Source organism: Ruegeria sp. BG10 (genome assembly GCF_056538575.1).
In genome coordinates this window covers 276,961-332,263 of sequence record NZ_JBQFTI010000004.1, presented here as the reverse complement: position 1 = coordinate 332,263, position 55,303 = coordinate 276,961, and the positions used below count along the sequence as shown (strand labels likewise).

The 55,303-nt window shown below is 61.7% G+C and carries 59 protein-coding genes (2 of these 59 running past the window's edge); 37 read left to right on the top strand and 22 right to left on the bottom strand.

Going from position 1 to position 55,303, the window contains the following annotated elements:
* The 7 genes in view from ACR0D8_RS16905 to ACR0D8_RS16875 are tightly spaced (at most 1 nt apart) and all read left to right on the top strand, a layout consistent with a single transcriptional unit that may run on beyond the window.
* Positions 1-2,375: the 3' portion of an FAD-dependent oxidoreductase gene (locus ACR0D8_RS16905; protein WP_480648237.1), read on the top strand. Its footprint begins 79 nt before the window's first position; only the last 2,375 of its 2,454 coding nucleotides appear in the window; the start codon falls outside the window, past its left edge; its stop codon occupies positions 2,373-2,375.
* A complete protein-coding gene (locus tag ACR0D8_RS16900; protein WP_480648235.1) occupies positions 2,375-3,457 on the top strand; it encodes an alcohol dehydrogenase family protein in 1,083 nt (360 codons plus the stop codon). The genes ACR0D8_RS16905 and ACR0D8_RS16900 overlap by 1 nt, the downstream gene beginning before the upstream one ends.
* On the top strand, positions 3,454-4,032 hold the full coding sequence (locus tag ACR0D8_RS16895; RefSeq protein WP_480648233.1) for a dimethylsulfonioproprionate lyase family protein: 579 nt from the start codon (positions 3,454-3,456) through the stop codon (positions 4,030-4,032). Before ACR0D8_RS16900 ends, ACR0D8_RS16895 begins: the two co-directional genes overlap by 4 nt.
* On the top strand, positions 4,029-5,135 hold the full coding sequence (locus ACR0D8_RS16890; protein ID WP_480648231.1) for a mandelate racemase/muconate lactonizing enzyme family protein: 1,107 nt from the start codon (positions 4,029-4,031) through the stop codon (positions 5,133-5,135). The genes ACR0D8_RS16895 and ACR0D8_RS16890 overlap by 4 nt, the downstream gene beginning before the upstream one ends.
* Positions 5,132-6,238, top strand: coding sequence for a mandelate racemase/muconate lactonizing enzyme family protein (locus ACR0D8_RS16885; protein WP_480648229.1), 1,107 nt, complete (start codon positions 5,132-5,134; stop codon positions 6,236-6,238). Before ACR0D8_RS16890 ends, ACR0D8_RS16885 begins: the two co-directional genes overlap by 4 nt.
* Positions 6,235-7,338 (top strand): mandelate racemase/muconate lactonizing enzyme family protein, encoded by a 1,104-nt coding sequence (locus ACR0D8_RS16880; RefSeq protein ID WP_480648227.1) that lies wholly within the window; start codon positions 6,235-6,237, stop codon positions 7,336-7,338. Before ACR0D8_RS16885 ends, ACR0D8_RS16880 begins: the two co-directional genes overlap by 4 nt.
* A gap of 1 nt (position 7,339) precedes the next feature.
* Entirely contained in the window at positions 7,340-8,617 is a 1,278-nt protein-coding gene (locus tag ACR0D8_RS16875) for an aspartate aminotransferase family protein (protein ID WP_480648225.1), read from the top strand.
* A 228-nt stretch (positions 8,618-8,845) separates the two neighbouring features.
* Here ACR0D8_RS16875 and hemC read toward each other — a convergent pair whose 3' ends face one another.
* Positions 8,846-9,805, bottom strand: coding sequence for a hydroxymethylbilane synthase (gene hemC / locus ACR0D8_RS16870; RefSeq protein ID WP_480648223.1), 960 nt, complete (start codon positions 9,803-9,805; stop codon positions 8,846-8,848).
* A gap of 107 nt (positions 9,806-9,912) precedes the next feature.
* Between hemC and hemE the strand changes: the two genes are divergently transcribed.
* Entirely contained in the window at positions 9,913-10,947 is a 1,035-nt protein-coding gene (gene hemE / locus ACR0D8_RS16865) for a uroporphyrinogen decarboxylase (RefSeq protein ID WP_480648221.1), read from the top strand.
* Positions 10,948-11,025: 78 nt separating this feature from the next.
* Here hemE and ACR0D8_RS16860 read toward each other — a convergent pair whose 3' ends face one another.
* Complete coding sequence (locus tag ACR0D8_RS16860; protein WP_480648220.1) at positions 11,026-12,114, bottom strand: CaiB/BaiF CoA transferase family protein; 1,089 nt, start codon at positions 12,112-12,114, stop codon at positions 11,026-11,028.
* 88 nt (positions 12,115-12,202) lie between these two features.
* Between ACR0D8_RS16860 and ACR0D8_RS16855 the strand changes: the two genes are divergently transcribed.
* From ACR0D8_RS16855 to uvrC, 7 genes are all read left to right on the top strand, one after another.
* On the top strand, positions 12,203-12,364 hold the full coding sequence (locus ACR0D8_RS16855; protein ID WP_480648218.1) for a hypothetical protein: 162 nt from the start codon (positions 12,203-12,205) through the stop codon (positions 12,362-12,364).
* 54 nt (positions 12,365-12,418) lie between these two features.
* On the top strand, positions 12,419-13,348 hold the full coding sequence (locus tag ACR0D8_RS16850; RefSeq protein ID WP_480648216.1) for an ABC transporter ATP-binding protein: 930 nt from the start codon (positions 12,419-12,421) through the stop codon (positions 13,346-13,348).
* Positions 13,345-14,106 carry an ABC transporter permease gene (locus tag ACR0D8_RS16845; protein WP_475154976.1) on the top strand — a complete coding sequence of 254 codons (762 nt, stop codon included), beginning with the start codon at positions 13,345-13,347 and terminating at the stop codon, positions 14,104-14,106. Before ACR0D8_RS16850 ends, ACR0D8_RS16845 begins: the two co-directional genes overlap by 4 nt.
* A 113-nt stretch (positions 14,107-14,219) precedes the next feature.
* Complete coding sequence (locus ACR0D8_RS16840) at positions 14,220-15,017, top strand: S49 family peptidase (protein WP_475154972.1); 798 nt, start codon at positions 14,220-14,222, stop codon at positions 15,015-15,017.
* Positions 15,018-15,185: 168 nt separating this feature from the next.
* On the top strand, positions 15,186-16,148 hold the full coding sequence (locus ACR0D8_RS16835; protein ID WP_475154968.1) for a calcium/sodium antiporter: 963 nt from the start codon (positions 15,186-15,188) through the stop codon (positions 16,146-16,148).
* Between the two features lie 21 nt (positions 16,149-16,169).
* The gene (locus ACR0D8_RS16830; protein WP_480648213.1) at positions 16,170-16,949 is read left to right on the top strand and encodes an SDR family oxidoreductase; all 780 of its coding nucleotides are present in this window, start codon (positions 16,170-16,172) and stop codon (positions 16,947-16,949) included.
* A gap of 290 nt (positions 16,950-17,239) precedes the next feature.
* Positions 17,240-19,114 (top strand): excinuclease ABC subunit UvrC, encoded by a 1,875-nt coding sequence (gene uvrC, locus ACR0D8_RS16825; RefSeq protein WP_480648274.1) that lies wholly within the window; start codon positions 17,240-17,242, stop codon positions 19,112-19,114.
* On the opposite strand, the gene ACR0D8_RS16820 is transcribed toward uvrC, so the two are convergent.
* Complete coding sequence (locus ACR0D8_RS16820; RefSeq protein WP_480648212.1) at positions 19,020-19,994, bottom strand: DMT family transporter; 975 nt, start codon at positions 19,992-19,994, stop codon at positions 19,020-19,022. The two genes, uvrC and ACR0D8_RS16820, sit on opposite strands and share 95 nt — an antisense overlap.
* A gap of 188 nt (positions 19,995-20,182) precedes the next feature.
* On the opposite strand from ACR0D8_RS16820, the gene pgsA reads away from it, so the two are divergent.
* From pgsA to ACR0D8_RS16805, 3 genes are read left to right on the top strand one after another with little or no spacing between them, the layout of a single operon-like run.
* On the top strand, positions 20,183-20,851 hold the full coding sequence (pgsA, locus tag ACR0D8_RS16815) for a CDP-diacylglycerol--glycerol-3-phosphate 3-phosphatidyltransferase (RefSeq protein ID WP_480648210.1): 669 nt from the start codon (positions 20,183-20,185) through the stop codon (positions 20,849-20,851).
* 3 nt (positions 20,852-20,854) lie between these two features.
* On the top strand, positions 20,855-21,100 hold the full coding sequence (gene moaD / locus ACR0D8_RS16810) for a molybdopterin converting factor subunit 1 (RefSeq protein ID WP_475154954.1): 246 nt from the start codon (positions 20,855-20,857) through the stop codon (positions 21,098-21,100).
* 4 nt (positions 21,101-21,104) lie between these two features.
* Positions 21,105-21,548: a molybdenum cofactor biosynthesis protein MoaE gene (locus ACR0D8_RS16805; RefSeq protein ID WP_475154949.1), complete on the top strand. Its 444-nt coding sequence runs from the start codon at positions 21,105-21,107 to the stop codon at positions 21,546-21,548.
* 2 nt (positions 21,549-21,550) lie between these two features.
* On the opposite strand, the gene ACR0D8_RS16800 is transcribed toward ACR0D8_RS16805, so the two are convergent.
* The 3 genes from ACR0D8_RS16800 to ubiA all read right to left on the bottom strand — a co-directional run bounded on the left by ACR0D8_RS16800 (position 21,551) and on the right by ubiA (position 24,820).
* Positions 21,551-21,871, bottom strand: coding sequence for a hypothetical protein (locus ACR0D8_RS16800; RefSeq protein ID WP_170327275.1), 321 nt, complete (start codon positions 21,869-21,871; stop codon positions 21,551-21,553).
* Between the two features lies 1 nt (position 21,872).
* A complete protein-coding gene (locus ACR0D8_RS16795; RefSeq protein WP_480648208.1) occupies positions 21,873-23,792 on the bottom strand; it encodes an OmpA family protein in 1,920 nt (639 codons plus the stop codon).
* 65 nt (positions 23,793-23,857) lie between these two features.
* Complete coding sequence (gene ubiA / locus ACR0D8_RS16790) at positions 23,858-24,820, bottom strand: 4-hydroxybenzoate octaprenyltransferase (RefSeq protein ID WP_480648206.1); 963 nt, start codon at positions 24,818-24,820, stop codon at positions 23,858-23,860.
* Between the two features lie 12 nt (positions 24,821-24,832).
* On the opposite strand from ubiA, the gene ACR0D8_RS16785 reads away from it, so the two are divergent.
* The 8 genes from ACR0D8_RS16785 (at position 24,833) to pheT (ending at position 33,373) form a co-directional block, all read left to right on the top strand.
* Positions 24,833-25,558 (top strand): 16S rRNA (uracil(1498)-N(3))-methyltransferase, encoded by a 726-nt coding sequence (locus tag ACR0D8_RS16785; RefSeq protein WP_480648204.1) that lies wholly within the window; start codon positions 24,833-24,835, stop codon positions 25,556-25,558.
* The gene (locus ACR0D8_RS16780) at positions 25,528-26,403 is read left to right on the top strand and encodes a GNAT family N-acetyltransferase (RefSeq protein ID WP_480648202.1); all 876 of its coding nucleotides are present in this window, start codon (positions 25,528-25,530) and stop codon (positions 26,401-26,403) included. Before ACR0D8_RS16785 ends, ACR0D8_RS16780 begins: the two co-directional genes overlap by 31 nt.
* Positions 26,400-26,927: a hypothetical protein gene (locus ACR0D8_RS16775; RefSeq protein ID WP_480648200.1), complete on the top strand. Its 528-nt coding sequence runs from the start codon at positions 26,400-26,402 to the stop codon at positions 26,925-26,927. Before ACR0D8_RS16780 ends, ACR0D8_RS16775 begins: the two co-directional genes overlap by 4 nt.
* Before the next feature lie 65 nt (positions 26,928-26,992).
* Positions 26,993-28,363 (top strand): glutamate--cysteine ligase, encoded by a 1,371-nt coding sequence (locus ACR0D8_RS16770; protein WP_480648199.1) that lies wholly within the window; start codon positions 26,993-26,995, stop codon positions 28,361-28,363.
* A gap of 82 nt (positions 28,364-28,445) precedes the next feature.
* A complete protein-coding gene (pheS, locus tag ACR0D8_RS16765) occupies positions 28,446-29,519 on the top strand; it encodes a phenylalanine--tRNA ligase subunit alpha (RefSeq protein WP_480648197.1) in 1,074 nt (357 codons plus the stop codon).
* Positions 29,516-29,854 carry a hypothetical protein gene (locus ACR0D8_RS16760; protein ID WP_480648195.1) on the top strand — a complete coding sequence of 113 codons (339 nt, stop codon included), beginning with the start codon at positions 29,516-29,518 and terminating at the stop codon, positions 29,852-29,854. The genes pheS and ACR0D8_RS16760 overlap by 4 nt, the downstream gene beginning before the upstream one ends.
* Before the next feature lie 252 nt (positions 29,855-30,106).
* Positions 30,107-30,898 (top strand): CE1 family esterase, encoded by a 792-nt coding sequence (locus ACR0D8_RS16755; protein ID WP_480648193.1) that lies wholly within the window; start codon positions 30,107-30,109, stop codon positions 30,896-30,898.
* Positions 30,899-30,976: 78 nt separating this feature from the next.
* Positions 30,977-33,373 carry a phenylalanine--tRNA ligase subunit beta gene (gene pheT, locus ACR0D8_RS16750; protein ID WP_480648191.1) on the top strand — a complete coding sequence of 799 codons (2,397 nt, stop codon included), beginning with the start codon at positions 30,977-30,979 and terminating at the stop codon, positions 33,371-33,373.
* 45 nt (positions 33,374-33,418) lie between these two features.
* On the opposite strand, the gene ACR0D8_RS16745 is transcribed toward pheT, so the two are convergent.
* Positions 33,419-34,303, bottom strand: coding sequence for a LysR family transcriptional regulator (locus tag ACR0D8_RS16745; RefSeq protein ID WP_480648189.1), 885 nt, complete (start codon positions 34,301-34,303; stop codon positions 33,419-33,421).
* An 84-nt stretch (positions 34,304-34,387) separates the two neighbouring features.
* Between ACR0D8_RS16745 and ACR0D8_RS16740 the strand changes: the two genes are divergently transcribed.
* Together ACR0D8_RS16740 and ACR0D8_RS16735 are read left to right on the top strand one after the other, a co-directional pair.
* A complete protein-coding gene (locus tag ACR0D8_RS16740; RefSeq protein ID WP_480648187.1) occupies positions 34,388-35,023 on the top strand; it encodes a class I SAM-dependent methyltransferase in 636 nt (211 codons plus the stop codon).
* An 88-nt stretch (positions 35,024-35,111) separates the two neighbouring features.
* Positions 35,112-35,561, top strand: coding sequence for a YtoQ family protein (locus ACR0D8_RS16735; protein ID WP_480648185.1), 450 nt, complete (start codon positions 35,112-35,114; stop codon positions 35,559-35,561).
* A gap of 67 nt (positions 35,562-35,628) precedes the next feature.
* Here the strand turns inward: ACR0D8_RS16735 and ACR0D8_RS16730 are convergent, their stop codons facing one another.
* Positions 35,629-36,327: a glutathione S-transferase family protein gene (locus ACR0D8_RS16730; protein WP_475154887.1), complete on the bottom strand. Its 699-nt coding sequence runs from the start codon at positions 36,325-36,327 to the stop codon at positions 35,629-35,631.
* A 216-nt stretch (positions 36,328-36,543) separates the two neighbouring features.
* Here ACR0D8_RS16730 and ACR0D8_RS16725 point away from each other — a divergent pair, with 216 nt between their 5' ends.
* Positions 36,544-37,350, top strand: coding sequence for a mechanosensitive ion channel family protein (locus ACR0D8_RS16725; RefSeq protein ID WP_480648183.1), 807 nt, complete (start codon positions 36,544-36,546; stop codon positions 37,348-37,350).
* 190 nt (positions 37,351-37,540) lie between these two features.
* Here ACR0D8_RS16725 and ald read toward each other — a convergent pair whose 3' ends face one another.
* Entirely contained in the window at positions 37,541-38,659 is a 1,119-nt protein-coding gene (gene ald / locus ACR0D8_RS16720; RefSeq protein ID WP_475154879.1) for an alanine dehydrogenase, read from the bottom strand.
* A 136-nt stretch (positions 38,660-38,795) separates the two neighbouring features.
* Here ald and ACR0D8_RS16715 point away from each other — a divergent pair, with 136 nt between their 5' ends.
* Positions 38,796-39,254: an Lrp/AsnC family transcriptional regulator gene (locus tag ACR0D8_RS16715; protein ID WP_480648181.1), complete on the top strand. Its 459-nt coding sequence runs from the start codon at positions 38,796-38,798 to the stop codon at positions 39,252-39,254.
* A gap of 306 nt (positions 39,255-39,560) precedes the next feature.
* Entirely contained in the window at positions 39,561-40,478 is a 918-nt protein-coding gene (ppk2, locus tag ACR0D8_RS16710; protein WP_475154871.1) for a polyphosphate kinase 2, read from the top strand.
* Between the two features lie 57 nt (positions 40,479-40,535).
* Here the strand turns inward: ppk2 and ACR0D8_RS16705 are convergent, their stop codons facing one another.
* The 3 genes from ACR0D8_RS16705 to rpsU all read right to left on the bottom strand — a co-directional run bounded on the left by ACR0D8_RS16705 (position 40,536) and on the right by rpsU (position 43,535).
* On the bottom strand, positions 40,536-41,699 hold the full coding sequence (locus tag ACR0D8_RS16705; protein WP_480648179.1) for a CAP domain-containing protein: 1,164 nt from the start codon (positions 41,697-41,699) through the stop codon (positions 40,536-40,538).
* Positions 41,700-41,900: 201 nt separating this feature from the next.
* Positions 41,901-43,028 carry a CAP domain-containing protein gene (locus ACR0D8_RS16700; protein WP_480648177.1) on the bottom strand — a complete coding sequence of 376 codons (1,128 nt, stop codon included), beginning with the start codon at positions 43,026-43,028 and terminating at the stop codon, positions 41,901-41,903.
* A gap of 300 nt (positions 43,029-43,328) precedes the next feature.
* Complete coding sequence (gene rpsU, locus ACR0D8_RS16695) at positions 43,329-43,535, bottom strand: 30S ribosomal protein S21 (protein ID WP_005614280.1); 207 nt, start codon at positions 43,533-43,535, stop codon at positions 43,329-43,331.
* A 111-nt stretch (positions 43,536-43,646) separates the two neighbouring features.
* Here rpsU and ACR0D8_RS16690 point away from each other — a divergent pair, with 111 nt between their 5' ends.
* Both ACR0D8_RS16690 and ACR0D8_RS16685 read left to right on the top strand, forming a co-directional pair.
* On the top strand, positions 43,647-44,339 hold the full coding sequence (locus ACR0D8_RS16690; protein ID WP_480648175.1) for a COQ9 family protein: 693 nt from the start codon (positions 43,647-43,649) through the stop codon (positions 44,337-44,339).
* Positions 44,340-44,403: 64 nt separating this feature from the next.
* Positions 44,404-45,390 (top strand): NAD(P)H-quinone oxidoreductase, encoded by a 987-nt coding sequence (locus ACR0D8_RS16685; protein ID WP_480648173.1) that lies wholly within the window; start codon positions 44,404-44,406, stop codon positions 45,388-45,390.
* A 34-nt stretch (positions 45,391-45,424) separates the two neighbouring features.
* Here the strand turns inward: ACR0D8_RS16685 and ACR0D8_RS16680 are convergent, their stop codons facing one another.
* The gene (locus tag ACR0D8_RS16680) at positions 45,425-46,282 is read right to left on the bottom strand and encodes a DUF2189 domain-containing protein (protein ID WP_475154848.1); all 858 of its coding nucleotides are present in this window, start codon (positions 46,280-46,282) and stop codon (positions 45,425-45,427) included.
* Between the two features lie 192 nt (positions 46,283-46,474).
* On the opposite strand from ACR0D8_RS16680, the gene ACR0D8_RS16675 reads away from it, so the two are divergent.
* Positions 46,475-47,461: a quinone oxidoreductase family protein gene (locus ACR0D8_RS16675; protein WP_480648171.1), complete on the top strand. Its 987-nt coding sequence runs from the start codon at positions 46,475-46,477 to the stop codon at positions 47,459-47,461.
* 50 nt (positions 47,462-47,511) lie between these two features.
* Here ACR0D8_RS16675 and ACR0D8_RS16670 read toward each other — a convergent pair whose 3' ends face one another.
* From ACR0D8_RS16670 to ACR0D8_RS16630, 9 genes are all read right to left on the bottom strand, one after another.
* On the bottom strand, positions 47,512-48,045 hold the full coding sequence (locus tag ACR0D8_RS16670) for an outer membrane protein (protein WP_475154840.1): 534 nt from the start codon (positions 48,043-48,045) through the stop codon (positions 47,512-47,514).
* A gap of 271 nt (positions 48,046-48,316) precedes the next feature.
* On the bottom strand, positions 48,317-48,793 hold the full coding sequence (locus tag ACR0D8_RS16665) for a YHS domain-containing (seleno)protein (protein ID WP_475154838.1): 477 nt from the start codon (positions 48,791-48,793) through the stop codon (positions 48,317-48,319).
* Between the two features lie 174 nt (positions 48,794-48,967).
* Positions 48,968-49,258, bottom strand: a complete 291-nt coding sequence (locus ACR0D8_RS16660) for a hypothetical protein (RefSeq protein ID WP_480648169.1) — start codon at positions 49,256-49,258, stop codon at positions 48,968-48,970.
* Complete coding sequence (gene plsY, locus ACR0D8_RS16655) at positions 49,255-49,860, bottom strand: glycerol-3-phosphate 1-O-acyltransferase PlsY (RefSeq protein WP_480648167.1); 606 nt, start codon at positions 49,858-49,860, stop codon at positions 49,255-49,257. The genes ACR0D8_RS16660 and plsY overlap by 4 nt, the downstream gene beginning before the upstream one ends.
* Entirely contained in the window at positions 49,860-51,140 is a 1,281-nt protein-coding gene (gene pyrC, locus ACR0D8_RS16650; protein WP_480648165.1) for a dihydroorotase, read from the bottom strand. Before pyrC ends, plsY begins: the two co-directional genes overlap by 1 nt.
* Positions 51,128-51,523, bottom strand: a complete 396-nt coding sequence (locus tag ACR0D8_RS16645; protein ID WP_480648163.1) for a hypothetical protein — start codon at positions 51,521-51,523, stop codon at positions 51,128-51,130. Before ACR0D8_RS16645 ends, pyrC begins: the two co-directional genes overlap by 13 nt.
* Positions 51,508-52,026 carry a hypothetical protein gene (locus ACR0D8_RS16640; RefSeq protein WP_480648162.1) on the bottom strand — a complete coding sequence of 173 codons (519 nt, stop codon included), beginning with the start codon at positions 52,024-52,026 and terminating at the stop codon, positions 51,508-51,510. Before ACR0D8_RS16640 ends, ACR0D8_RS16645 begins: the two co-directional genes overlap by 16 nt.
* On the bottom strand, positions 52,023-52,958 hold the full coding sequence (locus ACR0D8_RS16635; RefSeq protein ID WP_480648160.1) for an aspartate carbamoyltransferase catalytic subunit: 936 nt from the start codon (positions 52,956-52,958) through the stop codon (positions 52,023-52,025). The genes ACR0D8_RS16640 and ACR0D8_RS16635 overlap by 4 nt, the downstream gene beginning before the upstream one ends.
* 59 nt (positions 52,959-53,017) lie before the next feature.
* Positions 53,018-53,647, bottom strand: coding sequence for a scavenger receptor class F, member 2 (locus tag ACR0D8_RS16630; RefSeq protein ID WP_480648158.1), 630 nt, complete (start codon positions 53,645-53,647; stop codon positions 53,018-53,020).
* A gap of 85 nt (positions 53,648-53,732) precedes the next feature.
* Between ACR0D8_RS16630 and ACR0D8_RS16625 the strand changes: the two genes are divergently transcribed.
* The 3 genes in view from ACR0D8_RS16625 to ACR0D8_RS16615 are tightly spaced (each overlapping or abutting the next) and all read left to right on the top strand, a layout consistent with a single transcriptional unit that may run on beyond the window.
* Positions 53,733-54,500: a uracil-DNA glycosylase gene (locus ACR0D8_RS16625; RefSeq protein ID WP_480648272.1), complete on the top strand. Its 768-nt coding sequence runs from the start codon at positions 53,733-53,735 to the stop codon at positions 54,498-54,500.
* Complete coding sequence (locus ACR0D8_RS16620; protein WP_475154803.1) at positions 54,497-55,096, top strand: metallophosphoesterase family protein; 600 nt, start codon at positions 54,497-54,499, stop codon at positions 55,094-55,096. The genes ACR0D8_RS16625 and ACR0D8_RS16620 overlap by 4 nt, the downstream gene beginning before the upstream one ends.
* Positions 55,093-55,303: the start of a LysE family translocator gene (locus ACR0D8_RS16615; RefSeq protein ID WP_480648156.1), read on the top strand. It continues 410 nt past the right edge of the window; only the first 211 of its 621 coding nucleotides appear in the window; the start codon lies at positions 55,093-55,095; its stop codon lies off the right edge, out of view. Before ACR0D8_RS16620 ends, ACR0D8_RS16615 begins: the two co-directional genes overlap by 4 nt.

The window sequence follows — 55,303 nt, the reverse complement described above, 5'->3', positions numbered from 1 at the left end:
ATCTGGCGCATGAAGGCTGGGGCGATGACACTGTCCTGCTGGAAAAAGCCGAACTGACCAGCGGCAGCACCTGGCACGCGGCGGGCCAGATCACGCATTCGACGTCCAGCTTCGGGCTGGGGAAATGCGTCGATTACAATATCGGCCTGTATTCCGGTGCGTTGGAGGCCGAAACCGGTCAACCGGTGACATGGCATGGCTGCGGTTCGTTTCGCCTAGCCTATACCGAGGATGAGATGGACTGGCTGCGCCACACGTTGTCGGTGGGCCGGTCGCTGGGGTTCAACATCGAACTGGTGGGTCCCGGGAAGGTCGCCGAGCTGCACCCGTTCTACAATCTCGAAGGCGTGCTGGGCGCGCTGCACACACCTGATGACGGGCATGTCGACCCGACCAATGTGACAATGGCCATGGCGGCCGGCGCGCGTCAGAAGGGCGTGCGCATCTTCCGCAATTGCCGCGCGACCAACATCACGCAGGCCGAAAATGGCGAGTGGGTGGTGGAGACCGAGATGGGCACGATCACTTGTGAGCATGTGGTGAACGCAGGCGGCACCTATGCCCGCCAGATAGGCGAATGGTCAGGGCTGCAACTGCCGATGACCTCGATGACCCACCACTACTTCGTGACCGAGCCGGTGCCCGAGTTCCAGAACCTGGACAAGGAGCTGCCGGTGATCCGCGACGACCGCAAGGTTTCGGGCTATATCCGGATGGAGCAGCAGCGCGGGCTGATCGGGATCTACGAAAAAGAGAACCCGAACTCGGTCTGGCATGATTATTGCCCCTGGGAATACGAGAACTGGCTGTTCGATGCGGATTACGACCGGGTGATGCCATGGCTTGAGGAAAGCCTGAACCGGATGCCGATCTTTGCCGAACTGGGCATTCAGCGCGATGTACACGGGGCGATTTCGCATCCGCCGGACGGGAACCCGCTGATCGGGCCAGCGCCCGGCGTGCGGAACTACTGGTGCTGTTGCGGGACGCAGATCGGGATCGGCTGGGGCCCGGGTCTGACGCGTGAACTGGCGCGCTGGATGGTACATGGGGCCGCCGATATCTCGATGCGCGAGTTCGATCCGCGCCGCTTCGGCAGCTATGCCACCAAGGACTGGCAGGTGATCAAGGCCGAGGAAGATTACTGCCTGCGCCACGAAATCCCCTTTCCGCATTTTAATCGGCTGGCGGGGCGGCCCATCAAGCCCTCGCCTCTGTATGAGTTGTTGAAATCCAAGGGCGCGGTGCACGAAGAGGTCTACGGCTTCGAACGCCCCCGCTGGTTCGCGCGGGATGGGGTCGAGCAGCGGGACCACTATTCCTTCCGCCGGACCCCTGCCGACGACATGGTCGCAGCCGAGGTCAAAGCCGTGCGCGAGCGCGTCGGCATCATGGATGTCACCGCCTTCACCAAGATCGAGGTCTCGGGGCCGGACGCTTATGCCCTGCTGGACCGGTTGACCGCCAACCGAATGCCGCAGAAAGTTGGCTCGATCACCCTGACCCATATGCTGAACCGTCGTGGCCGGATCGAGCTGGAGACCACGATCGTTCGTTTGGCCCAAGATCGCTTCTATCTGGTCTGCGCCGCCTTCTTCGAACAACGCCTGCTGGATCATCTGGCGCAACAGCGCGCGGATGAGGATGTGCAGATCACCGCTCTGTCCGCCGACTGGTCGGCCCTGTCGCTGAACGGCCCCAGCTCGCATGACGTGCTGGGACAATGCACCGATGCCGATCTGACCAATGCAGGATTCCGCTGGCTCTCGGCGCAGGAGATCACCATCGCCGGTCACAAAGTCTGGGCCTTCCGCATGTCTTATGCCGGCGAGCTGGGTTGGGAGCTGCACATGCCCAACGCCGCGTGCCTCGACGTCTACAATGCGCTTTGGGCTGCGGGTGAGCCGCACGGCATCACCGACTATGGCAGCTTTGCGATGAACGTGATGCGGATGGAGAAGGGTTTCAAAGGCGCGGGCGAGCTGACCAACGAAGTCACTCTGGTCGAGGCTGACGTTCTGCGCTTTGCCCGCACTGACAAAGAGTATCTGGGTAAGGACAAGACTCTGAATGCAGACCTGCCTTGGATCTGTGCCTATCTGGAAATCGAGCCGGATGGCGAGATTGACGGCCATGGCGGCGAAGCTGTGATGCTGGGCGAACGTGTCGTGGGCTCTACCGCCTCGGTCGCCTACGGACACACGGTCGGTAAAGTTCTCGCCTTCGCCTATATCAAGCCCGAGGCCGCTGTCCCGGGCACAGAATTGCAGGTGGTGATCCACGGCAATCCCCGCGCGGCCAGCGTACTGGGCCAGCCGGCTTATGATCCCGACAGCTTGCTGCCGCGAACCGACGTCGCATTGGAGACCGTGTGATGAGCCTGCCCGACACGATGAAAGCCATGGTCACCATGGGCCATGGCGGTTTGGAGCAGATGGTGCTGCACTCGGACTGGCCGCGCCCTGATCCGGCGGCGGGGGAGGTACTGATCAAGGTCGCTGCCTGCGGTCTGAACAACACCGACGTGAACACGCGGTCCGGCTGGTATTCCAAGACCGTGACCGACGCGACCACCGGCGGTGCCTTTGATGAGGTCGGTGAGGACGATCCCACATGGGGCGGCGCGCCGATCACCTTTCCGCGCATTCAGGGCGCGGATGTCTGTGGGCATGTCGTGGCCGTCGGCGAGGGCGTGGACAGCGCCCGCATTGGCGAGCGGGTGATCACAGACGGCTGGCTACGCGATCCGGCCGACCCCGACAACAAAGACAAGACTGGCTATTACGGTTCGGAACGGGATGGCGGCTTTGCGGAATATGCGACGACGCTGGCGGTGAACGCGATGCCGATCAATTCGGACCTGTCGGACGCAGAACTTGCGACCTTTTCCTGCTCCTACTCCACCGCCGAAGGGATGTTGACCCGTGCCAACGTGACCAACAGCGACACGGTTCTGGTTCCTGGCGCGTCCGGCGGGGTCGGCGGCGCGCTTGTCCAACTGGCGAAACGACGCGGCGCGCGGGTGATCGCGCTGGCGTCCGAGGCCAAGCATGCCGACGTGGCGACGCTTGGCCCCGACGTGATCCTGCCCCGCGCGCCCGAAAACCTGCGCGCGGCGCTGGGCGGTGAAAAGATCACAGTGGTGGCGGATGTGGTGGGCGGCCCGCACTGGCCGCAGTTGGTCGACATCCTGGAACGCGGCGGGCGCTATACCTGCTCGGGTGCCATCGCGGGTCCGATGGTCGAGTTCGACCTGCGGACATTCTATCTGCGGGATCTGACCTTCACCGGCTCGACAGTGATCGATCCGCAGGTGATGCGGAACCTGGTGAAATACATCGAGGCCGGAGAGATCAAGCCTGCCCTTGCCGCAACCTATCCGCTGGAGGAGCTGCGCGAGGCACAGGCCGCCTTTATCGCAAAACAGCACACCGGCAATATCGTGGTGGTCCCATGACTTTGGATGATGTTTTGGAAGCCGCGCGGCATCTGCATCGGACACATCCCGATCTGTCGGCCTTTGCGCCATGGCCCGATGATCTGACACCGACTGACCTGAACCCTGCGCCCGTTCCCGCCCTGAGTCTGGTGCGTGACCTTGATCCCGATGGTGGCGCGCCAACATGTAACATGATTGTGGCAATCCGGGATACGGCGCATCTGGCTCATTGGAAGCACACCTATACCGAAGAGGAGGTCGGCGCGGATTTCCTGAACCGCTACGGCTATTACGAGCTGTTCGGCCCGACCGGACATTTCCATTCGACCCAACTGCGCGGCTATGTGGCCTATTGGGGGGCCGGGCTGAATTATGGCTGGCACAGCCATCAGGCCGAGGAACTGTATCTGACATTGGCCGGAGGGGCGGTGTTCCGCGTCCCCGGAGAGGAGACCCATGTCGGCCCCAATCAGACGCGCCGGCATCGCAGCTGGCAGAGCCATGCGATGACCACGACGGATCAGCCGATCCTGACCTTCGTCCTCTGGCGTGGTGAAGGCATGGGCGATGTACCCCGGATGGATGCCGCATGAAGATCACCCGCGTCCGCATCTACCAGACCGGGCTGCCCTATATTGACGGGACCTATGTCTGGGGCGCGGGCAACGCGATTGAGACGGCGACAGCCTCGGTTGTCGTGATTGATACCGACGCGGGATTGCAAGGCTGTGGGGAATTCACGCCCTGCGGTGAGAATTACATGGTCGCCCATTCCCAAGGCGTTGTGGCGCTGGCGCGTCTGGTCGCGCCTGCATTGTTGGGTGAAGACCCGCGGCAGGTCGGGCGCATCGAACAGGCGCTGGACCATATGGTGCAAGGGCATGGTTATGCCAAGGCGCCCTTCGATGCGGCGTGCTGGGACATTCTGGGGCAGGCCTGCGATCAGCCCGTCTGGATGCTGCTGGGCGGCAAGCTGACCGATGGCGCGCCGATGTACCGGGTTGCGCCGCAGAAATCGGTCGATGAAACCGTGGCTGAACTGAACCACTATCGCGATCAGGGTTACCGACAGTTTCAGATCAAGGTCGGCGGCGACTGGGCCCGCGATATCGAGCGTATCCGCACAACGGTGCCTTTGATGCAGTCGGGTGAAACGGCGATGGCCGATGCCAATCAAGGCTGGCGCGTGGACGACGCGATCCGGGTGGCCCGCGCCACGCGCGATCTGGATTTCATTTTGGAACAGCCCTGCCGCACTTACGAGGAATGCCAGCAGGTGCGCCGTGTCGCCGAGCAACCGATGAAGCTGGATGAATGTCTGACCGGCATGCATGTGGCGCAGCGGATCGTCGCGGATCGGGGGGCTGAGGTCTGCTGCCTGAAAATCTCGAATCTCGGCGGGCTCAGCAAGGCGCGGCGGGTGCGGGATTTTCTGATCGAAAATCGCATTCCGGTGGTCAGCGAGGACACATGGGGCGGAGAGATCGCAACCGCGGCGGTTGCCCATTTCGCGGCTTCGACCCCTGCGGCGTTTTTGCAGAACACCACCGATCTGATGAATTACAACACCCGGTCCACCGGAATCGGCGGGCCGGTGTCGCGGGATGGCAAGCTTTATGCCTCTGACACGTCTGGACTGGGCGTAAGCCCTGATTTCGAAAGCCTCGGCGCGCCGGTGGCGGAGTACACTATATGAAGATCACGACCATCACGGTTTACCATGTCGACCTGCCGCTGGAGCATCCCTATTGGCTGTCCGGCGGGCGGCTGAAGTTTGAAACGCTCGACGCAACGCTGGTGAAGATCGAAACCGATGCGGGGTTGACCGGCTGGGGCGAAGGCACCCCTTGGGGGCACACCTATGTTCCGGCACACGGGCCCGGCATCCGTGCCGGGATCGAAACGATGGCCCCCTTTGTTCTGGGCCTTGACCCACGCCGGGTTCTGGATGTGGAACGCGCGATGGATATCGCGCTGCCGGGCCATCTTTACGCCAAGGCCCCGGTCGATATGGCCTGCTGGGATATCGCCGGACAGGCGGCAGGGGTGCCGATTGCCGATCTGATGGGCGGTGGATCCAGGACGCCGCGTCCGATCGCCTCTTCGGTCGGTGCCAAAACCGTGGAAGAAACCCGCACGGTGATGGAAAGGTATCGCAGCCGCGGCTACGTTGCCCATTCGGTCAAGATCGGCGGCGATGTCGAACGTGACATCGCCCGTGTGCGGGATGTCGACAGCATTCGGCGACCGGGTGAGATTGTTCTTTACGACGTCAATCGCGGCTGGACCCGGCAACAGGCCCTGCGGGTGATGACCGCATGCGAGGACCTGAACGTGATCTTCGAACAGCCCTGCGAGTCGCTGGACGACATCGCGGCAATCTCGGGCCGCCATGCCTCACCCGTATCCGTGGATGAAAGCCTGGTGACCTTGCAGGACGCCGCCCGGATCGCCCGGGACGGGCTTGCTGAGGTGTTCGGGATCAAGCTGAACCGCGTCGGCGGGCTGACCAAGGCGGCGCGAATGCGGGATATCGCGCTGGCGCATGGGATCGACATGTTTGTCATGGCCACGGGCGGTTCGGTTCTGGCCGATGCCGAGGCGTTGCATCTGGCCGCCACGATACCGGATGACAACTGCCATGCCGTCTGGGCCTGTCAGGACATGATCACCGTCGATATCGCCGGCGGGCGCGGACCGCGCAACATCGACGGCCATCTGCATCTGCCGGAAACACCGGGGCTTGGCGTGCACCCGGATGAGGACGCACTGGGCGATCCGGTTGGAGTATACCGATGAGGATCAACAGGATAACGCTCTGGGCTGTCGATCTGACCAGTCATGAGACCTATCACATGGCCGAGGGCAAGACCTGCGCGACCGTGACCTCTCATGTGCTGTGCCTCGAAACGGATACCGGTTTGAAGGGCTGGGGTGAGGTCTGCCCGATCCCGCATTACCTGCCCGCCTATGCAGGCGGTGTCCCAAGCGCGGTGGCGGAAATGGGGCCGCAGATTCTGGGCATGTCCCCGTTTGGCGTCGACGCGCCGATGTGCAAGCTGGAGGGTTTTCTGCAAGGTCATCCCTATGCCAAATCCATCGTCGATATCGCGTTGTGGGACCTGTTCGGGCAGGCAACAGATCAGCCTGTCTATGCGCTTCTGGGCGGGCGAACACGAAAGGACATGCCGCTTTATCACTCGATCACCTGCGTCGCACCGGATGAGATGGCGCGGATCGCCAAGGCCGCTTATCAGACCGGCATTCGCCAGTTTCAGGTCAAACTGGGGGTCGAAGGCGACTGGCAGGCCGATGCCGAACGCCTGATCAAAGTGCGCGAGGCCGTGGGGCCGGGGCCTGTGGTTTATGGCGACTGGAACTGCGGCGCGTCCCGTTTGCAGGCCACCCGCACGGGGCGGGCGGTTGCGCATCTGGACGTGATGCTGGAACAGCCGTGCAAAACGCTGGAAGACTGCGCCGCTGTCCGGCAGGCAACCGGGCTGCCGATGAAGCTGGACGAAAGCGCGCATGATCCGGCCTCGCTGCTGCAGGCGCACGCGCTGGGCTGCATGGATGCGGTGGCGCTGAAACTGTCGAAATTCGGCGGGTTGTCCGCGATGCGCCGGGCGCGGGATCTGACGGTGCATCTGGGGGCCGAGATTTGTGCCGAATGCACCTGGGGGTCGGATATCGTGACCGCCGCGTCGCTGCATTTTGCGGCCTCGACCCCGCACGGGTCGTTGCTGAACACCTGCGACCTGTCCTCTTACGTGTCGCCGCGCCTCTGCCCGGACGCACCAAACCGTGAAAACGGTCGGATTGCCCCGCCGGAAGGTCCGGGGTTAGGTGTGGTGCCCGACCCACAGATACTTGGCACCCCGATATTGGAGATCGTTTGAGATGCTGAAAATCAAGACACAATCCGAATGGATCGTCCGCGCGAACGAGGTTCTGCCCGCCGGGGGTTTCGGCAATTTCGATCCCGGTATCATCATCGCCCGCGGCGAAGGCAGCCGTGTCTGGGATGAGGACGGCAACGAATATATCGACTACCTGATCGGCTCTGGCCCGATGCTGCTGGGCCATGGCCACCCAGAGGTGATGGAGGCGGTGCTGGAACAATTGCCCAGAGGCATGACCTTTTTTGCCAATAACGCCAGGGGCATCGAACTGGCCGAGGCCATTGTCGACGCGGTGCCCTGTTGCGAACAGGTGCGCTTTGTCGCCTCGGGCGGCGAGGCGGATATGTATGCGATCCGTCTGGCCCGCGCCTATACCGGCCGCAACAAGATCCTGAAATTCGAAGGTGGCTATCACGGCATGAGCGCCGAGGCGCAGATGAGCCTGGCCCCCAGTCGGCAGGTCAATTTCCCGCAAGCGGTGCCTGACAGCGCCGGCATCCCGGCCGGCGTGGCCGAACAAATGCTGATCGCACCTTTTAACGACCTTGAGGCCGTGGCGGCCCTGTTGGACGAACACAAAGACATCGCCGCGATCATGGTCGAGCCGTTGCAGCGGATCATCCCGCCCCTGCCCGGATACCTGCAAGGGCTGCGCGATCTGTGCGACAAGCATAACGTCCTTCTGATCTTCGATGAGATCGTCACCGGGTTCCGTCTGGCCTATGGCGGCGCGCAGGAGAAATACGGCGTCACGCCCGACATCTGCACGCTGGGCAAGGTCATCGGCGGCGGCTTCCCCCTGGCCGCTACGGGGGCCAGCGCCGAGATCATGAAGCATTTCGACAAGGCCAAGGTCGGTGCGGAAGGCTGGCTGATGCAACTGGGGACGTTGTCCGGCAATCCGGTGGCCTCGGTCGCCGGGCTGAAAACCATGGAGGTACTGCGGCGCGACGGCGTTTACGACCGGCTTCGCGCAATCGGTTCGGATTTGCAGCGGATGCAGGCGGACGCCCTGACCGGCGCCGGCATACCGCACAGGATTTGCGGTGACGAAACCTTGTTCGACATCTATTTCACCGATGCTGCCTGTCGCGATTACCGTAGTGCCAAACATGATGATCCACAGCGCAACGCCATCTACAACGACAACCTGCGCGCGAACGGGATTTTCAAATCCCCGGGCAAGCTCTACCCGTCCTTGGCGGTGACCGATGCCGATCTCGAACAGACAAGACATGCGGTCGAACAGGCGGTGCAGGCGATCAGCAACAGCTGAATTTCTGTGGCGCGGAAAACATGCGGGCCGCTGTCAACCGATGACAGCGGCCCTAACTGATCAGAGATCGGGAATTGGTCTCGCCCCCTCGAATACCACTTAAACGAACAAACAGACCTAATCTTTCGACTTATTCGAGACCAACCCGACTTTTTGATCGGTATGACACCTTAATGCCCGATCGGTGCGCGCGCGACAGTGAAGTAATTCACATTACGCAATCTTTTTTCATTTTTTCCAGTCGAAGAAGCCCGGCCCGGCCTGTTTCAGCAGCGTGTCCGCCATGGCGCGTCCCATTTCGGGACCGTCCTCGACCGGGGCCACCTGATTTTCGGTGATTGCCTCGGAACCGTCAGGGCGCAGCACCTCACCGCGCAGGCGCAACTGCCCGTTCTGTAGTTCGGCCAGCCCGGCAATGGGTGTTTCGCAGGACCCGTCCAAGGCAGCAAGCAGCGCCCGTTCCGCCGCCAGCCGCTGCCCGGTTTCGACGTGATGAATGGCTTCGAGCATACCAGCAGCGCGGGAATCGTCGCTGCGACGTTCGATGCCGATGGTGCCCTGTGCGATGGCCGGCAGCATGTCTTCGGGTGCAATGGCGGTGGCAGGAACCTCGTTCATGTTCAAGCGGCGGATGCCGGCCATGGCCAGAAAGGTGCAGTCGGCGACGCCGTCGGCCAGCTTTTTGAGTCGGGTCTGAACATTGCCTCTGAACTCGACTACGCTCAGGTCCGGTCTGCGGTTCAGCAGTTGCGCCCGGCGCCGCAGCGACGAGGTGCCGACCACGGCACCCTGGGCAAGATCGCTGATCGCGCTGAGCCCGGGCGAGATGAAGGCGTCGCGCACATCCTCACGCGGCAGGAACGTGTCCAGAACCAGCCCCGCGGGCTGTTCGACCGGCATGTCCTTGGTGGAATGCACCGCGATGTCGATATCGCCGCGCAGCATCGCCTCTTCGATTTCCTTGGTGAACAGGCCCTTGTTGCCGATTTCCTTCAGCGGGCGGTCGGCGTCGATCATGGCCCGGTTGTCGCCGGTGGTCTTGATCACCACGATCTCGAACGCATCCTCGGGCAGGTTGAAGGCCGCACCCAGCCGTTGGCGGGTTTCATGGGCCTGCGCCAGTGCCAGAGGCGAACCACGGGTGCCGATCTTCAGCGGTGAGGCGGGTGTGGGCAGGGTCAGTGTCATGCGCACAGCTTTAGTCGCGTCACATTGCCCTGACAATGGGGGCACGGCTTGACAAATTGACGCCGAAGGCAGACCCGTTGCGGCAAACCTGACGATTGGGGGCAAAGATGGCCGAGACGAAGAAACTGCTGCGGGCGCTGGCGGGCGAGGTGCAGGATGTGCCGCCGATCTGGATGATGCGTCAGGCCGGGCGGTATCTGCCGGAATACCGGGCGACGCGGGCGCAGGCCGGGGATTTCCTGTCGCTCTGCTATAACCCCGAACTCGCCGCCGAGGTCACCTTGCAGCCGATCCGCCGCTATGGGTTCGATGCCGCGATTCTGTTTGCCGATATTCTGTTGGTGCCGCAGGCGCTGGGTGCGGATCTGTGGTTTGTCACCGGCGAGGGCCCGCGACTGTCGACCATCACGCAGCAATCCGAGTTTGATGCGCTCGAACCGGTCGAAGCCATCCACGAGACCCTGTCGCCGGTCTATGAAACGGTGCGCATCCTGTCGCGGGAATTGCCGTCCGAGACCACGCTGATCGGATTTGCAGGTGCGCCCTGGACCGTGGCCACCTACATGATCGCCGGGCAGGGCACGCCGGACCAGGGCCCGGCCCATGCGCTGCGCGAGGGAAACCCGGCGCTGTTCGAGGCGCTGCTGGACCGGATCACGCTGGCGACCATCGAGTACCTCTCGGCCCAGATCGAGGCCGGGGCTGAAGTGGTCAAAATCTTCGACAGCTGGGCCGGCTCGCTGAAAGGCGAGGCATTCCGGAAATACGCGGTCGAGCCGTGCCGGGTGATTACGCAGGCCGTCAAAGAGCGCCACCCGGGTATACCCGTAATCGGTTTCCCTCGTGAGGCGGGTGATGGCTATGTCGGTTTTGCTGATGCCACCGGAGTGGACTGTGTTGCGCTGGACAACTCGGTGTCGCCGGATTGGGCAGCGGAGCATGTGCAGATCGACGTTTGCGTGCAGGGCAATCTGGCGTCGTCTCATATGGTCACCGGCGGGCAGGCATTGGTCGATGAGACGCGGCGCATCGTGGACGCGTTTTCCAAGGGGCCGCATATTTTCAACCTCGGCCACGGGATCACGCCGGATGCGGACCCGGAGAACGTGCAACTGATGATCGACACTGTGCGCGGGCGGTAGAGGGGAAGGGGGCCAGCCCCCTTCTTGGCCTTCGGCCAATTCATCCCCCGAGGTATTTTTGGCCAGATGAAGCGCGGATCAGCTTTGATTGTTAAGTGCCGACAGAATTTCGTTGGTGTGTTCACCGCGTTTGGGGCTGGGTTTGGGATGCCATTGGGTGTCAGCAAACCGTGGTGCCGCAGCGGCCTGTAGGGTTCCGCCGGGTTCCAGCCACGTCTGTCGCGCCGCGTTCATCGGGTGCGTGCACGCCTGTTCCGGGCTGAGCACGGGCGCAACGCAGGCATCCGTGCCTTCGAACAGAGCCGCCCAGTGATCGCGGGATTTGCCTGCAAAGATCCGGGTCAGGCGCCGGGTGAGTTCCGGCCAGGCCGACCGGTCATGTTGCTTTTGGAAACCGGGATCATCCGACAGCCCCAGGATGTTCAGGAACTGCGCATAGAATTTCGCTTCGAGGCATTGCACCGTCACAAAGCCGCCGTCGGCGCAGGTGTAGGTGCGGCTCCAATGCGGGCCGTCCAGCAGGCTTTGGCCGCGCCTGTCCGAAAGGTTGCCGGTCTGCCGCATGCTCATGAGAAGGTTCATCATATGGGCCGAGCCGTCATAGATGGCGGCGTCGACCACTGTACCTTTGCCGGTTCTCTGTGCCCTTATCAGTGCGGCCAGAATGCCGGCGACCAGATACATGGCCCCGCCGCCGATATCACCGACAAGCGTCGCCGGGGTTTGCGGCGCCTGATCCGGGGCGGAGGCGTACCAGAGCGCACCGGACAGGGCGATGTAGTTCAGGTCATGTCCCGCTGTGTCCGATAGCGGACTGTCCTGCCCCCAACCCGTCATGCGGCCATAGACGAGTTTCGGGTTCAGGCTGTGGCAGAGTTCCGGGCCCAGGCCCAGCTTCTCCATCACCCCCGGCCGGAACCCTTCGATCAGCGCGTCGGCCGTCGCGATCAGACGTTTGGCGACGTCCAGATCGGCGGGGTCCTTCAGGTTCAGATCAATCGACCGTTTGCCACGGTCCAGAACGGATTGTTCCGGCATGCCCGGTACGGCGGCCTGGCCCTTGCGATGGATGGTGATGACATCCGCCCCCAGATCCGCCAACAGCATGGCCGCAAAAGGGCCGGGGCCCAGCCCCTCGATCTCGATGATCCGAATTCCTTTGAGCATCATGCGCCTCCCTGCCGCGCAGGTTTTCGGGGTCGCGTGTGAATTGCAAGCCCGGATTCGGGTGGCATGCCAGCCCCGGAGCTGGCCCTTGGCGATTGAAGGAGAGGGGAACGCGGCAGCAGTGCGGGCCTTCTTCGCAAATCCCGGTGTGTTTGCTGGCCTCATGCGTATCGCTGAGATTCAGCAACCGTGGTCGGAGCCGGGGTTGATTCCCCTCTACAAAAAAGCGCAGGGCTTTGTGCGAAATTGACCTGTTCTGTGCCCGTCGGGCGGGGTAGTGTCCCGGTCACAACGGGGAAATTGCATGACCACCATTCTTTCCATCAAGGATCTGCGCAAGTCCTATGCCGACGGATTCGAGGCGCTGAAGGGTGTGTCTCTGGACATCCGGCAAGGCGAAATTCTGGCGCTGCTGGGCCCGAACGGGGCGGGGAAGACGACCTTGATCTCAACCGTTTGTGGCATCACGACCCCGACATCGGGCACCGTTACCGTTGGTGGTCACGACACTCAGACCGATTTCCGCGCCGCGCGCCGGATGATCGGGCTGGTGCCGCAGGAGATCGCACTGGAGCCGTTTGAAAAGGTGTGGAACACGGTTCGCCTGTCGCGCGGGCTGTTCGGACTGGGCCGCGATAATGCCCGGATCGAGGAGATTCTGCGCAAGCTGTCCCTGTGGGACAAGCGCAAGAACGCGATCAAGGAATTGTCCGGCGGCATGAAGCGTCGGGTTCTGATCGCCAAGGCGCTGGCGCATGAGCCGCGCGTTCTGTTTCTGGACGAGCCCACCGCCGGGGTCGATGTCGAGCTGCGCAAGGATATGTGGGAGATCGTGGCCGAGCTGAAGCAGGCCGGTGTCACCATCATCCTGACCACCCATTACATCGAAGAGGCCGAGGCTATCGCCGACCGTATCGGCGTCATCGACAAAGGCGAATTGCTGCTGGTTCAGGACAAGGACATGCTGATGGCCCAGATGGGCAAAAAGCAGATCGAGGTGATGCTGACCGAACCCATCGCACAGATCCCCGCAAGCCTGTCGGGGCACAACCTGGCACTGAACGGAAACGGCGATGCGCTGGTTTACACCTATGACACCCATGCCGACCGCACCGGCATCACCACATTGCTGAACGATGTGGCGCAGGCGGGGCTGGTGCTGCGCGATGTGCAGACCCGGCAATCGAGCCTTGAAGAGATTTTCGTGAACCTCGTGTCCGGAGAGCCCGCATGAACTGGTCCGCCATTGCCGCCATCTACCGGTTCGAAATGGCCCGGTTCTTTCGTACCCTGGCGCAGAGTTTCCTGTCACCTGTCCTGTCTACCTCGTTGTATTTCGTCGTCTTCGGAACCGCCATCGGCAGCCGCATACAGGAGGTCGAGGGCGTGTCCTATGGCGCGTTCATCGTGCCGGGTCTGATCATGTTGTCGGTGGTGATGCTGGCGATTTCCAACGCATCATTCGGCATCTATTTCCCCAAATTTCTGGGCACGATTTACGAGCTTCTCTCGGCCCCGGTGAACTTTATCGAGATCGTGATCGGCTATGTCGGGGCAGCGGCGACCAAGGCGCTGTTCGTGGGGGTGGTCATCCTGATCACCGCCACGTTCTTTGTGGACTTACGGATTGAACATCCGCTGGCGATGGTGACCTTTCTGGTGCTGACTTGCCTCAGCTTTTCGTTGCTGGGGTTCATTATCGGAATCTGGGCCAGCAATTTCGAACAGATGTCGCTGGTGCCGCAACTGGTGGTCACGCCGCTGATCTTTCTGGGCGGCACGTTCTATTCGATTTCGATGCTGCCGCCGGTCTGGCAGACCATCACCCTGTTCAACCCGGTGGTCTATCTGATCTCGGGCTTCCGGTGGTCGTTCTACGGGCTGGCAGACGTTCCGATCGTGTTCAGCCTGCTGGCCATTCTGGCCTTTACCGGCCTGTGCCTGGGCATCATCGGATGGATTTTCAAAACCGGCTGGCGCATCCGCAGCTAGGGGGTACCGGGCGTTGCATTTTTGCCCACCGGCCTCAGGAAATGTGTTCACGTCACGTCTAAGGTCCAAGCGGTCCCTTGTTTACGGCTTGGGCGCACTCTACATCGGCACCCATGAAACTCAGCCTGCCGTTTCTTAACAAGCAACCCTGCGTGGCCGTCGTGCGCCTGTCCGGCGCCATCGGAATGGCCGGGCGTGCTTCGATGTCCGACACCGCGCTGGCTCCGGTGCTGGAGAAAGCCTTTCGCAAGGGCAAACCCGCCGCCGTCGCGCTTGAGATCAACTCGCCCGGCGGATCGCCTGTGCAAAGTTCCCTGATCGGAGCCCGTATTCGGCGGCTGTCCGGGGAACTGAATGTGCCGGTCATCGCGTTTGTTGAGGATGTGGCGGCTTCGGGCGGGTACTGGCTGGCTGCATCGGCAGACGAGATTTACGCCGATGACAGTTCGGTTCTGGGCTCGATCGGCGTGATTTCGTCGGGATTCGGTGCGCATGTCCTGCTGAAACGGCAGGGGATCGAACGGCGAGTGCATACGGCGGGTCAGTCGAAATCCATGCTGGATCCGTTTGCGCCGGAAAAGAAGGAAGATGTCGAACGGCTGGAACGCCTGCTGGCCGACATCCACGAAAACTTCATCACCCATGTCAAGACCCGGCGTGGACCAAAGCTGGACGACAGCCAGGACCTGTTCACCGGTGAGATCTGGCTGGCCCGGCGGGCGCAGGAACTGGGTCTGATCGACGGCATTGCACATCTGAAACCGAAAATGCAGGAGCGGTTTGGCGAAAAGGTCAAATTCCGCCGCTATGGGCTGCGCAAACCGATCTGGTCCCGGTTCGGGGCCGCGCTGGCGCAGGACGCCATCGCCGGGCTCGAGGAGCGGGCGGCCTACGCGCGTTTCGGTTTGTGACGTGATTATCAAGGTTGTCACTCTGTTTCTGATCGCCATGGGAGTCCTGGCGATGTTCGGCAAGCTGCGGTTTCCGGGGCAGAAACGGTTGCAATCGACCCGATGTCCGCGCTGCGGGCGGTTCCGGATCGGCAAAGGTCCCTGCGCCTGCGAAAAAGGAGGCCGCACATGACGGCATGGCTGTTATCCGGCCTCGGATTGCTGATCCTGCTGCTGGCGGGGGATGCGCTGGTGCGCGGCGCGGTAAACCTCAGCCTGCGTCTGGGCGTGCCGGCCCTGATCGTCAGCCTGACCATTGTGGCCTTTGGCACCTCGGCACCCGAGCTTCTGATCGCGATCAGCGCGATCAAAGAAAACGCGCCAGGCATCGCGCTGGGCAATGTGGTGGGGTCGAACACGGCGAATATCCTGCTGGTTTTGGGCATTCCGGCATTGTTGGCGACCCTGCACACCAGCGAGTGCGACAGCCGCAAAAACTATGTCTTCATGCTGTTGGCCTCGGTTCTGTTCATCGGGCTGGCCTTTTGCGGTGTGTTCAACCTGTTCAGCGGCGCGATCCTGTTGACCGCGCTGGGCCTTATGCTTTGGAACGCCTTTCGCGAAGCACATGCGCATCGCAAGGCCTGTGGTCAGGCCTGCGCCGAAGATGAGGAACTGGAAGGCCTGGAAGAGGCCGATCCGAACATGCCCTACTGGAAGGTCTCGATCTATCTGGTGTTGGGTCTGATCGGCCTGCCCATGGGGGCGCATCTGCTGGTCGACAACGCCACCGTCATCGCGCGCACCTATGGCGTCAGCGAAACGGTAATCGGGTTGACCCTTGTGGCAGTCGGGACGTCTCTGCCCGAACTGGCGACGACCGTGATGGCAGCGCTGCGCCGTCAGGCCGATGTGGCGCTGGGCAATGTGATCGGGTCGAACATGTTCAACCTGCTGGCCATTGTCGGCATCGCCACACTGTTCGGCCGAATCCCGGTAGATCCGGAATTCCTGCGGTTTGATCTGTGGGTCATGCTGGGCGCCTCGCTGTTGCTGATCCCGTTTGTATTTTTCAAACGGGACATCACCCGTGGCTGGGGAATGCTGTTGACACTTCTGTATGCAATCTACGTCATCTCATTGCTGGCGTGATCTGACAAAGAAGGAGCCGTCATGACCCGAGCATTGGTGACCGGAGCCGGAATTCGCCTTGGCCGCGCCATGGCGCTTTACCTGGCACAGCGGGGCTATGATGTGGCGGTCCACTACGCAACGTCCCGCGAACCCGCACAGGAAACCGTGGCCGAGGTTCAGGCCATGGGGCGCAAGGCGGTTGCGTTGCAGGCCGATCTGCTGGACGAAGCGCAGGTTGAATCCCTGCTGCCCCGCGCGGCAGAGGCTCTGGGCGGTCCGATCACCTGCCTGGTCAACAACGCCTCAATCTTCGAATATGACAACATCCGCACGGCGACCCGCCAAAGCTGGGATCGTCACCTCGACAGCAACCTGCGCGCACCTTTCGTGCTGACGCAGGCCATGGCCGGGCAGGGGCTGGAACCGGCTGTTGACCCGGAAGGCGAACCGGTCTCCACCGGTCTGATCGTCAACATGGTGGACATGCGGGTGCGCAAGCTGACGCCCGAATTCATGTCCTACACCATTGCCAAAATGGGTCTGTGGGCGCTGACGCGCACTGCGGCGCAAGCGCTGACACCGGCGATCCGCGTCAACGCCATCGGACCGGGTCCCACCATGCAGGGCCACCGGCAGAGCGCGGCGCATTTCAGGGCACAGCGCGCGAACACGGTGCTGGAGCGTGGTGCCAACCCGTCGGATATCACCGCCGCGCTGGGCTATTTTCTGGATGCCCATGCCGTCACCGGGCAGCTTTTATGCGTGGATGGCGGGCAACATCTGGGCTGGCAGACGCCGGACGTTCTGGGCGTTGAATAGGTGAATCCGGTGCAAGTTTTGCACCGCTCTCGACGCCGTTACCTGCCCGTTACAAAATTGTCTTTTTTTTCATACACTTGTCTTGTGTAGGAAAAAATATCATTTAAAAACAATGCATTGCAGTAGTGCCTAATTTTTGTGCAAATCAAGGAATCCTTAATGAATTAAGGGAAAATCGCGATGCCCCAAAACTTATCTGCACAGTTATCCACAGAAACGGTGGATTTGTTTTCTCTTGAACTGAGGCGCTCAAGATTGCAGCCATGGTCAGAGAATCATATCTCAGGCCCATGACCACCCGCGACGAATCAACTTCCGACACTCAGCCCACCGGCTATGGCTGCATTCAGCGCTATGTGAAGACGCTGGACAGCTCGCCCGGTGTGTACCGGATGCTGGATGGCGACAGTCGGGTTCTGTATGTCGGCAAGGCGCGAAACCTGAAGGCGCGGGTGTCGAACTATGCGCGCCCCGGCCATTCCGGGCGGATCGAGAAGATGATCGCCGCGACCGCCTCGATGATGTTCCTGACCACACGCACCGAGACCGAGGCGCTGCTGCTGGAACAGAACCTGATCAAGCAGCTCAAGCCGAAATACAACGTGCTGCTGCGGGATGATAAGAGCTTTCCGAATATCCTGGTCGCCAAGGATCACGCTTTTCCGCAGATCAAGAAACATCGCGGGGCCAAAAAGGAAAAAGGGGCCTATTTCGGTCCCTTCGCCAGTGCGGGTGCGGTGAACCGGACGCTGAACCAGTTGCAGAAGGCGTTCCTGTTGCGAAATTGCTCGGATTCCATGTTTGACAGCCGCACACGGCCCTGCCTGCTCTATCAGATCAAGCGGTGTTCCGGGCCCTGTGTCGGGCTGATCTCGGAAGGCGATTACCGCGACAGCGTCAAGGATGCAGAGCGGTTCCTGTCGGGCCGCTCGACCAAGGTGCAGGAGGATTTGGCCGAACAGATGATGGCCGCGTCTGAGGCGATGGAGTTCGAACGCGCCGCCGGTCTGCGCGACCGTATCCGGGCGCTGACGCAGGTGCAGACCTCTCAGGGCATCAATCCGCGCGGCGTGGCCGAGGCGGATGTGATCGGCCTTTATATGGATGGCGGGCAGGCCTGTGTTCAGGTGTTCTTCATCCGGGCCAACCAGAACTGGGGGAACAAGGACTTTTATCCGCGCGTAGGGCCGGATGTCGCTGCGGCCGAGGTGATGGAGGCTTTCCTTGGTCAGTTCTACGACAACAAGGAACCGCCCCGGCAGTTGATCCTGTCAGACGCCATCGAAAACGCCGATCTGATGCAGGAGGCGCTGACCGAAAAAGCCGGGCGCAAGGTTGAAATCCTGGTGCCTCAGCGAGGCGAGAAGCAGGAACTGGTGGCGGGCGCGTTGCGCAATGCGCGTGAGTCTCTGGCCCGGCGCATGTCGGAAAGCGCCACGCAGGCGAAGCTGTTGCGGGGTGTGGCCGAAGCGTTTGATCTGGACAGCCCGCCGGGCCGGATCGAGGTTTACGACAACAGCCATATTCAGGGCACCAACGCCGTCGGCGGCATGGTCGTCGCCGGCCCCGAAGGGTTCATGAAAAACGCCTATCGCAAATTCAATATCCGTGGCGACGACCTGACCCCCGGCGACGATTTCGGCATGATGAAAGAGGTCCTGACCCGCCGCTTCACCCGTCTGCAAAAGGAAGACCCGGACCGCGACAAAGGCATGTGGCCCGATCTGCTGCTGATTGACGGAGGAGCCGGACAGGTGAGCGCGGTGCATGAGATCATGCAGGCGCATGGGGTCGAGGACATTCCGATGATCGGCGTTGCCAAGGGTATCGACCGGGATCACGGCAAGGAAGAGTTTCACCGCATCGGCCAGCGCCCCTTTGCGCTGAAACGCAACGATCCGGTGCTGTATTTCATTCAGCGGCTACGGGACGAGGCGCACCGCTTTGCGATCGGCACCCATCGCGCCAAACGGGCCAAGGCGGTTGGCGCGACGCCCCTGGACGAAATTCCGGGCGTGGGCGCGGCGCGAAAGAGGGCGCTTCTGGCCCATTTCGGCAGTGCCAAGGCTGTCAGCCGGGCCAATCTGGCCGATCTGAAAGCGGTCGAGGGGATTTCCGCCGGGTTGGCGCAGAAGGTTTACGATTTCTTCCACGACAAGGGCTAAACCCGCCGTCCGCGCCACAGATGTAGAGCCCCGAGGTCACGATCAGCGCGCTGCCGATCCACATGGTCTGGTCCAGCCGCTCGTCAAACAGAAAAACCCCCAGCCCGATGCCGAACAGCAGGCGGGAATACCGGAACGGTGTGACGGCCGAGACCTCACCGGTGCGCATGGCTTTCATCAGCGACGCATAGGCAACAGTACCCATGAGGATGGCCCCGGCCATGTGAAGGCTGACCTGAGGCGTCAACGGCGCAAGCGGCGCGCCTTCCCAAAAGCGATAGGCGATGCCCGCGACGACGATGCAGAGAAAGCCGTAGAACCCTAGCACCTCGGTCCCCAGCGAGGCCGGGGCCGCGCGGCTGGCCAGATCGCGCCCGGCGAATCCCAACATGCCCAGAACGGCCAGGATGGACAGGGTGGAAAAACTGTCCCCTGTCGGTTGGATGATGACGACAACGCCGATCATACCGATCAGAATCGCGCTCCACCGGCGCCACCCGACGGTTTCGCCAAAGAACAGCGCTGCACCTGCGACCACGACCAGAGGGGTCGCCTGCAGGATGACGGTTGCAGCCGACAGCGGTGTCAGCGCGATGGCCAGCACGTAGAACAGCCGCCCCAGGATTTCGAACAGCACCCGCACTTTCATCGGGCGCGACAGCACGTCCGGCTGAAACAGCCGGGTGCCCCTTACCAATGCCGCAGCGGCAAATATCGCCGCGCCGCCCGCACCGAACAGGACCAGAACCTGCCAGATCGGCAAGGTGGCCGAGGCGCTTTTCAAAAACGCGTCTTCCAGCGCGAACAGCGCCATTGCGGCGATCATCCATCCGCTGCCGATCAGGTTTGACCGGGGGTCTGTCTGAATATGGGCTGTCATTCGTTGCAATCGCTTTTGGGCCGGGCCGTGCGCCAATCTGACGCCAAAGCGACCTTGCGCCAAGCTGTATCTGGCGGCAATCGACGCGCTGCGACCCTTTGACCGCCGGTGCTGCAACTGCCTGTGATCGGGTCAGTTTTTTGACTGGCCGTCTTTTCTGTCCCGAACCGGCGATGTAGTGTCAAACCATGAAATGGAACCTGCCCAATATTCTGACCGTTCTGCGCCTGCTGGCGGCACCCGGTCTGGCCGTTATGTTTCTGTATTTTACCCGCCCCTATGCGGATTGGTTTGCCCTGATCCTGTTTCTGTCCGCTGCGATCACCGACTGGTTCGACGGCTATCTGGCGCGCGCCTGGAAGCAGGAAACGAAGATCGGGGCGATGCTGGACCCTATTGCGGACAAGGCGATGGTGGTGATCGCGCTGATGATCCTTGTGGGCTATTCCGCCGAACACTGGACACCCTGGCTGGTGTTGCCGGCCACCGTGATCCTGTTCCGCGAGGTGTTTGTGTCGGGCCTGCGCGAATATCTGGGCGATGTGGCCGGGACGCTGAAGGTGACCAAGCTGGCCAAGTGGAAGACCACCGCGCAGATGGTGGCGATTGCCGTTCTCTTCTCGCAGGGGATATTCGAACATTATTTCGTGATGGCCACATTCGGCATGGACGCTACGATCATTGATCAGGTTCTAACTGGCGAAGTCGAGGACCTGACCGGCGTGCGCTGGCATCTGGAAGGGATGTTCTGGTCGGGTCGGATCGGTCTGTGGCTGCTGTGGATTGCCGCGACGCTGACATTGATCACCGGCTATGACTACCTACGTAAAGCCATGCCCCATCTGAAGGAGAGCTAAGGGATGGACGTTCTGTATTTTGCCTGGGTGCGTGAACGGATCGGCTTGCCGAAAGAGCGGGTCGAAACCGGGGCCGCCACGGTGTCAGATCTGGTGGCCGAACTCAGCGCACGCGAAGACCGCTATGCCGCGGCCTTTGCCGATCTTTCGGCGCTGCGCGTCGCGCTGGATCAGGAATTGTCGGATTTTGATGCCCCTCTGGCCGGGGTGCGCGAGGTTGCGTTTTTCCCGCCCATGACCGGCGGCTGAGGCCATGCGCATCGCGGTTCAGGAAGAAGAGTTCGATCTGGGCGCGGAAGCCAATGCATTTGCCTTGGGTGACGCGGCCAACGGCGCGATTGTGACCTTCACCGGCATTGTGCGCGATCTGGCCTCGGGCGATCTGGACGTGATGGAGATCGAACATTACCCGGGCATGACCGAACAAGCGCTGACGAGGATTGCCGAAGAGGCGCAACAGCGCTGGTCGCTGGGGGATGTGCTGGTGATCCACCGGCACGGGCGTCTGGCGCCCGGGGATCGGATCATGATGGTTGCCACCGCCGCGCGGCATCGCAAGGATGCGTTCGAGGCGGCGGAATTCCTGATGGATTACCTGAAATCCCGCGCGCCATTCTGGAAAAAGGAAATCACCTCATCCGGTGCCGAATGGGTGGCTGCCAAGGACGAAGACGAAGACGCGCTGACCCGCTGGTAGCGTCAGTCGGCGTTGTTGATGCGCCCGCGCAGTTCCTCGGCCTCTTGCCGGGCGGCACGCAGACCGTCCATTGCCGCCGCCAGTTCGGCCTCGGCCTGGGTCAGCTGGTTGGTCAGTTCCGCCTCGCGCTGTTGCAGATAGGTGATCGCCTGATCGCGGGTTTCTTCGGCCTCGTGCAGTTCCTGGCTCATGCGGTCCAGATCGGCCACGTCGCTTTGACGGACGCGCGACAGACGATGCGCCAGCCAGTTGGCGAACCAACCCATGCAGAAGGCCGCGAACAGGATGATGGCGGTGGCGATGATGAATTCGATTCTGTTCAACTTACTGGTCCCCTGCTTCCGCGTCCGGCGCGGTCGCGTCCGGTTGTTCGGCTTCTGTCGGTTCTGACTGGGCTTCCATTGCCTCCAGTCCGGTTTCCGTATTGGTGAGCGGTTCCGGCCGGATCAGGTGGAACTCGATGCGCCGGTTCTCTTCCCGGCCTTCTTCGGTGCCGTTATCGGCAATGGGCTGCGTTTCGCCATAGCCCACGGCCGAGTAGCTGGCGGTCGGCACGCGACGGCCGCGCAGTTCGTTCAGAATGGACTGCGCCCGCGACTGGCTGAGCTGTTGGTTCATCTCTTCCCGGCCCTGGCTGTCGGTATGACCCTGAATTTCCATCCGGATCGGTCCGCATTCGCGCAGAATGTCGGCGATCCGGTTAACCGTATCCCGCGACTCCGCGGCAACAGTGGCCGAGCCGGGCTCGAACGCGATCTTGCCGCCGGCCTGAACGTCGGCAATGCGTTCCTCGCAGATCTCGGGGTCGGGCAGTTTGTCGGCGGGTTCGGGCGGTTCCTGGTAGGTGATCGACAGGGTGAATTCCTGCGCGTCGCCCAGCTTGTCCGACAGCAGCCCCGCGATATGCGCCCGCGTTTTGGGATCGTGGCTGACACCGCTCAGCATCACATCGTCGGGCGTGACCGTCAGAGCACCGTTATGCAATTGCGACAGCGCTTCGAGCCCGGCCAGAACCCGCACCGGCCAGTTGGCAGGCAGATCGGGGGTGCTTCGGGTTGCGGTGTGGACCTGCTCGGACCCAAAGGCCGCGCGGGCATAGCTGTCGATCATGTCGCGCTGGGTTTCGCCGCCCACACGTCCACGCATCTGTACCAGCCCTTCGGGGCTGCGCGTGGCCGAAAACTCGGGCGGGCCGGTTTGCGTTTCGGTTTCCGGCTCGGGCAGGATCGCGTGCAGGGCAAAGACATCGGGCAGCGCATTTTCAAGCTCGCCAATCACGCGGTCAAAGGTCCCGGCATCGGTTCCCTGCGCCGCCGCCAGTGTGATATCCGCATCCGAGATCGTAACCGATCCCTGACCGATTTCCGACAAGGCACCGATGCTCAGCGTGGCGGCCTCGGACCAGCGGGGCGATGGTACGCCAAGACCGATGGTGCAGGAGTAGGGGCCTGTCAGGCGCGCCGCTTGCGCAGCGGCGATGATGGCATCGCGGGCCTTTTCATCCTGCGCGGAACAGGCATCGAACTGCCCGCCGTCCTCGTCGATCAGATAGCGCAGGGTAAAGGGCGTGATCACCGGCCGCGGGGCCGAGATGGCCAGACCGATCCGCAGGCTCGGTGGCGCGGCGCGGGTCAGTTCCTGCTCCAGCCTTTCCTTTTCCTGCTGACTGTCGGCAATCGCGGTGATCCGCACCAGGCCCGGGCTGGCGGAAATCTTGGCGCGGGGCAACCGGGCGAGCGCCTCGGTCGCATAGCTGATCGCCTCGTCCCACCCCTTGGGTTTGGGATAGTCGGCTGTTTCCATCAGGTCCGAGACCTGCGCGTCGCCGTCCAGGGTTTTCAGCCGGTCCATCAGCGCGTCGCGATCCTCGCTGGCCGGGACCAGGCCGATGACGGAAATGCCACTGTCATTGCGCAGGATTTCGGCGGAAAACCGGGGGGCGGCCAGACGTGTTGTCGGGGCCACCTGCATCTCGTCGATCACGCGCGAGGTGTCGACTTCGGTTCCGGCCGCCGTCAGCGCGTTGAACCGTGTCGCTTCGTCCGTGGCAGTTCCGGTCAGAACCACCCGCAACCCGTCGGACTGGACCTCGGCCCAGTCATGCCCTTTCAGGTCCAGCGCGCGCCGCACGGCAAATTCCGAGGTCTCTTCCACCTTCGTCACCGCAAAGCTGGCCGCCAGCAGGCACAGCCCGGCCGACACGAGGAAAATAAGGGCAACGGCAAAGAAATAGGGCAGGCGCATGTGCGGGCAATCGACTCCTCAGGCGGTTGAGCAGAACTCTTACAGAGGCCCGCGCCGAGGTGCAATCAGAGCAGCAAAGCGACGCAGAGGAAGATCAGCGGAATAAGGCCAGTGTCCCGGTTGGCGCGGAAAAGTTGCAGCAGTTTCGCGTTGTCCTCGATGTCCAGTCCGCGCAGTTGCCACGCCATGTGCCAGCCCATCGCCCAGGGTCCGCCCAGCGCAATCACCAGTGCGATGACCGACGCCTGAGTCGTTGCCGCGTCAATGATGGCCAGCCCCATCAGGGCGACCGTGGCCACAAGGAAGTACTTCAGCCACCTTGCAGTATCGGTGCCAAACAGCCGGGCGGTGGACTTGATCCCGATCAGCTCGTCATCTTCGGCGTCTTGATGGGCGTAAATTGTGTCATAAAACAAGGTCCAGGCGATGCCGGCCAGATACAGGGTGATAGCCGGAACCCCCACGGTGCCGCTATGGGCGGCCCAGGCCAGCAGGATGCCCCAGTTGAAGGCCAGCCCCAGAAACACCTGCGGCCACCAGGTGAACCGCTTGGCAAAGGGGTAGATCGTCACCGGCAGCAGCGACAGCACGCCCATGGCGATGGCTGCCCGGTTGAACGTCAGCAGAATCAGCAGCGCCAGCAGACATTGCAGGCCCATCCAGATCACCGCCTGCCGCACGCTGACCTGACCCGAGGGTATCGGGCGCGACCGGGTCCGTTCGACCTGCCCGTCAAAGTCCCGGTCGGTGATGTCGTTCCAGGTGCAGCCTGCGCCGCGCATCAGAAAGGCCCCGACTGCGCAGCCGATGGCGATCCACAGATCCTCCCACCGTGGCGCGCCGTCACTGAGGATGGCCAGCGCCAGACCCCACCAGCAGGGAATCAGCAAAAGCCAGGTGCCGATGGGCCGGTCTGCGCGGCTGAGACGCAGGTAGGGACGCGCGAAGGCAGGCGCGTGGGTGTCGACCCAGTTGCCGCTGACGGCATCGGCGACCTGACCGTCTGGTGTTGGGGCATTGCCTTGCATATGTAAGGTCTCATGAGTGCAAAGATCAGACTGTATGTAGAGCACCCTCTGGGTCAGGGGCAATCGGTTCCTTTGACGCGCGAACAGGCGCATTACCTGTTCGGTGTCATGCGTCTGGCCGTGGGCGGGCAGGTGGCCTTGTTCAACGGGCGGGACGGCGAATGGCTGGCAGAGGTGGCCGAAGCGGGCAAGCGCGGCGGGACGCTGACCTGTCAGAAGCAGACCAAGGCGCTGCAACTGCCGCCCGATCTGTGGTTCCTGTTCGCCCCGATCAAAAAGGCGCGCACCGACTTCATCGTTGAAAAGGCGGCGGAAATGGGCGCTGCACGGATTCTGCCGGTGCAGACGGAATACACCAACTCCGAACGCATCCGGCAGGACCGCCTGCAGGCCCACGCGGTTGAGGCCGCCGAGCAGTGCGGCGGGACATTTGTGCCCGAGGTGGCTGACCTGCAACGGCTCGACCGGGTGCTGGATGCATGGCCCGACGACCGGCAGCTGATGTTCTGCAATGAGGCCGAGGTTGGCTCGGCCCTGCGTCTGGCGGCGCAGGACAAAGGCCAGCCCTGGGCTATTCTCATCGGTCCGGAGGGCGGGTTTTCCGAGCGCGAACGCGCACGGTTGAGCGGATTGCCCTTTGCCCATGTGGTCAGTCTTGGTCCGCGCATCCTGCGCGCGGATACCGCGGCCGTTGCGGCGCTGACCATGTGGCAACAAGCCTTGGGGGACTGGTCGTGACCTGGCGGCTGGCGCAGGAAGGGGACGTGCCGGATATCGACAGGTTTCTGTCCCGACACATCCAGACCTCGATGTTTCCGCTGGCAAATCTGCGGGATTTCGGATTGCGGGGCTCTGATCCGCGCGCGGTGAATGCCTGGGTAATGGGTAACGGTCCCTGTGCCGTCTTTGCCATAACCAATGAAGGTATGGTCCTGCCGCAATGCCCGGATTGTTCCGATCAGGATCTGACGGACGCGATCAACCTGATCCGCGGTCGCAACCTGTTCGGCCTCGCCGCCGAGGCCACGCAGGCCCGCCGGATCATGCGCCTTGCCGGCTGGGAGGACAGGCCCGCAACCCTGAACAGTGATGAGCCCGGTTTCACGCTGGATCTGTCCCAGATGATCGTGCCCGACATCGCCGGGGCGGAATTGGTGCCGCTGGGCCAACTTGACCGGACATTGGCCGAAAACTGGCGCCAGAGCTACCTGACCGAAGCGATGGATTTCGATCCCGACCGGGCGCGGCAGCAGGCAAGAAAGGATGTTGCGGCCTATCTCGAACGTGATTCGCACCGGGCATTGCTTGTGGATGGCCAGCCGGTGGGAGTGACCGGGTTCAATGCCCGCTTGCCCGAGGTCGTTCAGATCGGTGGCGTCTACACCCCGCCCGCGCTGCGCGGGAACGGCTATGCCCGTTTATCTGTGGCCCTGCATCTGCGTGAAGCCCGCGACAGAGGTGCCGCGTGTGCGGTTCTGTTCGCCGCAACGGAAGCGGCCGCGCGGGCCTATCGGGCCATCGGATTCAAACCTGCGGGTCAGTATTCGCTGATCCTGTTCACCAATCCCGGAGACACAGCATGAGTTTCATCCGACCCGAGGCCAAACTGGCCCTGTGGCGCTGGCGCGAGGTTCTGGTGGCCACAGCTGTTCTGCTTGTCGGCCTCAGCTGGATCAGCGGCCCCGGCGGGTTGCTGGGCTGGCTGGGCTGGGTACTTGTCCTCGTCTCAGTTGCCCTTGCCGTCATCGGGGTTCAGCGCGCCCGGTTTCGCACGGGCACCGGTGGTCCCGGTGTCGTCACGATTGACGAAGGGCAGATCACCTATCTCGGTCCGCTGGACGGCGGCATGATCGCCACCCGCGAGATTGAGCGTCTGGCGCTGGACCCGACCTCGAACCCGGCGCATTGGGTGCTGGACCAGCCGGGTCAGCCGACGCTTCACATTCCTGTGAATGCAGAAGGGGCCGAAGCGCTGTTTGACGTGTTCTCGGCCCTGCCGGGGCTGAAAACCGAGCAAATGCTGGCGGAACTGAACGGCGGATCGCCGCATCCGGTGGTGATCTGGGAGCGCCACCCGATGCGGCCGCCGCATGCCCGCCTGCATTGACACTGACGCGGTTTCCGACCACGACTGACCAACACGACAGACACATCAGGATCGGAGCACGGTTCATGTCCATCCCCCAGTCCGGCGGCGGACCGATCGAACGCCACGAGCAACTTGCAGAATATCTGGAATCGGGCTGCAAGCCCAAACAGGATTGGCGCATCGGCACCGAGCATGAGAAGTTCGGCTATTGCAAGGACACCCTGAAACCTCTGCCGTTCGAGGGCACCCGGTCCATCGTGGCGGTGCTGGAAGGTCTGCGCGACCGCCATGGCTGGGGCGAGGTGCGCGAAGCGGGTCATCTGATCGGTCTGGAGAAAGACGGCGCAAATGTCAGCCTGGAACCGGGCGGCGCGCTGGAGCTGTCGGGTGCTCCGCTGGAAACCATTCACGAGACCTGCGACGAGGTGAACACCCATCTGCGCGAGGTGAAAGACATCGCTGATGAGATCGGTGTGGGCTTTATCGGTCTGGGCGCGGCCCCGATCTGGACCCATGACCAGATGCCGCTGATGCCCAAGGGGCGGTACCGGTTGATGAACGACTATATGCAGAAGGTCGGCACCATGGGTCGTGCCATGATGCGCAGGACCTGCACCGTTCAGGTCAATATTGACTTCGGGTCCGAGGCTGACATGGTGCAGAAACTGCGCGTGGCGCTGGCATTGCAACCTGTGGCAACGGCGCTGTTTGCGAATTCTCCGTTCTTCGAAGGCAAGGTGAACGGCCAGAAAAGCTGGCGCAGCTATATCTGGCGGCATCTGGACGATGCGCGTACCGGCATGCTGCCTTTCGTGTTCGAAGAGGGATTTGGCTTTGAACGCTACGTGCAATATGCGCTCGATGTGCCGATGTATTTCGTCTACCGCGACGGGCAATATATCGACGCGCTGGGCATGTCCTTCCGCGACTTCCTGAAGGGCAAGCTGCCCGCGCTGCCGGGCGAGACGCCGACGCTGTCCGACTGGGCCGATCACCTGACCACCGCCTTCCCCGAGGCGCGGATCAAGAAATTCATGGAAATGCGTGGCGCCGATGGCGGCCCCTGGCGGCGTCTGTGTGCGCTGCCCGCGTTCTGGGTGGGTCTGACCTATGATCAGGGCGCGCTGGATGCGGCCTGGGATCTGGTCAAGGGTTGGGATGCGGAAACCCGCGAGGCGCTGCGCGTTGAGGCGGCGCAGGAAGGGTTGCAGGCCCGGGTCGGCAAGATCAGAATGCACGATCTGGCGCGTGAGGTGGTCTCGATCGCCGAGGCCGGGCTGAAATCCCGCGCTTTCCCCGGTGCGGGCGGGCTGGTGCCCGATGAAACCCATTTCCTGAATGCGCTGAAGGACAGCATCGAAACCGGGCAGGTTCCGGCGGATGAATTGCTGGATCGCTACAACGGAGACTGGCAAGGCGATCTGACCCGGATTTATCCCGAATACAGCTATTGATCGGACCCGTCCGGCTTGCATTCGCAGGGATTGACCGATAGCAGGTTCCAGACCAATTCAGAGGCCAGTTTCGGAAAGCGTCATGGACGATCTAAAGGCAAAATATCTGGGGCAGATCGCCGATGCGGGCGACGAAAATGCGCTTGAGGCAATCCGCGTCGCCGCCGTGGGCAAAAAGGGCGAAGTCGCGCTGAAAATGCGCGAACTGGGCAAGATGACGCCCGAGGAACGTCAGGTCGCAGGCCCCGCCCTGAATGCCCTGAAGGACGAGATCAACTCGGCCCTGACCGCCAAGAAATCCGCGCTGGCCGATGCAGCACTTGATGAGCGTTTGCGCACCGAATGGCTGGACGTCACCCTGCCGACCCGGGCGCGCCGTCAGGGCTCGATCCACCCGGTCAGCCAGGCGACCGAGGAACTGACCGCGATCTTTGCCGAACTGGGGTTCTCGGTGGCCGAAGGACCGCGGATCGAGACCGACTGGCATAACTTCGACGCCCTGAACATCCCCGGCCACCACCCCGCGCGGGCCGAGATGGACACGTTCTATATGCACCGCGCCGAAGGCGACAATCGCCCGCCGCACGTGCTGCGGACCCATACCTCGCCAGTGCAGATTCGCTCGATGGAGCTGCAAGGCGCGCCGATCCGCGTGATCTGCCCGGGCGGCGTCTACCGCGCCGATTATGACCAGACCCACACGCCGATGTTCCATCAGGTCGAGGGGCTGGCCATCGACAAGGACATCTCGATGGCGAACCTGAAATGGGTTCTGGAAGAGTTCGTGAAAGCGTTCTTCGAGGTCGACGATGTAGAACTGCGCTTCCGCGCCTCGCACTTCCCCTTCACCGAGCCGTCGGCCGAGGTCGATATCCGCTGTTCCTGGGATAACGGTCAGCTGAAAATCGGCGAGGGCGACGACTGGATGGAGATTCTGGGTTCCGGCATGGTCCACCCCAAGGTCATCGCCGCCGGTGGGATTGACCCCGAGGTCTATCAGGGCTTTGCCTTTGGCATCGGCATCGACCGTCTGGCGATGCTGAAATACGGCATTCCTGATTTGCGTGCGTTCTTTGATTCCGATCTGCGCTGGTTGAGACACTACGGCTTTGCGGCGCTGGATATGCCGAACCTGCATGGTGGTTTGTCGCGGTGAAGCGAGACCGGGACTACACCAGAGAGTTGTTACTGGAAATGCAATCCAGTCGAACAGGAATTATCCTGCACGAGTTGGTATTGAATCCAAGCGATGAAGAACTCAAACTCGACCATCATCTTGATCTTTTGATGGATGAAGGTTTGGTCGCCGAGAAGGGCCGGCACGGATATCGGCTTACACCGCTTGGTCACGATGCTGTGGAGGCAATTGAAAGACCAGAGACTTGGAAGAAGCTTCGAAATGCCGCGCCAAAAGAAGCCTATGAAATAATCAAAGGCGTAGGTTCATCTTTGGCGATAACTGCTCTCTCAAAAGTGATGGGATGGGGTTAACGGCACTCGTTTCGAAATAATGACGCGGAGCAAAGGCCGATAGGCCGCCGCGCCATCGTCAGACCGCCCGCACGGGCTGGCGATTTGGTTGCCGCCAGCGCAACGCTCGAACAGCACTCGGATTTGGCCAGAATAAACTGCCCACCACAGTCCGAGGATCGCCACCCCGCGGTCTGGCGACGGCGCGGCTTGTTACACACTCCCACGGGGTTGTGACGTGACTTGCGGCGCAAGCCGGGTAGGCTCCGACCTATGTTCCGGATTCTGACCTGCCTGTTGTTTCTCCTCCCGCTCCAAGTTGCAGCAAATGGCTGCCATGGCGATATCGCCTGCCCGCTGGGCGAGCGCTCATACCATGTGCTGGAGCCGGACGGGTGGGACGGCAAAACGCCTCTGCCGGTGCTGTTGCATTTCCACGGCTGGGCGCGGCAGGGGGATGTGGTGGTCAATCACGAACGCATCGCCGGGGCGACAAAGCTGCGTGGCGTGCTGCTGGTGGCCCCGAACGGGTTGCGCAAAAGCTGGGATTTCTGGACTTCTGACACCGGCGACGTGGATTTTGCCAACCGGGTGCTGGAGGACGTCGCCACGCGCTATCCCGTTGACCGCCAACGCATCTATGTCTCGGGCTATTCCTATGGCGGCGCGATGGCGTGGCGCTATGTTTGCCAGTCGGGGAACAGGGCGGCGGCGCTGCTGGCCATCGCCGGGTCGATCCGTCAGACCGAAGACTGCCCGCAGGCACCGGCTCAGGTGCGGCATGTGCATGGCACGGATGACAGGGTGATGGATTTCCCTTTTGGCCCAGGCGGTGACATGACCTATCCGGTGGCGCTGTGGCGCGAGAAATTCCATTGCAACGGCGCGACCCCGCGCGGGGATTGGAGCGTGAAGCCCTTTCTGACCCTCAGCCGGGTGGAATGGACCGATTGCGCCACCGGTCGTGTGACGCTGGACACGCATCCGGGTGGCCATTTTATTCCGCATGGCTGGATCGGCTGGCAACTGGACGAGCTTTTGGGCCGCACACCCACCTATCCCTGACGCGCAGCGCTTGCACCTTGGCGCAATCTTTGCCATTGCCTGTGCCGACCGATTGTTTGCCAAAAAAGGCCCCGTGCAATGAAATTCACCCTTTCCTGGCTGAAAGACCACCTCGACACTGACGCCTCGGTTGATGAGATTGCCGAAGCTCTGACCGATCTTGGCCTTGAGGTCGAAGAGATCGTGAATCCGGCGGACCGGCTCGGGGAATTTACCCTCGGTTACGTAAAACATGCCGAGAAACACCCGGATGCAGACAAGCTGCGCGTCTGCACGGTTGAGACCGATGAGGGTGAGTTGCAGATCATCTGCGGCGCCCCCAATGCGCGCGAAGGCATCACGGTCGTGGTCTGCAAGCCGGGCATGTATATCCCCGGTCTGGACCTGACCATAAGTGTCGGCAAGATTCGCGGCGTCGAAAGCTTTGGCATGATGGCCTCCGAGCGCGAGCTGGAGCTGTCGGATGAACATGACGGCATCATCGAACTGCCCTCGGGCGAGGTCGGCGACCGGTTCGTGGATTGGCTGGCCGAGAACGACCCCTCGAAAGTTGACCCGATGATCGAGATCGCGATCACCCCCAACCGCCCCGATGCGCTGGGCGTGGCTGGCATCGCGCGTGATCTGGCGGCCCGTGGTGTGGGTACGTTGAAAACCCGTGACTATGTGCCGGTGCCGGGTGATTTCGATAGCCCGATCAAGGTGACTATCGACGAGGATACTCTGGACGGTGCGCCGCATTTCACCGGTCGTCTGATCAAAGGGGTCAGGAACGGTCCCAGCCCGCAGTGGCTGCAGGATCAGCTGAAGGCAATCGGTCTGCGCCCGATCTCGGCGTTGGTGGATATCACCAACTACATGACTTTCGACCATAACCGGCCGCTGCACGTGTTCGATGCGGACAAGGTGCGCGGCAACCTGCGGGTTCACCGCGCCAAGGGCGGTGAAACGCTGGTGGCCCTGGACGAGAAGGAATACACCCTGCAGCCCGGCATGATGGTGATTTCCGATGACGAAGGCCCTGAATCCATTGCCGGCATCATGGGGGGTGAGGCGACCGGCTGCACCGAGGATACCGTGAATGTCTTTCTGGAAAGCGCGTTCTGGGATCATGTGCAGATTGCTCTGACAGGCCGGGCGCTGAAGATCAACTCGGATGCGCGGTACCGGTTCGAACGCGGGGTGGACCCGGAATACACGCTGGAAGGGCTGGAACACGCGACGCAGATGATTTTGGATATCTGCGGCGGCGAAGCCTCGAATGTGGTTCAGGCCGGCAAGGCACCGAACCATTCCCGTGCTTTCAAGTTGGATGCCGAGCGGGTGCAGTCTCTGGTCGGGATGGATATTCCCGAAAGTGAGCAGCGTCAGACCCTGACGCGCCTTGGCTTCCGCCTGGAAGGCGAGATGGCGCATGTGCCCAGCTGGCGTCCGGATATCATGGGCGAGGCCGACCTGGTGGAAGAGGTCGCGCGGATAGCATCGCTGACCAAATTGCAGGGCAAACCGCTGCCGCGCGTAACCGATGGGATCCCGAAACCGGTAATGACCCCGACACAGCGCCGTCAGTCGATGGCGCGGCGCACTTGCGCGGCACTGGGGTACAATGAATGTGTCTCCTACACTTTCATCGATCAGGCCGCGGCGGCGCTGTTTGGCGGCGGGGACGAAGCGACGCAACTGGAAAACCCGATTTCCTCCGAGATGAGCCATATGCGCCCCGATTTGCTGCCCGGCCTGTTGCAGGCCGCCGCCCGTAATCAGGCGCGTGGCTATGCGGATGTCGCGCTGTTCGAGGTCGGCCCGGTCTTCCACGATGGCGAGCCCGGCGACCAGAAAACCCAGATCACCGGCCTGCTGGTGGGTCGCAATGGGCCCAAGGACGTGCATGGCGCCTCGCGCCCTGTCGATGTGTTCGACGTCAAGGCGGATGCCGAGGCGGTGCTGGCCGCCATCGGCGCGCCCGCCAAGGTGCAGATTCTGCGCGACGGTGATGCCTGGTGGCATCCGGGGCGTCACGGCAGGATTTGTCTGGGTCCGAAAAAGGTGCTGGGCGTATTTGGGGAACTGCACCCGCGCGTGTTGCAGGCGATGGACATCAAGGGCCCGGCGATGGCGTTCACCATCTGGCCGGACGAGGTGCCTTTGCCCCGCAAGTCGGGGGCGACGCGGGCCGCGCTGGAACTGCGCGATCTGCAGGCGGTCGAGCGTGACTTTGCCTTTGTCGTCGATGCCGATGTCCAGGCGTTGACACTGGTGAATGCCGCAGCAGGGGCCGACAAGGCGCTGATCGAGGATGTGCGCGTCTTTGACGAATTCATCGGTGGCAGCCTGGGCGAGGGCAAGAAATCCCTGGCCATCACCGTGCGCCTGCAGCCGACCGACGCAACGCTGAAGGAAAAAGACATCGAGGCTGTGGCTGAGAAGATCATCGCCAAGGTCACCAAGGCGACAGGCGGCGTTCTGCGCGGCTAATTCTTGCACGATACGATTGGAACAACGCGCCTTCGGGCGCGTTTTTCATTTCGACAGAAACTCGGCCAGCAGATCATAGACCAACCGGATACGGCGGCTGGTGTGCAACTCGCGATGGGTGGTCAGCCAGATCGGGAAGCTGATGGCCTCCATCCCGGGCAGCACCCGTTCGACGCCGGGGGTCGCGTCGCCGATCACCTGCGACATCGGCGCGATGCCAAAGCCCTGCTTGGCATATTCCCAGGCCACAATCCCGTTTTGCGACCCCAGCCGGAAATTGTTGCCCGTCAGGTGAACGCCAAGCGGCTTCAGATAGGCGATCATCTGGTCGGTGTCGCCAAAGCTGATGAATTCATGCCGTGACAGGGCGCGTTTGGATGTGGGGCGCCCGGCGCGGTTCAGATATTCGGTGGTGGCGTAGAAATGGCCCGACGCCTCCTGCACCAGCCTGGCGATCAGATCCGGCTGATCGGGGCGGACATGCCGGATCGCGATATCGGCCTCGCGCCGCATCAGGTCACGGATGTCGTTCGAGGCGATGACGTCGATCCGCAGACGCGGCGCCTGCGCCCGGATTTCGCGCAACATATCCGGCAGGAAATAGGCGGACATCACGTCGCTGGCGGTGATCCGGACCCGGCCTTCGATCGACTGCGCCTGACCTGACGCCGTCAGCGCGATGCGATTGGCGGCCTCGCCCATGGTGCGGGTGTGGTCCAGCAGCTCCAGGCCCGCCTGAGTGATCTCAAGCGCGCGACCGACGCGTTCGAACAGCATCACGCCCAGATCCCCTTCCAGCGCGGCGATCTGGCGGCTGAGTGTCGGTTGCGTTTGGCCCAGTTGCCGCGCGGCGGCGGAAAACGATCCGGTTTCGGCCGTCGCCAGAAAGGCACGGATATGATTCCAGTCGAACTCGCCCAGATCGGTCATGCAAATATGTATAAGCGCTCTGCGAAATTCGGCAATTTATATTCGATCCATGCATGAATACTTTGCGCGCAAAGGAGATCGACCATGACAACAGCTGCAACTTTCTGGGACGGTATTGCCGCGAAGTACTCGCGTTCGCCGATCCGCGACGTGGAATCTTATGAATACACTCTGGGCCGGACACGCTCCTACCTGTCCAAGGGCCAAAAGGTTCTGGAACTTGGCTGCGGAACGGGTTCAACGGCGTTGCTGCTTGCGCCCTCGGTCGCCCACATAACCGCCAGCGATTTCTCCGAAGCCATGCTGGAGATTGGCCGCGAGAAGGCGAAGGCAGAAGGGCTCGACAATATTTCGTTCAGAACAATTGATATCACCAAGCCCGATGATGGGCAGACTTATGACGCCATACTTGGTTTCAACCTGTTCCATCTTGCGTCGGATATCGAAAGTGTCTTTGCGGACATTCACGCGCAACTGTCTCCGGGCGGCTTGTTCATCTCCAAAACGCCGTGTCTTGCCGAGGGCGGATTGGGGTTCAAGTTTGGATTGCTTAAGCTCATGCTGCCGTTGATGCAGTTCTTGGGCAAAGCGCCATATGTCAATCTGTTCAATGTCGAAACTCTGGAAGCCGCTGTGACCAATGCCGGGTTCGAGGTGATCGAATGCGGGAATTTTCCGGCGACGCCGCCGTCGCGATATCTGGTCGCCCGCAAGATTTGATATCCGTAACAGGCTTTTCTGCACATTCCGCATTGGGCTGCGGTCCAATGCGGCTTAAACAGGCCCCGAAGCAACAGCGGAGTTTGCCATGGGCCTGAATGTCTATCTTTCCGGAGAAATCCACACCGATTGGCGCGAACAGATCATCGACGGAGCGCATGGGCTGGACATCACGTTCAACAGCCCGGTGACCGATCATGAGGCCAGCGACGATTGCGGCGTGGCCATTCTGGGCGCGGAACCGAAAAAATACTGGCATGACCACAAGGGCGCGATGGTCAACGCGATCCGCACCCGCAAGGGCATCGCGGACGCGGATGTCGTCGTCGTTCGGTTCGGCGACAAGTACAAACAATGGAACGCGGCCTTCGATGCGGGTTATGCCGCGGCGCTGGGAAAATCGCTGATCGTCCTGCACGGTCCGGATCATCAGCACGCGCTGAAAGAAGTCGACGCCGCCGCGCTGGCAGTGGCGGAACACCCGTCTCAGGTGGTCGAGGTTCTGCGTTATGTGCTGACCGGCAAGCTGCCCGGTTAGTTGCGGTAAGAACAACCAGGCCCGCGATCTTCGGTGGTTGCGGACCCGGCCGAGTTCATGAACCTGCTCAGTCCCGTGGCGGCGTCACAAGGCCCTTCTGCACGGCGGGCCTGTCCAGAAAACGCTCCAGATACGCACCCAGGTTGGTGTGATCGTCCCAGCCGACAAGCTCCTTGGCGCCATAGAAATCCAACCCGCGCAGCCAGGGCGCGATGGCCATGTCAGCAATCGAGTAGTCACCGGCGATCCAGTCCTGACCGTCCAACTGCTGGTTCAGCACGTTCAGCAGGCGTTTGGCCTCGTTGACATAACGTTCGCGGGGGCGGGGGTCTTCGATCTCGCTGCCCGCGAATTTGTGAAAGAACCCAAGCTGGCCGAACATCGGGCCAACGCCGCCCATCTGAAACATCAGCCATTGGGTGACACTGTGCTTATCCGCCTTGGTCCTGCCCAGAAACTTGCCGCTTTTCTCGGCCAGATACAGCAGGATCGCACCGCTTTCGAACAGGCCGATGGGCTCTCCGTCCGGGCCGTCGGGGTCGATGATGGCGGGGATTTTGTTATTCGGATTCAGCGACAGGAATTCCGGGCTTTTGACGTCGGCATCCGCAAGGGTGACCAGATGCGCCTCATACGGCAGGCCGGTTTCCTCCAGCATGATCGAGGCTTTGACCCCGTTCGGCGTGGGATAGGAATACAGTTGTATCTTTTCCGGGAACTTCGCGGGCCAGCGGGCCGTGATCGGATGGGACGTGATATCCAGCATGGGGCGCTCCTTTTTGGGCTGCCCTCAGAAGGTAGGCGCGCAGGGGCGTTCCTGCCAGTGTCAGAGTTGTGCATTCCCGGTCAGGGCTTGTGTGATTTGGAACAACGGGGAAAACCCGTGCATCTCACACCTGGATTGCAGGCCGGATATCGCCCAGGATTCGGGCAAAGCCTGCGGCGACGATGCAGGAAGAGAGTTAAGCGAAAGGAGATGCGCGTGGATGAGGTCGTAACACAGGTGGGTGCCTATGCCCCGCTGATCATGAATGCGTTGAAGGCGCTGATCGTTTTGATCGCTGGCTGGATCGTGGCCAGTGCAATCGGTGGTATGGCGCGCCGCCGGATCAATGCGACGCCGCATATTGACCAGACGCTTGGAAACTTTGTTGCCAGCCTGGTCAAATGGGCGATCCTGGCCATGGTTCTGGTTGCGGTGCTGGGTATCTTCGGGATCGAGGCCACCAGTATCGTCGCTATTCTGGGTGCGGCATCTCTGGCCATCGGTCTGGCGCTGCAGGGGACGCTCAGCGATCTTGCCGCCGGTGTGATGCTGGTTGTCTTCCGCCCCTACAAGCTGGGCCAGTATGTGGATATCGGCGGGACTGCGGGAACGGTGAAGGACCTGAACCTGTTCACGACCGAACTGGTGACGCCGGACAATGTCCAGATCATCGTCCCGAACGGGCAATCCTGGGGGTCGATCATCACAAACTATTCGGCCCATGAAACGCGGCGTGTCGATCTGGTTTTCGGGATCGATTATGGCGACAGCGCCGATGAGGCGATGCAGATCATTCTGGAGATCGCGCAATCGGACAGTCGCATCCACGACGACCCGGAACCCTGGGTCCGTGTGACCAATCTGGGCGACAGCTCGGTTGACCTGACCGCGCGGCTGTGGTGTGCGGCGGCGGATTACTGGGATGTCAAATTCGAAGTCACCAAAGCGGTGAAAGAGGCGTTCGACGACAAGGGCGTTTCGATCCCTTATCCGCATTCGGTGGAAATTCAGAAAAAGGCGTAAAGCCTCCCGCCCGTCGGTCGGGCATTGAAATGCCCGCCTCCGGTTGGGCCCGGCGCCGCGCTGATCGCGCGGCGCTGCTACCCTTGTGAAACCGTCTGTAATGGCGCAACCGCGCCGCGCCGAAGGTGCGGCGCCTGGCCCAACGCTGGAAAGCGCTCTTGCGCAAGAGCGCATTCAGCGGCGGGAGCGGTCAGGACTTGATCACCACATTGGGCGAAACCACGTCGAGCCCCAGCGCTTTGCCGACCGCGTAGTAGGTCAGTTGCCCAGCATGCACGTTCAGACCGGCCAGCAGGTGCGGGTCGTCCTGGCACGCCTGTTTCCAGCCCTTGTCCGCCAGCGCCAGCATGAAGGGCATCGTCGCGTTGCCCAGCGCGATGGTCGAGGTGCGCGCAACAGCGCCCGGCATATTGGCGACACAGTAATGCATGATCCCATCCACTTCGTAGATCGGCTCGGCATGGGTCGTGGCCTTCGAGGTTTCAAAGCATCCGCCCTGATCGATGGCGACATCGACCAGCACCGCACCGGGTTTCATGGTGGACAGCTGTGCCCGCGTCACCAGCTTGGGGGCTGCCGCGCCGGGGATCAGAACCGCCCCGATCACCATATCCGCGGTCTGGATCAGCTCGGCCGTCGCGCCGGCTGTCGAATACTGGTTCTTGAATTGGCGGCCGAACACATCATCCAGATAGCGCAGGCGGGGCAGAGACCGATCCAGCACGGTAACGTCCGCGCCCATTCCGGCCGCAACCTGCGCAGCATGCGTGCCGACGACACCGCCGCCGATGACAACAACCTTTGCCGGCCCGACACCGGGCACACCGCCCATCAGGACACCGCGCCCGCCATTGGCCTTTTGCAACGTCCACGACCCGACCTGCGGGGCCAGCCGGCCCGCAACCTCGGACATCGGCGCCAGCAAAGGCAGACCGCCGGTTTCGTCGGTCACCGTCTCATAGGCAATCGCGGTACAGCCCGAGGCCAGCAGATCGTGAGTCTGGTCCGGATCCGGCGCCAGGTGCAGGTAGGTAAACAGCAGTTGACCTTCGCGCAGCATCTTGCGCTCGACCGCCTGAGGTTCCTTGACCTTCACGATCATGTCCGCGGTGGCGAACACTTCGGCCGCGGTGTCCACGATCTGCGCGCCTGCGGCGATATAGGCATCGTTGTCAAAGCCGGACCCTTGCCCGGCTCCGGTCTCGATGATGACCTCGTGGCCGCGGGCAACGGCCTCCTGAGCCGCATTGGGGGTCATGCCGACGCGGAATTCCTGTGGCTTGATTTCCTTGGGGCAACCGATTTTCATTTTGGCTCTCCATTCATAAACTGCTCAAATTATGTGCAATTGGCAGTGCAATTTCTGTGAAACTCTGCCCGGAAACAGGCTTTTCTTCGGGATAATCTTCGATAAAGTGTGAAAAACCTGCAATGGATTTGCGCGCATGAGCCTCGACACGACAGATAGAAAGATTTTGGCCGCCCTTCAGCGGAACGGGCGAATGTCAAACGCGGAACTGTCCGAACAGGTGAATCTGTCACCCTCTGCCTGTCATCGGCGGGTGCAGCGGCTTGAGGCCGATGGGTTTATCCGGAACTATGTCGCGCTGCTGGACGCGCGCAAGATGAACGTGCCCACGACTGTGTTTGTCGAGATCACGTTGCAGGGGCAGGCCGAAGAGGTTCTGGATGCGTTCGAAAAGGCGGTCGCGCGCATTCCGGACGTTCTGGAATGCCACCTGATGGCCGGAACAGCGGACTATATCCTGAAGGTCGTCGCCGAAAACACCGAGGATTTTGCCCGCATCCATCGCCAGTACCTGTCGCGCCTGCCGGGGGTGGCGCAAATGCAAAGTTCCTTTGCTTTGCGCACGGTGTTCAAGACCACGGCTTTGCCTGTGTGACCTGCCCCTGACGTTCTGATGGCTGGGTGTCCGGCGAGCTCCGGAACCGTGACAACGCGTGCTATGAGGTGCCGGGCCAAGGCGGAATAACGCCAACCCGTTGGCAATGCGGCAATTCTGACGGTTGTATCCTGTCGCCTGCGGGTCCAAATATGGGGGACGACCGAACTCTGTTTTGCATCGCCCTGACCTTGCGGCTCTGGGCGGATTCCTGTTGGAATGGGTTGTCATCAATTTTTCCGATGACATCAGGCGGTTACACTCGCCCTGTACGGTCCGGACCCGGTAGACGATAAGGAAAAGACCTTGGCTTACGAAAATGACGACGTCCCCAAAGACTGGCTGGAAGCCGAGTTGGAAGACACGCTGGACGAGGATTTCGAAATCGAGTTCAGCGAACCTATGCTTTCAATGGAAATCCGCAAGATCTACAAGGATCAGCATCCCGACATGTTGGACCGCAAGGTCTATTTCCGAAATCTGCTGCGCCTTCAGGCCGAACTGATCAAGGTGCAGGATTGGGTGCAGCATACCGGCGCCAAGGTCTGCATACTGTTCGAAGGCCGCGACAGTGCCGGTAAGGGGGGCGTGATCAAACGTATCACCCAGCGCCTGAATCCGCGGGTTGCCCGCGTGGTGGCGCTGCCGGCGCCGAGCCGCCGGGAACAGAGCCAGTGGTACTTCCAGCGCTACGTCCCGCACCTGCCGGCCGCGGGCGAGATCGTTCTGTTCGACCGGTCCTGGTACAACCGGGCCGGGGTTGAACGGGTGATGGGATTTGCCAGCGAAGATCAGGTTGAGCAGTTCTTTCAGGACGTTCCCGAATTTGAACGCATGCTGGTCCGTTCGGGCATCATCCTGCTGAAATACTGGTTCTCGATCACCGATGAAGAACAGCAGTTGCGATTCCTCATGCGCATTCACGACCCGATGAAACAGTGGAAACTGTCCCCGATGGATCTGGAATCGCGCATTCGCTGGGAGGCCTATACCAAGGCGAAGGAAGACATGTTCTTCCGCACCAACATCCCCGAGGCACCCTGGTATATTGTTGAAGGCAACGACAAGAAACGCGAACGCCTGAACTGTATCGAGCATTTGCTGACCATGATCCCCTATACGGATGTGCCGCAGGAAAAGGTCAACCTGCCGGATCGCAGGTACAACCCAGAATACGAACGGCGCATCCTGCCGGATGAGCTTCATGTGCCAAAGATATTCTGAAACGGAAAATGCCCCCGGATCGGGGGCATTTGCTGAATTTCTGATTGGGCGTTTGCCTTAGAAGATAAAGCTTTCCCGACCCAGATCGGCAACCAACACATCATCAAGGATCATTGTATTTCCCAAACCGTCGTCGATGACGACGTCACTTCCGGATTGACGAATGTGGTTGTTGATCAGGTCCGAGTAGTTGGCGATTTCTTTGGACGACCTCAGAAAAATCTGATCCTGCCCGGAAAAGTCAATAACTGTGTTGGTCCCGGCGGTAAACACGAACTGATCCGAGCCGCCGCCGCCAATCAGCGTGTCACTCCCACCGCCGCCGATGAGGCGGTCGTTTCCTGCGGCCCCGACCAGACGGTCATTGCCGGCGTTACCAGCCAGAATATCGTTGCCGTCGCCGCCATGCGTAAGGTCGTTGCCCGTTCCTCCGTACAACCTGTCATTGCCACCGGAGCCGATCAATCTGTCATTGTCCTCCAGCCCTCGCAGATTGTCATGCCCGGCGCCGCCGTTCACTGTGTCGTCTCCTGTGCCGCCGATGAGCGAGTCGTTCCCATTGCGTCCTGACAAATTGTCGTTGCCGGAACCGCCGATCAAAACGTCCTGACCGGTTTGTCCGACAAGAATATCGTCACCACCCTTGCCATCCAGTCGTCCCTGGGCACCCGCCTGCATAACGAACCAGTCGTCGCTTGCATCGCCCACCGTGCCGGCGGCCACGATCTCTCGGACAGGTGTCGCGGGTGCGTCCGGTACACCGGTATCAAGCTGAACCGGGGCTGAAGTCCGCGCAAAATTCTGGGTGACCATGACCGCAGGCCACCCGTCGAAATTGCCGATCATTATCCCAATCCCGATATATTCGAAATCCGGGTTCAGAATATTGGCGCGATGCCCGGGACTGTTCATCAGGCTCTGATGTAGTTGCACCACGTCGTCGCTTGCACCGGCAGATCCGCGTTCGGATTGCCATGCGATGTTCTCACCGGACCGCCAGTTGCCAGAAAAAACGAACCCCGCATCCCTCATCCGCTGAGTCGCGCTGGAGCCTCCGACACCAGTGTGGTCGAAAATGTCCGTTTGCAGCATCCATTCGCTGTGGTCCTCGGCGGAGTCGTTGAGTCGCCGTTCAAGCTCAAGGGGTTTCAGCCCTCTGCTTGTGCGCTCGTCGTTTATCAATGCAAGCATCTGCCTTTCGAGATTGCTGGCCGTTGACATGATTCTGCCTCCAAAAGGTTGTGTAATTTTGGGGCGACATTAATGGCGAGAATTTGGCGGGATATAGCCGCAATCTGGACGCCACTGGCCTTTTAGGCGAATTGTCACCGCCGGATTCACCCCATATGTGCGAAAACTTGCGCAGACATGGGCGTAGGTGCCGCGGGGCACCGGGGTGGCGCTCCGCGGCGGTGGGTGGGCTTAGACAAAGTCGATCGCGCACCCGTCGTCGACAAACCCAAAGTAGAGGCTGGTGTCGACCGGGTCGGTACCCGCATCCAAAGGGGTCTCGGACATGTCCGGGGCGTCGCCGCAACCGTCCCACGCCAGCATGAAGTCATCCGTAACCGGTGAGTCGTCCATCCTGAAATCGTCCACCAGAACCAGCAGATCGTTCACGAAGTCCTCGATCGCCGCAAGAAACTCTGCGACGTCGAAGCATTCACTGCCGGGCGTGTCAGCGTCCGTCACGTCGGTATCGGGCGTTTCCGTTTCGTCGGTATCGGGCGTTTCCGTTTCGTCGGTGTCGGTCACCTCTGTTTCAGGCGTATCCGTGTCCGTCTCGTCAGTGTCGGTTTCGTCGACATCGGGTGTCTCTGCATCAGGCTCCTCAGTCTCGGTTACGTCCGTTTCCGGTGCTTCCGTGTCAGGGTCTTCGGTCTCGGTGACGTCCGTGTCCGGCATCTGCGTATCCGGGTCTTCGGTTTCGGTGACGTCGGTGTCTGGCGTGTCCGTATCCGGCTCTGCAGTATCGGTGACATCGGGTTCAGTGGTATCCGGTGTCGTGTCCTCGGTGTCGGTTACGTCGGTATCCGGGTCTTCCGACACAGGGTCTTCAACGACATCCGCGGGCGGGGTGGGCGTGTTGCCGTTGTCCAAAACAACCGCTGCGTCCGTGGTGGCAAAGTTCTGAGTCACCATCACGGCATCCCAGCCGTCATAGTTGCCTTCCTCGATCCCGATCCCGATATATTCGTAATCGGGGTTCAGAATGTTTGCGCGGTGGCCGGGGCTGTTCATCAGGCTCTGGTGCAACTGTTCGACATCATCGCTGATACCCGGTGCGCCGCGTTCCGATTGCCAGGCGATGTTTTCGCCGGATCGCCAGTTGCCCGAGAAATCAAACCCGGCATCTTCCATGCGCTCTGTTGCGCTTGATCCATTTGCTCCGGTGTGGCTGAACCTGTCGGTGTCCAGCATCCAGGTGCTGTGATCTTCGGACGAATCGTTCAGGCGGGTTTCAAGCTGCAGCGGGTTCAGCCCCCGTGCTGTACGCTCTGCATTGATCAGCGCCAGCATTTCCTGTTCGTATGTACTTGCAGTGGACATGATGCCTCCGTTTTGAGTGGTCGTCTGTGTAGACGGGGCCAGTTACAGGGGGCATCGGCAGGGCTGATAGAGGCTGACGAACATCAGGCGAATTCTGGCAGTGCCGCGCTACCTGTACGGGATTCGCTGCGCTGCAAAACGCCGGGCAAAATGTTGCTAAGGTGGAAATGGCGGCTTGTCGCACAGGGGCGCCTTCGTGTCGGCGGAATGCAACCGGCCCTGAAAACGACAAACCCCCGGGCGGGGCCTCGGGGGTCGTCAAATAGTGTCATCCAAAGCTGGGCGAGACTTGGTAAGCTCTTAGAGCAAACCTTCGCGCTGTGCTTTCTTACGTGCCAGTTTACGGGCACGGCGGATCGCTTCAGCTTTCTCGCGCGCTTTTTTCTCGGACGGTTTCTCGAAATGTTGCTTCAGCTTCATTTCACGGAACACGCCTTCGCGCTGCAGCTTTTTCTTCAGGGCACGAAGCGCCTGATCGACATTGTTGTCGCGAACACTAACCTGCATGTGGTTGTCACCACCTTTCTAGATAGAGTTGCAAGGAAATTGCAGGAGTTGGCCGTATAGCAAAGCGTCTCTATCTTGTCTAGTACTGGCCCCGAGAACCGGAGAACCGCCATGACCACCACTTATGAAGACGCCAAACAGCAGCTTTTGGACGCGATGCTGACGCATGTGCCGTTTGACGGCTGGTCGGAAACCAGCTTTCGTGCCGCCATTGATGATTGCGCCATGGACGCGGCGCTGGCGCGTGCGATCTGCCCGCGCGGCGCGGTTGATCTGGCGCTGGCGTTTCATGCACAGGGGGATACCGCCATGGCAGAGCGTCTGAAATCTGCCGACCTGTGCGATCTGAAATTCCGCGACCGCATCGCGACGGCTGTGCGGTTCCGGCTTGAGGCCGTGCCGGACAAAGAACTGGTGCGCCGAGGCATGACCCTGTTTTCCCTGCCAACGCATGCGGCCGACGGGGCCAGGGCGCTGTGGCAGACCTGCGACCTGATCTGGGATACGCTGGGCGACACTTCGGACGATGTGAACTGGTACACAAAGCGGGCGACTTTGTCGGGGGTCTATTCTTCGACCCTGCTGTTCTGGCTGGGGGACGATTCGCCGGGTCATCAGAAGACATGGGAGTTTCTGGGCCGCCGCATCGGTGACGTCATGCTGTTCGAAAAGCTCAAGGCGCAGGTCAACGGCAACCCGTTGCTGAAACCGTTTCTGGCGGTGCCGAACTGGCTGGCCGGTCAGGTCAAACCACCGATGAAAATGCGGGGCGATCTGCCCGGTGTATTGAACCCGCGAAAGTAGACCCGTCTTGCCGCTGGGCCTTTGGCGGATTGCCTGTTAGGCCTTGCGCAAAGGAGATTTGCCCATGACCCAGATGATGCGCGCCGTTGAAATCACCCAGCCCGGCGGCCCGGACGTTCTGCAACTGACTGAACGCCCGATGCCCGAACCGCAATTGGGTCAGGTGGTGCTTAAAGTGGCCTATGCAGGGGTGAATCGCCCGGACGCATTGCAGCGGGCCGGGGCGTATGATCCGCCTCCGGGTGCCAGCGATCTGCCGGGGTTGGAAGCTTCGGGCGAGGTTGTCGCCGTCGGGCCGGGGGTCGAAGGGCTGACACCCGGCGATCGGGTCTGCGCCTTGCTGCCGGGTGGTGGCTATGCCGAATACGTGGCGACGCCCGCCGCGCATTGCCTGCCGGTTCCAAAGGACTTGGGGATGAAAGAGGCCGCCTGCCTGCCGGAGACCTTCTTTACGGTCTGGTCCAACGTGTTCACGCGCGGCGGGCTGAAGGCAGGCGAGCGGTTTCTGGTCCATGGCGGTTCCAGCGGTATTGGCACCACGGCGATCCAGCTGGCCAATGCGTTCGGGGCCCGTGTCTTTGTCACTGCCGGGTCGGATGAGAAATGCGAGGCCTGCGTTAAATTGGGGGCCGAGAAGGCGATCAACTACCGGGACGAGGATTTTGTCGGTGTCCTTCGCGCCGAAGGGGGTGCGAACCTGATCCTCGATATGGTCGGCGGCGACTATATCCCGCGCAACGTCAAAGCGCTGGCCGAGGATGGGCGTCTGGTTCAGATCGCCTTCCTGCAGGGTCCGGTGGTCGAGCTGAATTTTGCCCTGATGATGGTCAAGCGCCTGACCCTGACCGGCAGCACGCTGCGCCCGCAAAGCGATCTGGCCAAGGCGAAGATTGCGCAGGATCTGCACGAGGCGGTCTGGCCGTTACTGGAGGCCGGGAAGGTTGCCCCCGTCATGGACAGCGAGTTCGCCCTGGCAGATGCTGCGGCGGCGCACGCGCGGATGGAAAGCTCGGGTCATATCGGCAAGATCGTCCTGAACGTGGCCGGTTAGGACATCTGCGCGGGCCCGGTCCGCGCTGTGCCGATCAGGCAACCGCGCGGCGATACAGGTGCCAGGTTGCGTGGCCAAGAACCGGCATGACGACGATCAGGCCTAGCAGCATCGGGATCGCGCCGATAACCAGCATCGCCGCCACGATGAACCCCCAGGCCAGGATGACGCCGGGGTTGTGACGCAGCACCCGCACCGAGGTCACCACGGCCACCGGCAGCCCAACCTTGCGGTCCAGCAGCAGCGGAAAGCTGACGACGCTGATCGCCAGGGCGACAAGGGCAAACAGGAACCCCACGGCGTTTCCGAAGATGATCATCGTCCAGCCTGCTCCGGTCGTGAACACCTGCGTGACGAAGGCACCGAATGAGGTGGGCAGCTCGGGTCCAAGCGTGTGTTCGTAGATACTCTGCGCGGCCATCAGCCAGATCAGCAGAAGCATCACCAGATAGAAGCCAAGCGCCAGAATCGCGCCGAAAGACGGCGACCGGAACACGCCGAAAGCGTCCAGCCAGTGCACCTCGTCCCCTTTTTCGCGCTTGCGGCTGATTTCATAAAGGCCCACCGCGGCGACCGGACCAATCAGGGCAAAACCCGCGATCAGCGGCGCCAGCAGCGGCACCATGTTCCGGTTCAGCCCGAAGCCGAACATCAGCAACCCCGCAATCGGGTAAATCAGCACTATGAATATCGCGTCGGCCCGCGTTTCCAGAAAATCCTGATATCCGGCCCGCAAACAGGCACGCAGATCATTCAGGGTCAGCGTTTGCACCATCGGCAGGTGCCGCGTGTCAGCACTGCCGATTCGGGTGACGCTCTCGGCAACATGATCGCTGGTCGCGCCGATATTCCGGGCCGCCCAGCTGATCGGATTTCCTATAGTCTTGGCCATCTTCTTCCCCTCCCTTTGCGTATCAGCGCAGCGGAGTGAATCCGGCTTTGGTTGCCCTTGGCCGGACCAGCCGGCAACGCCCGAACAGCAGTATAGCACAAATTTTCGCGTTGTGGTTGCGCCACGCCGAATCGTGCCGATTGCCCTTATTTTCAGGCGTGTTAGCTTGGCGGCAGGCAACAGGAGGTCAGCATGCAGCAAATGGCACGAACCGTCGTTATCCATGAACACGGCGGCCCCGAAGTTCTGAAGATCGAAGACCGCCCTCTTGGCGATCCGGGGCCGGGCGAGGTTCGCATCCGACATCATGCCTGCGGGCTGAATTTCATCGATGTCTATCAGCGCACCGGGCTTTACCCGATGGACCTGCCGCATGCGCTGGGCATGGAGGCCGCAGGCGTGATCGAAGCCGTCGGCGAAGGTGTGACCCATCTGGAACCCGGCCAGCGCGCCGCCTATGCCACGGCGCCCGCCGGGGCGTATTCCGAAGCCCGGGTGATGCCGGCGGCGCAGGTATGCCCGTTGCCGGACGGGATTTCCTTTGATGCGGCGGCTGCGATGATGCTTAAGGGAATGACGGTTGAATATCTGTTTCACCGCACCACGCCTCTGAAACGTGGCGATACCGTGCTGTTTCACGCGGCCGCCGGCGGCGTTGGCCTGATCGCCTGCCAATGGGCGAAATCCGAGGGGATCACACTGATCGGAACCGCGGGAACGGATGAAAAATGCAGTCTGGCCCAATTCAACGGCGCGGCGCATTGCATCAACTACCGGACCGAAAATTTCGCCGAACGCGTCGCCGAAATCACCAAGGGCCGGGGTGTGGATGTGGTGATGGATTCGATTGGCGCGGATACGTTTGAGGGCTCGCTGGACAGCCTTGCTCCGCTGGGCATGATGATCTCATTCGGCAATGCGTCGGGGATAGTGCCACTGATGGATATCGGGATTCTGGCCAAGAAGGGCTCGCTCAAGATTACCCGGCCGACACTGCTCACCCATATCTCGGATCACACCGTCTGTCAGGCCATGGCGCGGCGGTTGTTCGGCAAGGTCGAGGGAGGCGAGGTCAAGATTCATATCGACCAGCGCTTTCCGCTGGATCGGGTGGCCGATGCGCACCGGGCGCTTGAAGCGCGCCAAACCACCGGCAGCACTGTTCTGGAACTTGCCTGACGGTCGGACCCGGTATTGCGCCGGGTCCGCCTGATTGCCGTTTCGTCCGTTCAGAACCGATAGGCCGCGCGCAGCTGAACGGTGGTCGCATCCACGTCGATGCCGGTGGAATTGAAGTTGTTGAACTCGTGATACAGGATTTCACCGCCGACGCTGATATTGGGGGCCACGATCTGTTCATAGCCTGCGCCGATGAACCAGCCATCGTCACTGCCGAGGTTGTCGGTTCCGGCGTCGGCAAATCCGCCGATACCGTATAGCAGCCCCTGTGATGTGACCTTGTAACCGGCGCGTGCCTTGATGCGCCAGACATCCTCGACCTCGACACCGGGCGTCAGCTCGATGCCGGTCCAGTCATAATCCAGCCCTGCACCAACGACCCAATCGCCCAGGTCGTAGTCATATCCGAGGATGATACCGCCAATCGCGCCATCGCCGTCGACACCCGATACGTTGGTGTCGATATCGGCGTAGCCGAACTGCAGACCGCCATAAAACCCGGTCCAGTTGCCTGACGATTGCGCCATCGCGGTCCCTGCGGCCAAGGTTGCGATAGCAGAAGCGAGAATAATTTTACCTGTCATCCTATTTTCCTTTCGATCGAAATGGTCTGCAGCAGACCCGTGCTGCCCTTGTTGTTATTACTGAGCACTACGGCCCGGCCTGACGACCGGATCACAGTTCCTTTGCACATTCCGACCCGAAATAACGTGCCCCGGCATGACATCCGGCAGCACAGGTCCGTGAAGTCCGGACACTTTGTTTCCTGAAAATGTAGGATTCCCGGCAGGGTGTTTCAAACGGCAATCGGCGGCAGAGTGATCTGCCGCCGACCCGGGAGTTTGTGTGAGCGAATTATTGCGCTTGCAGTTCCGCCGGTGTTTTTTCGGCGATGGTTTCCCAGTTAGTGCTGGCCTGTTCGATAAAGCCGGGGATGTCACCTTCCCAACGCTTCTGGATGCCTTCCGACAGGTTCAGGTACAGCTTGTTGTCGACGATCTTCCAGTAATTCGGGTCACCGTCGAACTTGAAGCCCATTGCGGCACCGAAGGCACAATAGCCACCATACGCGGGCAGGTAGGCTTCGGGATTTTCTTCAAACGCGGCTTTGTTTTCCTCGTTGGCAAAGCGGTACATCGCGTCATCGTGGATCGTGGTGATCTGCCAGTCACCCTTGGTCGGCGCGCCTTCGGTGAAATAGGCGACCGGGTCGTAACCCTGCAGCGCCAGGCCAGTGGTCGAGGTGTTCAGTTCTACGCCCGCAGCGATAGCCGAGCTTGCGATTGCGACGGACAGCGCGACGCCGCCAATAAGGGATTTGATCTTGTTCATTGTTTTCACCTTTCGTGAAACGGGCCACCCAACGACGCCGTAATTGCGCCCAGCCGACCCTAGTGATTTTGGTCCGTGCGACCGGCAATTGGTCGTCACGACACCGAAGTGGGCAGACCGCCATTCACGTTCAAAACAATCAATCGTGATTGTGCGGGGGTGAATAGGTCGTGTTCAGATTTGCAGAGTGTGGCCGTCGCGGTCGCTCCGGAACGCGATGACGAAATCTATCACCTTCTGCGCCGGCATCTCGCACGGGCGCAGGACCGCGCCGCTGTTTTCTGTCAGATACAGGTTCAGGCTGATGTAATCATCGCCGCCCAGTTCGTGCGCAACCAGCTTGTGGGATTTACCGCCGGCCAGCTCCGTGCGCGAAACAATGTATCGCCTCTGCCCGCTGCGCCCGGTGGATGTGCCCGGCGGGATGGCGAAAAACGCCGGCAGGAACGGTTGGGGCAGAATCAAGACTGTCCGATTTTCGGCTCGGTTCCGGCCCGGATGCGCGCGACGTTTTCACTGTGCCGCCAATAGACCAGCAGGGTCAGGATAATTCCCAGCACAAAGGTTGAACTGTTCGTCAGGATCATGACCCAGATGGTTGATAGCGCCGCTGCCGCCAGCGCGGCCAGTGAAGAGATCCGCCAGATCGCCGCCGCCACCAGCCATGTCAGGCAGCAGGCCACGCCCACGCGCCAGTCCAGCGCCAGCCACAGGCCCAGAAAGGTGGCAACGCCCTTGCCGCCCCTGAACCCCAGCCAGACCGGAAAGCAATGGCCCAGAAACGCGGCCAGCGCGGCGATCTGGGTGGCATCTTCCCCGGCCAGCGCGCGCGCCAGCAGAACAGCGACCGCGCCTTTGGCGGCGTCAAATATCAGGGTCAGCGCGGCGGCGGCCTTGTTGCCGGTCCGCAGCACGTTGGTGGCACCGATATTGCCCGATCCGATCTTGCGCAGATTGCCCAGCCCCATGACCCTGGCAATGATCATGCCAAACGGGATCGATCCCATCAGATAGCCAATCGCAGCCCAGAGGATCAGCTGGGTCATGGAACTGTCAAAGGGCGGCATCAGGGTCTCCGGTAAACTTCTTGTCCTGCCACATAGGTTGCGGTGACCTTACCCTGCATCCGCTGGCCGTCAAACGGTGTGTTCTGCGATTTCGACTTTAACGAGAACCGGTCCAGCACAAAGGGCACATCCGGGTCGAACAGCACCAGATCGGCAGGCGCACCTTGGGACAGGCGGCCACTTTCCAGACCCAGCCGTTTCGCCGGGTTCAGGGCCATGGCGCGGAACAGCGTCGGCAGGTCCAGCTGATCCGCATGATAGAGGCGCAACGCCGCCGGCAGCAGCGTTTCCAGCGCCACCGCGCCCGAGGCGGCCTCTTCAAACGGCAGACGTTTGCTTTCCTCATCCTGTGGCGTATGCATGGAACTGATCGTGTCGATCAGCCCGCTGCGCACCGCTTCGATCACCGCCTGCCGGTCGTCTTCCGACCGCAGCGGCGGCTTGACCTTGAAGAAGGTGCGATAGTCGGCCACGTCCAGTTCGTTCAAGGTCAGATGGTGGATCGAGGTCCCGGCGGTGATGTCCAGCCCGTTGCGCTTGGCGCGCTCCAGCGCGGGCAGGGCGCGAGCGGTTGTAATCTGATCGGCGTGGTAGGCAGCGCCGGTCATCTCCAGCAAGGCGATATCGCGGTCCAGCCCCATGCGCTCGGCCATTGGCGACACCGCAGGCAACCCGCGCAGCGCGGCGAACTTGCCGCTGGTCGCGGCTGCTCCGTTGCTGAGGCCGGGCTCTTGCGGGTGAGCGATGACCAGCGCACCGCAGGAGCGTGCATAGGTCAGCGCGCGGGAAAACACCTTGGTGTTGGCGACGACATGATCGCAATCCGTGAAAGCCACTGCGCCCGCGTCCTGCAGGAACCCGATCTCGGTCATCTCACGCCCTTCGCGTCCTTTGGTCAGCGCGGCCATGGTCAGCACGTTGACAGGTGTATCCGCCTGCGCGCGACGGGTGACGAATTCCAGCGTTTCCGGCGTGTCGATGGCCGGGCTGGTGTCGGGGCGTGTCACGATAGTCGTCACGCCCCCAGCGGCGGCGGCCAGACCGGCGGATTTGTAACTTTCCTTGTGGCGCTCACCCGGTTCGCAGACCTTGACGCCGATATCGACGATGCCGGGCGCCAGACAGTGTCCGCGGCAGTCAATGACGTCCGCGTCCGAAGTCGGCGCGTCGCCGTCACCCCGCGCGGCAATCCGACCTTCGGCAACCTGCAGCCAACCGGTGTGGTCCGTGCCATTTTCCGGATCAATCAAACGGGCGTTGGTAAAGATCAGGTTGCGCATGCCATGGCCCTTTCGATTGCGGCTTTGGTGGCGGCCGGGTCCGCCTGGTATTTTATCAGGTGCTTGTCGCCACCTTTGGTGACGATCTGGACGAAGCTGCCCATGGTGTTGACCGCTGCGATCTGATGCAGCGCGACCGTGCGCGGACCGGGGCCAGTAAGGGAGGTGTCCGACATCTGCCATGTGGCGGTCATCTCTTCCGAGGCCAGATACCACGCGCGCACGCCGACTGCGGCAAGACCGGCGGGTGCTCCGGTCCAGACATAAGGGTTGCCGACCAGCCACAGCACGATCATCGCAACGGCCATGGCCCCGGCGGCCAGCCACGTATTGGTGCGGATATAGGCGCCCTTGTCGGGGGAAAAGGTCACAGGATCAGCCACAGGGCGCCTCCGATAACCATTATGATCACCACAGCCGGAACGGCCGAACCGATGCGGCGCGGCTTGTCATCTTCGGGTACGGGTTGCGGGGCCGAAAAGGGCCGGGCGCTTTCGGTTTCGATTGCCCCGCCGGTCCAGTTTGTGGCCTCTTCGGTGAACAGACCAACCAGACGCACCTTTGGGTCGGGGTTCAGTGTGGCGGCGCGCCCACGGAAGGCGGCGCTGCGAACCACCATGACCCAGCCATCCATGGCGTCCAGAGCGCCCCGGTCCAGCTGGTCTTCAGAGACGCCGCATCCTTCGTGCAAGTAGCCAAAGAGGCCCAGGTCCTCCAGATCGGAAACCGGGAATACGTCAATCTGTTCAGGGTCCAGCCCCGCAACCCCCAGAACCTGATCGGCGGCACCGGGTTCGCGCAGGAACTTGGCCTCCTCCGGGCGCATGTCCAGTTCGAACAGGCGCAGAACGCCGCGTTCATGGGGGGCGACGGTCAGATCGCTCATGCCGCGTCTCGCAGGTTGTGGGCCAGCAGTTCCATCGCCGCCATGCGCACGGCGACACCCATCTCGACCTGTTCCTGAATGACCGAGCGGTTGATGTCGTCGGCCAGCGTGCCGTCAATCTCGACCCCGCGATTCATCGGGCCGGGATGCATGACGATAGCGTCCGGCTTGGCCAGCGCCAGCTTGGCGGCGTCCAGCCCGTAGCGGTGGTAATACTCACGTTCCGAGGGGATGAATCCGCCATCCATCCGTTCTTTCTGAAGCCGCAGCATCATGACGACATCGACGTCCTTGAGACCTTCGTTCATGTCGTCATAGATCTCGGCGCCAAACTCGGCGAACTGGCCGGGCACCAGCGTCGGCGGGCCGATCAGGCGGATGCGGTTCTCCATCTTGCCCAGCAGGATCAGGTTCGACCGCGCGACGCGGGAATGGGCGACATCTCCGCAGATCGCGATGTTCAGACGGTGCAGGCGGCCCTTGGCGCGGCGAATGGTCAGCGCGTCCAGCAGCGCCTGCGTCGGATGCTCGTGCCGCCCGTCGCCTGCATTCAGCACCGCGCAGTTCACCTTTTGCGCCAGCAGGTCCACTGCACCGGATTGCGGGTGCCGTACCACCAGCAGATCGGGGTGCATCGCGTTCAGCGTCATCGCCGTGTCGATCAGCGTTTCACCTTTTTTGATCGAACTGGCCTGCATCGCCATGTTCATCACATCCGCGCCCAGACGCTTGCCGGCCAGTTCGAAACTGGCCTGCGTACGGGTCGAGTTCTCGAAGAACATATTGACCTGCGTCAGCCCCGACAGCACGTCCGAATGCTTGGTCGACTGACGGTTCATGTCGACGTATTTTTCGGCCAGATCAAGAATGGCGGTGATATCGGATTGCGACAGGTGCTCGATGCCAAGAAGGTGACGATGGGCGAAACGCATGGGCGGGCTCCTGTCTGACAATCGGGCCGCTTATAGAAAGCCGCGCGCGCCGAGGCAACCTAAGGTTCCGTGCTTTCAGGCAGTTTCTCGCATCCGCCGTCCGGCAGACATTGCTCGCCCGGCTTGCACCACTTGCCGTAGCCGCAGTCGACGGCCTTGACCGGGACACAGCCCTGATGTTCGGAACACTTGAAGCCGGGGCGGCATTGCGATCCGGTTTCTTCGCACAGAAACCAGCCGGGGCGCGTACATCCGCCGCCCGGCAGACAGGATGATCCCGCCCCGCAGCTTCGGCCATTGTCGCATAGGGTGGGCAAGCCCTGCGTCGCGGTGTTCGGGTCGAATTCCGGGGTGATCCGCTCGCATTCGCCGCGCGCATTGCAAAACGTACCGCCCGGACAATCGAGGCGCGAGGTGCATCGGTTGGCCCCCGCCGGTGCACAGCGCGTCCCGCCGGCCACGCACCGTTCAAACGGACCACAGGTACGGCCGCCGCCGCAATAGGTGCCGCCCAGCGGGATGCAGTGGCCGTCAAAGCTGCACCGTTGCCCGCCCGAACAGCACCGGGCGCCGCACTGGAACTGCCCGCCGCGGCACTGGCCGTTGCGGTCGAACAGTTGCGCAACGGCCGGGCCGCTGAGCACGGTCAGCAGCAGGGAAATCAGAAGGAATCGCAGCAATACCAACATGAATACCCCGATGGTCGGTGCGACGGACGGACCGATCAAGGCCTATTCGCTTTCCCTCGTTCAAAAGCTGGTTAGATTGAGGGGTATGGAATCGGCTCTGGACTATCATACCGCGCGGGCGCTGCTGGAATGGCAGATCGAACTGGGTGCGACCGACGCGGTTGGCGACGCCCCGGTGGATCGGTATGCGCTGCCCGACACCGCGCCCAGGGCCAAAAAGCCGGCCGCGGCGCAGGTTGCACCCGAAAAACCTGCGCAGACCGACCCGGTCGCGGTGGCGCAAGCGGCGGCACGGGCCGCCGGATCGCTGGAACAGTTGCGCGCTGCGATGGATGCATTCGATCTGTGCGAGCTGAAACGCGGAGCCCGGCAGTTGGTCTTTGCCGACGGCACGCCGGGCGCGCGGGTGATGATCATTGGCGAGGCTCCGGGCCGCGACGAGGACCGCGAAGGCAAGCCCTTTGTCGGTCGCGCCGGGCAGTTGCTGGATCGGATGCTGGCGGCGATTGACCTGAACCGCGGCAAAAACGTCTATATCACCAATGTCCTGCCCTGGCGGCCACCGCAGAATCGCGATCCCAAACCCGAAGAGATCGGGATGATGAAGCCGTTCCTTGAACGCCATGTCGCGCTGGCCAAGCCCGAGGTGCTGGTGGTGATGGGCAACATCAGCTGTCAGGCAGTGCTGGGCAAACGCGGCATCACGCGGTTGCGCGGGCAATGGGATCAGGCGCTGGATCTGCCGGTCATTCCGATGTTTCACCCCGCCTACCTGCTGCGACAGCCACAGATGAAACGGCAGGCCTGGGCGGACCTGCTGGAGCTCAGGGCGCGACTGGGGGCGGTGGGATGAAGATACTTGCCTTCTCTGATCTGCATATGGCACGCAACCGCGCCGCCGAGGTTGTCGGGGCCAGCGCCGCCGCCGATCTGGTGATCGGTGCGGGGGACTACTGCAACATGCGGCAGGGGCTGGCCGAGGCGATGGGGATGCTGTCGGGGATCACCGCGCCGCTGGTGCTGATCCCCGGCAATGCCGAAAGCGCCGGAGAACTGAAGGATGCCGCACCCGAAGGCGTGCATGTATTGCACGGCACTGGCATGACGGTGGATGGCCTGCGTCTTTTTGGCCTCGGCTACGGCGTCCCGGTCACGCCGTTTGGCGCATGGTCCTGTGACCTGACAGACGCAGAGGCCGCCGAGTTGCTGGACCGTTGCGATGCCGCGGACATCCTGATCGCGCATTCGCCGCCCAAGGGCTATGGCGATGTCACTTCGGCGGGCGATGCGGTCGGGTCGGTGGCCGTGCGCGATGCCATTGAACGCCTGCAGCCGCAATACGCGCTGTGCGGCCATATCCACGACAGCTGGGGCTATCGCGGCACGATAGGCCGTACGCAGGTTGCCAATCTGGGTCCACGCACAAACTGGTTCGAGGTGAACATATGATTGAAACCGTCACGCTGCTGGCCTTTGTTCCCGCGGCGATTGCCCTGAATTTCACGCCTGGGGCCGACATGATGTTCTGTTTCGGTCAGGGGCTGCGGTCGGGGGCGCGGCCGGCACTGGTCGCCAGCGCTGGGATTTCCTTTGGGCTGATGGTTCACGTTTTGCTGGCCGGGCTGGGGCTGGGCGCGGCGGTGGCCACGATGCCCT

Bases quoted from the DNA above. Each gene is read 5' to 3' on its own strand.
- ACR0D8_RS16900 (WP_480648235.1), top strand. From the start codon at position 2,375: ATGAGCCTGCCCGACACGATGAAAGCCATGGTCACCATGGGCCATGGC.
- ACR0D8_RS16895 (WP_480648233.1), top strand. From the start codon at position 3,454: ATGACTTTGGATGATGTTTTGGAAGCCGCGCGGCATCTGCATCGGACA.
- ACR0D8_RS16890 (WP_480648231.1), top strand. From the start codon at position 4,029: ATGAAGATCACCCGCGTCCGCATCTACCAGACCGGGCTGCCCTATATT.
- ACR0D8_RS16885 (WP_480648229.1), top strand. From the start codon at position 5,132: ATGAAGATCACGACCATCACGGTTTACCATGTCGACCTGCCGCTGGAG.
- ACR0D8_RS16880 (WP_480648227.1), top strand. From the start codon at position 6,235: ATGAGGATCAACAGGATAACGCTCTGGGCTGTCGATCTGACCAGTCAT.
- ACR0D8_RS16875 (WP_480648225.1), top strand. From the start codon at position 7,340: ATGCTGAAAATCAAGACACAATCCGAATGGATCGTCCGCGCGAACGAG.
- hemC (WP_480648223.1), bottom strand. From the start codon at position 9,805: ATGACACTGACCCTGCCCACACCCGCCTCACCGCTGAAGATCGGCACC.
- hemE (WP_480648221.1), top strand. From the start codon at position 9,913: ATGGCCGAGACGAAGAAACTGCTGCGGGCGCTGGCGGGCGAGGTGCAG.
- ACR0D8_RS16860 (WP_480648220.1), bottom strand. From the start codon at position 12,114: ATGCTCAAAGGAATTCGGATCATCGAGATCGAGGGGCTGGGCCCCGGC.
- ACR0D8_RS16850 (WP_480648216.1), top strand. From the start codon at position 12,419: ATGACCACCATTCTTTCCATCAAGGATCTGCGCAAGTCCTATGCCGAC.
- ACR0D8_RS16845 (WP_475154976.1), top strand. From the start codon at position 13,345: ATGAACTGGTCCGCCATTGCCGCCATCTACCGGTTCGAAATGGCCCGG.
- ACR0D8_RS16840 (WP_475154972.1), top strand. From the start codon at position 14,220: ATGAAACTCAGCCTGCCGTTTCTTAACAAGCAACCCTGCGTGGCCGTC.
- ACR0D8_RS16835 (WP_475154968.1), top strand. From the start codon at position 15,186: ATGACGGCATGGCTGTTATCCGGCCTCGGATTGCTGATCCTGCTGCTG.
- ACR0D8_RS16830 (WP_480648213.1), top strand. From the start codon at position 16,170: ATGACCCGAGCATTGGTGACCGGAGCCGGAATTCGCCTTGGCCGCGCC.
- uvrC (WP_480648274.1), top strand. From the start codon at position 17,240: ATGACCACCCGCGACGAATCAACTTCCGACACTCAGCCCACCGGCTAT.
- ACR0D8_RS16820 (WP_480648212.1), bottom strand. From the start codon at position 19,994: ATGACAGCCCATATTCAGACAGACCCCCGGTCAAACCTGATCGGCAGC.
- pgsA (WP_480648210.1), top strand. From the start codon at position 20,183: ATGAAATGGAACCTGCCCAATATTCTGACCGTTCTGCGCCTGCTGGCG.
- moaD (WP_475154954.1), top strand. From the start codon at position 20,855: ATGGACGTTCTGTATTTTGCCTGGGTGCGTGAACGGATCGGCTTGCCG.
- ACR0D8_RS16805 (WP_475154949.1), top strand. From the start codon at position 21,105: ATGCGCATCGCGGTTCAGGAAGAAGAGTTCGATCTGGGCGCGGAAGCC.
- ACR0D8_RS16795 (WP_480648208.1), bottom strand. From the start codon at position 23,792: ATGCGCCTGCCCTATTTCTTTGCCGTTGCCCTTATTTTCCTCGTGTCG.
- ubiA (WP_480648206.1), bottom strand. From the start codon at position 24,820: ATGCAAGGCAATGCCCCAACACCAGACGGTCAGGTCGCCGATGCCGTC.
- ACR0D8_RS16785 (WP_480648204.1), top strand. From the start codon at position 24,833: ATGAGTGCAAAGATCAGACTGTATGTAGAGCACCCTCTGGGTCAGGGG.
- ACR0D8_RS16775 (WP_480648200.1), top strand. From the start codon at position 26,400: ATGAGTTTCATCCGACCCGAGGCCAAACTGGCCCTGTGGCGCTGGCGC.
- ACR0D8_RS16770 (WP_480648199.1), top strand. From the start codon at position 26,993: ATGTCCATCCCCCAGTCCGGCGGCGGACCGATCGAACGCCACGAGCAA.
- pheS (WP_480648197.1), top strand. From the start codon at position 28,446: ATGGACGATCTAAAGGCAAAATATCTGGGGCAGATCGCCGATGCGGGC.
- ACR0D8_RS16755 (WP_480648193.1), top strand. From the start codon at position 30,107: ATGTTCCGGATTCTGACCTGCCTGTTGTTTCTCCTCCCGCTCCAAGTT.
- pheT (WP_480648191.1), top strand. From the start codon at position 30,977: ATGAAATTCACCCTTTCCTGGCTGAAAGACCACCTCGACACTGACGCC.
- ACR0D8_RS16745 (WP_480648189.1), bottom strand. From the start codon at position 34,303: ATGACCGATCTGGGCGAGTTCGACTGGAATCATATCCGTGCCTTTCTG.
- ACR0D8_RS16740 (WP_480648187.1), top strand. From the start codon at position 34,388: ATGACAACAGCTGCAACTTTCTGGGACGGTATTGCCGCGAAGTACTCG.
- ACR0D8_RS16735 (WP_480648185.1), top strand. From the start codon at position 35,112: ATGGGCCTGAATGTCTATCTTTCCGGAGAAATCCACACCGATTGGCGC.
- ACR0D8_RS16730 (WP_475154887.1), bottom strand. From the start codon at position 36,327: ATGCTGGATATCACGTCCCATCCGATCACGGCCCGCTGGCCCGCGAAG.
- ald (WP_475154879.1), bottom strand. From the start codon at position 38,659: ATGAAAATCGGTTGCCCCAAGGAAATCAAGCCACAGGAATTCCGCGTC.
- ACR0D8_RS16715 (WP_480648181.1), top strand. From the start codon at position 38,796: ATGAGCCTCGACACGACAGATAGAAAGATTTTGGCCGCCCTTCAGCGG.
- ACR0D8_RS16705 (WP_480648179.1), bottom strand. From the start codon at position 41,699: ATGTCAACGGCCAGCAATCTCGAAAGGCAGATGCTTGCATTGATAAAC.
- ACR0D8_RS16700 (WP_480648177.1), bottom strand. From the start codon at position 43,028: ATGTCCACTGCAAGTACATACGAACAGGAAATGCTGGCGCTGATCAAT.
- rpsU (WP_005614280.1), bottom strand. From the start codon at position 43,535: ATGCAGGTTAGTGTTCGCGACAACAATGTCGATCAGGCGCTTCGTGCC.
- ACR0D8_RS16690 (WP_480648175.1), top strand. From the start codon at position 43,647: ATGACCACCACTTATGAAGACGCCAAACAGCAGCTTTTGGACGCGATG.
- ACR0D8_RS16685 (WP_480648173.1), top strand. From the start codon at position 44,404: ATGACCCAGATGATGCGCGCCGTTGAAATCACCCAGCCCGGCGGCCCG.
- ACR0D8_RS16680 (WP_475154848.1), bottom strand. From the start codon at position 46,282: ATGGCCAAGACTATAGGAAATCCGATCAGCTGGGCGGCCCGGAATATC.
- ACR0D8_RS16675 (WP_480648171.1), top strand. From the start codon at position 46,475: ATGCAGCAAATGGCACGAACCGTCGTTATCCATGAACACGGCGGCCCC.
- ACR0D8_RS16670 (WP_475154840.1), bottom strand. From the start codon at position 48,045: ATGACAGGTAAAATTATTCTCGCTTCTGCTATCGCAACCTTGGCCGCA.
- ACR0D8_RS16665 (WP_475154838.1), bottom strand. From the start codon at position 48,793: ATGAACAAGATCAAATCCCTTATTGGCGGCGTCGCGCTGTCCGTCGCA.
- plsY (WP_480648167.1), bottom strand. From the start codon at position 49,860: ATGCCGCCCTTTGACAGTTCCATGACCCAGCTGATCCTCTGGGCTGCG.
- pyrC (WP_480648165.1), bottom strand. From the start codon at position 51,140: ATGCGCAACCTGATCTTTACCAACGCCCGTTTGATTGATCCGGAAAAT.
- ACR0D8_RS16640 (WP_480648162.1), bottom strand. From the start codon at position 52,026: ATGAGCGATCTGACCGTCGCCCCCCATGAACGCGGCGTTCTGCGCCTG.
- ACR0D8_RS16635 (WP_480648160.1), bottom strand. From the start codon at position 52,958: ATGCGTTTCGCCCATCGTCACCTTCTTGGCATCGAGCACCTGTCGCAA.
- ACR0D8_RS16630 (WP_480648158.1), bottom strand. From the start codon at position 53,647: ATGTTGGTATTGCTGCGATTCCTTCTGATTTCCCTGCTGCTGACCGTG.
- ACR0D8_RS16625 (WP_480648272.1), top strand. From the start codon at position 53,733: ATGGAATCGGCTCTGGACTATCATACCGCGCGGGCGCTGCTGGAATGG.
- ACR0D8_RS16620 (WP_475154803.1), top strand. From the start codon at position 54,497: ATGAAGATACTTGCCTTCTCTGATCTGCATATGGCACGCAACCGCGCC.